The following is a 55,866-nucleotide window of genomic DNA, read 5'->3' on the forward strand; positions in this document are numbered from 1 at the left end:
AGGCTGTACAGATAACGATCCTGGCGGTTGTTCAGCGGGGCGAACGGGTAAATTAAAGCGCCGGGAGAGAAACTGATGTATGCCTATGCAAAAGAGAAAGCCAGGCCGCAAAATCAAGGCGGCACCGGGTCATCTTCTGAAGACGAAGCGGAAGATACCGCGCGCAACCTTATTGCAAAACAGGCGCGGCGCGCTGGCCTTGCAAAATCTCTCCAGACCTACCAGCAAGTATTTCAGGCGATCTACAACGTTCATGGCGGTACGGTATACAAAGAGATCTGGTACGCGCTTGGCGACACCGTCCCCTTAAACAGTACGGCGATGATAACCGCTGAACATATGGCGGCGATTGCGGATTTTATTGTCGCCCGGGAAAAGATTGTGCACTCCATCTATACCAGCACGACGCCGGACAATATTCCGATGGATGTGACGAAGGTGAAAGATGCGCTGCAAAAAATCCCCTTTCCGGTGCTTAATAAGGCCATCTCTCTGGGGCAGTTTATTACCGCGACAAACGACAATATTACCAACCATGCTGGCCGTCGCAGTTTGAAAAACGTTACGCCAAGAGGCTGGGCGCAGGGGCAGACGTGGTCGTCCGTGCCGGGTATCGGCGCTATCGGGAAAATGGCGGCGCAGGGTATTCATCCTGACGAAACTATTGTGTCATTGAGTAAAGACAAATACGGTGAGTGGGTGCCAGCAACGAACCACAGCTCGACTAACTTAGTGCTGCATGAATATGCCCACGCGATTGATCGTAGCTTTGGCGAAAAAGCGTTAATGGGGCCAAAAGGTACAGGCGAAGCGGGCGATTATTTAAGTAAACGAGCCAGTTTTATTGCTGCCTGGGAAAAAGATCTGGGCAACACAACGCCGGAGTCATTCGAGAACTACTACTGGCAGGGCGGCACCAGCGGCGGGGCGGAAGAGGCGTTTGCCGAAGGCTTCAGCGATTTGTACGGTAAGACGGAGTACCGGAAATGGCCGAATATTAAAGCTTACCTTGCACGCAAAATGAAATCGGTGACCTGAAGGCGCTAACCGGGGCTTATCCGGCCTGCGGTTAACGCCATTTGGCAAATTTGCTTAACTCTCGCTGTGGATCGCCAGCGCCCGGCGCGTTTTCCCGGAGCTTAAATACTCGGCGATGTAATCCTGCGAAATCTCGCCGTTATAGCGACCCTCTTCATCCACGATGGGCATCCAGCTGGTGTTACTCTCATAGAGCCGCGAAAGCACCACGCGCAGGTTATCCTCCGCTTTACCGGTAATGCGGAACGGGTGCAGCAGCGCAGCGCAGTCGCGGGCATCATGCCGCGCTTCGCGGCGTTTGACGAAGCCGAGCGGTTTACCCGCGCCGTCGACCACCGTTACGGCACGCATATCGTTATCATCCATAATGGCGAACGCCTCAGCGGCCGGGGTCGATTCCCGCACGGTGATGGTCGGTTGCTGATCGGTCACGTCTCCGGCTGATACCAGCAGCAGGCGCTTGAGCGTCCGGTCCTGGCCAACAAACGAGCCGACAAACTCATTCGCCGGTTTTGCCAGCAGCTCATCAGGGCTCGCGCACTGCACAATGCGTCCCTGGCGGAACACCGCTATCCGGTCGCCGAGCTTTAAGGCCTCGTCGATATCGTGGCTGACCAGCAGCACCGTCTTTTTCAGCGCACGCTGCATTTCAAGAAACTGGTTCTGGATCACTTCGCGGTTGATCGGGTCGACCGCGCCGAAGGGTTCATCCATCAGCAATACCGGCGGATCGGCCGCCAGCGCGCGGATCACGCCAATACGCTGCTGCTGGCCGCCGGACATCTCGCGCGGGTAGCGGTGAAGGAACTTTTTCGCATCAAGCGCCACCATCTCCATCAGCTCTTCCGCGCGGCTTTTACAGCGCGCTTTATCCCAGCCCAGCATGCGCGGCACCACGGTAATGTTCTCTTCGATGGTCATATTGGGGAACAGGCCAATCTGCTGGATCACATAGCCGATATTGCGCCGCAGGGTCACGGTATCCATGCCGCTGGTGTCTTCACCGTTAATCAGGATCTTGCCACTGCTTGGCGTAATCAGGCGGTTAATCATCTTCAGCGTCGTGGTTTTGCCGCAGCCAGAGGGGCCGAGCAGCACGCACATTTCGCCTTCCGGCACCATCAGGTTGACATTGTCGACGGCATTCACACTCTGGCCGTTCTTCTGCGTAAATTGTTTGGTCAGATTTTCCAGTTTAATCATTATCGAATCCCCTTCGGCGTCAGCACGATTTGTAAGCGGTGCAGTAACCAGTCGAGCACAACGGCCAGTAAACAGATCATCACCGCGCCGGCAATCAGCATACGAATATCACTCCCGCCGATGCCGTTCAGCAGCAGCAGCCCCAGCCCGCCCGCGCCAATGACGGCGGCGATGGCCATTACGCCAATATTCATCACCACGGCGGTACGGATCCCGCCGAAAATCACTGGCAGCGCCATCGGAATCTCCACCCAGCGCAAACGCTGCCAGAAGGTCATGCCAATCCCGCGCCCCGCTTCACGCAGCCCCGGCGGCAGGCTGTCGAGAGCGGTATGGGTGTTACGCACAATCGGCAGCAGCGAGTAGAGAAACACCGCGGTAATGGCCGGTAGCGCGCCAATCCCCTGGCCGACCAGCGAAAAGAGCGGGATCATCAGGCCAAACAGGGCAATTGACGGAATGGTCAGCACCAGCGTCGCCAGGCCAAGCACCGGCGTTGCCAGCCATTTGTGGCGCACAATCAAAACCCCCAGCGGCACACCAATAATTATCGCCATACCCACCGCCAGCAGTACCAGCCAGAGGTGCTGGAAGGTGAGGGTGGCGAGGTAGCCGGCGTTGTCCATCATGTAGTGAATCGTGTCCATAGGCTCTCCTTACAGCAACCCTTTCTCGCGCAGGAAGTCGCGGGCGACCTGCTGCGGCGTCTGGTGATCAATATCGACTTTCGCGTTGAGGGAGATAATCACCTCGTTGTTCAGCAGGCCGGAGAGGGTATTGAGCGCCTCTTCTAAGCCTGGGTTGGCTTCAAGGGTGTCTTTACGCACCACCGGCGTAACCGCATAGCTCGGGAAGAAGCCTTTATCATCCTCCAGCGTTTTCAGGTCGAAGCCCTTCAGGCGACCATCGGTGGTGTAGACCAGCCCGGCATCGACGAAACCATCGCGGATGGCGTTATAGACGAGGCCAGGATCCATCTGGCGGATTTGCGGACGATCCAGCTCCATGCCATAAGCCTGCTGCAACGGCTTCATGCCGTCGCTGCGCCCGGCGAACTCCAGGTCGAGGCCCAGCAGCCAGTTCTTTTTCGGGTTGGTTTTGCGGATCTCTTCAATCTTCGCCACCATCTGCGACATGGTGGTGATGTGCTCAGCCTCGGCGCGTTTACGCTGCATGGCGAAGGCATAGGTATTGTTCATATTGGCAGGGTTAAGCCACACCAGGCCGTGTTTCGCATCGAGGCGTTTAACGGTGTCGTAGGTCTCCTGTGCCGACATACGTTTGTTGATGTGGTTAAAAATAATCAGCGAGGTGCCGGTATACTCCCAGGTCATATCGACCTGCTTGTTGATCATCGCGTTGCGTGAAATCACCGTTGCGATATTGGTCTGCGGCTGCACCTGGAAGCCTTTTTTCTGCAGATACTGCACGGTAAGGGCCGACAAAATATGCTGCTCGGTAAAGCTTTTGGTCGCCACAACCAGCGGTGCCGCATGGGCGCTGGCGGTAATTAGCGCCGTTGCTGCCAGCCAGCCCAGCGTATGAAAAAGTCGTTTCATCACTCTTCCTCTTATTGTTATCACGCCGTGTGCGGGCTAAGAAGACGGCCCAGCGCCGCCAGCAGGGTATCGAGGATCAGGGCGAACAGCGCCGTGGCGGCTGCGCCTAAAATCAGCGTCGGGAAATCGTTGAGGTAGATGCCGGGGAAGATCAGTTCGCCATAGCTGCTGGCGCCAATCAGAAACGCCAGCGGCGCAGTACCGACGTTAATTGCCGTCGCAATTCGCACCCCGGAGAGGATCACCGGTAGGGCATTCGGCAGCTCCACCTGGCGTAAACGCTGCCATTTGGTCATGCCAATTCCGTTCGCCGCTTCGATTAACGAGGCGGGTACCGAGCAGAGCCCGGCATAGGTGTTGCGCACGATCGGCAGCAGTGAGGCAAGGAACAGCGCGATGATCGCTGGCGTATCGCCAATGCCAATCACCACCATCGCCAGGGCCAGCACCGCCAGCGGCGGCAGCGTGTTGCCGACGTTAAAGATCTGCATCACATACTCGGCAACCCCGCGTGCGGCGGGGCGGCTAAGGGCGATACCGCTGGGAATACCGACTAAGAGTGCAAAAAACATTGAGCTGAACACCAGAATCAGGTGCTGTTGCCCGAGGTAAATCAAATCCACCTGGCGGGCTTTTATCGTCTCCAGCCCGACGCCCCAGGTAATCAGCGCCAGTATGGCGACAATCCCGGCGATGAAAAGCAGTGCGCGGGTAAGCATGGAAGTCTGCATTGCAGTGTCTCTCCCTGTTTGCATGCGTTATGGCAACGGCAGGTTGCATGTTGTTATGCCATGTTCGGCAGGGTGCTTTGAGCTATAGCAAGCGTGCGGGAATGCTTCCAGTTCTGAGGCCGCTTTTTAAAACCCAGCGGCAGGCGGCTTTTGCACACTAAGCCTTACCGCGTAAAGGCCGATCGGAATATTAAAGAATTGTCTTAAAAGCGAAGCGGCAGAGGTGACGGTGTCACTAATGTGATTGCCGGGATAAACTATTCCGGCGCGTGAAAGGGCGCAAAATCACCGCAACAGCCGGTTTAACGCAGCGGCGAATAAAAACAGGTTGATGAGAACTCTTAAAAAATAAGCTCTGTTTATATAGAGCACATATTCTTAAACCAACCCGGTTATGGTCATAAAACCTTGCGAGGAGGCAACAGCATGTATGCTTCAGCGACAAAAAAGCCACTCAGCTCCTGGGCAGGAAAAGGGAGTCAGGGATCCTATGCAGAATCATCGCCGCTTTCATCACTGCATCAGGTTTCAGGTAAACACTCAGCCGCGTCGTTCAATGAGAACAAATCACAAAAAATCGCTGAAGTGGTGAATAAAATCACCTCATCGCATGCCGCTCCTGGCAGAAAAACGTCGCCCAATAGGGCATTAAACTCAGATGTCGTAAACAGCTTTGAGTCGCGCGGCCACCATGAAGCAGTGCGGATCTTCACCTTGCCGGACAGCCAGCTTGGTCGGCAATTACCTGCACTACCTTCCTCGGCGGAGCTAGGTTTAACGGAGAGCGAAATTTCGGCCATCAAGGTCTACACATCAAGTAACTACACCCTGCTTAATAAATATGAAAGAAGCAGGAACATGGAAAACTATGAAGTCGAAAAGCTTGTTAACACACTGATAAAAAATGGATTTTTAAAATCCGGCTTTGTGGGGAAAGAGTCTCTGGAAAGCGGAGTGAAAAATTTTAACCAGGTGCTGGATAGATCCAGAAAAAAACACCCCTCAAATGAAAGTTTCGGCAATGTGGTTGTGCGCGGTATTGGTTTCGATTATCCCTTTGGCGAAAAAGAGGCGAGGCAATACGCCACTGTCGGGGCTGTCATTGGGCAAAAAAGTTACACCAGCACCAGCGTCAGCACACCCTATTTAAATACCCATCTTCTGATCCTTGAAGCGCCGCCAGAAGCCGAAGGGCACTGGATTGCGCCAACCTCTGTGTTGCCCCAGGAGGATGAGATACTGTTTGCCCCCGGCGTGAAAATCAAAATCAAAGATGTGGTTGACGTTAATGAGTTTGGCAGTGCTGATGTGATGAGTTCCGTTTTCAAGCGGTTTCATATATCGGGCGAAATCAGGCAGTCACCTGTGTTTAAGAGCCTCAAGGAACCGCATCACTACATTAAAAAATATATCTATGGTGAGCTGCTGCCGCAAAAGTCCAGATGAGCAGCTGTTTCAGAAGCGTTTCTTAAAAAAATCCGGCCTGAGCGGCCGGAAAAGGTGTTAACGGAAGAGCGCTTTTTGCGCTATCGGCATCAGCAAGTTTGCCCGCCACTCTGCCAGCGTAAGCTGTGCCAGCCGGGCGAGCGCCTGCCAGAAAGGGTGCTGCGCCTGCTCCTCCAGCACGGCAAGAAAGCGGCCCGACCACGGCAGCAGATGCCACGCCAGAAGCTCATCGCAGGCCTGCGTCTTTCCCTGCTCCGCCAGCCAGGCCGCCAGCATCAGCAGGGTGCCGATATGATCCTCCGGCTCGTTTTGCTGCATCTCGAAAGCAATATTGTTGTCGCGCAGCCACTGGCGCAGGGCCAGCGTCGAGTCGCCAAACAGCACGCACTCTTTATCCAGCCATACCGCTCCCCACGGCGGTGCTGGCAGCGCCCACGGGCCGATAAACAGCCGTTGCCAGGCATCGGTTAACGGCTCTTCGCCATCCGCTGAAAATTGTTCAGCCAGCGGGAGCAGCAGGCTTTGCGCCAGCGGCCATGACGCCATCCACGCATTGTGCGTAAAGGCGCTGACCAGCGGCGCAGCAGGTTCGCTCTCCGGCGGATAGTAAAAGAGGGCGCCGAGCACGCGGGCGGTGAAAATAAACGATTCACGCTTCTCAACTGTCATGGTATTTCCCAAAAAGTGCCGAAGGCCGGACAAGCGTTCACCGCTATCCGGCTCCGTAATCGATCACCCGGCAACGGCGACGCCAACGGTCATATGCAGCCCGTAAAAGAGGCCGCGGCCAATCAGTTCCCCGGCAACCACCAGCACAAACCCAACCAGCAGGCTACTGACGCGCGGCTGCCTGCGCAGCACCAGCGGGCAGATCCAGCAGCCCAGCCCAAGCGCTAAAAGCAGCAGTCGCAGCGCCTGGAGTAAGCCGTAATCCGGGATCAGCGCTGTAGCCTGCTGCACGGAAGAGTGGGTTTCGCCAAGCTGCATGCTCTGCATCATCACCACCGCTGCGCTTGCCAGCAGCGCGATCGCGCTTATCGCCGCAAAACGGGAGGCCGGAAAGCGTATGCCGACAAGGCGCAGCAGCAGTGCGGCGAGCAGCGGGCCGCCAATCAGCATGGTGAGGAAGAAGCTGGCGGTGGTGTAGCCGTTATGCCAGGTCGGCACGGTTTCAATCTGATAGACCCGCGTCATCGCCCAGACAAACAGCACGCCAGAGACCATGCTGATCAGCAGCCAGATGCGCCCAAGGCCAGCAGGCATTTTGCCCAGCCAGTTCAGCAGCCACCAGATGCCGCCGATGGCAAAAAAGAGCGATCCAGCGGCAATCTCATTACTCAACGCAGAGGCGCCAATACGGTTTAGGGAGTTAAAGGCGCGCAGCGGCGAGCCGAGGTGCATCATCGAGGCGACAAAGCCGATGCCCATCAGCAGCCAGAGGAAAAACTGGCTGCGGACAATATGCAACTGACCGCGGCGATCGCCCTCATTGGCCATCCATACCAGGCCGGTGCCAATCACACCGCCCGCCACGCACTGACCGAGCACCGTAAAGAGCACCAGCGGCCATTCATGCCATCCGTTTCCCATTTCATACCTCCTGTGGATTAGCCAGATAGCCGCTTGTGTCCCCGGTCGGGCGGCTGTTGGCGTTGGGTTTGATGACAATATTTGGCCGGGTAAAGTGCGCCGCCGGAATGGGCGCGACCGCCGCCAGCGTGCCGTGCTTTTTACGCAGCGTCTCAATCGGACCAAAATCAAGGGCGCGCAGCGGGCAGGACTCGACGCAGATCGGCTTTTTGCCCTCTGTCACGCGCTCGTGGCAACCGTCGCACTTGGTCATATGCCCTTTCGCCGCATTGTATTGCGGCGCGCCGTACGGGCAGGCCATATGGCAGTAGCGACAGCCGATACAGACCTCTTCGTCGACCACCACAAAGCCATCTTCGCGTTTATGCATCGCGCCGCTGGGGCAGACTTTGGTGCAGGCCGGATCCTCACAATGGTTACAGGAGAGGGAGAGATAGTAGGCAAAGACGTTTTGCTGCCAGACGCCGTTATCCTCCTGCCAGTTGCCGCCCGCGTACTCATAGACGCGGCGGAAACTGACGTCCGGGGTTAAATCTTTGTAATCTTTACAGGCCAGTTCGCAGGTTTTACAACCGGTGCAGCGGGCAGAATCAATAAAAAATCCATACTGGGTGCTCATCGGCTACTCCTCAAACCTTTTGAATGTCGACCAGATTGGTGTGCTGCGGGTTGCCTTTCGCCAGCGGCGAAGGGCGGTGCGTGGTCAGCGTATTGACGCAGCCGCCGTGATCGACGCGATCGCCCGCCATATCCGCCTGGTGCCACGCACCCTGACCCATGGCGCTGACGCCCGGCATAATGCGCGGCGTCACTTTCGCCGCAATCCGCACTTCGCCACGGTCGTTAAACACGCGCACCAGATCGCCGTTCTTAATCCCGCGCCGTTCGGCATCAAGCGGGTTGATCCACACCTCCTGGCGGCAGGCCTCTTTCAGCACATCAATGTTGCCGTAGCTGGAATGGGTGCGTGCTTTGTAGTGAAAGCCGAAGAGTTGCAGCGGGAAGGTGGCGCGTGCCGGATCGTCCCAGCCTTCAAAGGTGGAGGCATAGACCGGCAGCGGGCTTATCACCTCATCCTTTTGCAGTTCCCAATGGGTTGCGATCTCCGCCAGCTTGCTGGAGTAGATCTCAATTTTGCCCGACGGCGTTTTCAGCGGGTTGGCCTGCGGGTCATCACGGAACTTTTTATAGGCAACGAAGTGGCCGTTCGGATCCTTGCGCTTGTAGATCCCCATCTCTTTCAACGCCTCGTAGGAGGGCAGCGCGGGATCTTTCTCTACCATTCTGGCGTAGAGATATTTCAGCCACTCCTCCTGCGTGCGCCCTTCGGTGAAGCGCTGGTGGATATCTGGCCCAAGGCGGCGGGCGATCTCGCTGGTGATCCAGTAGATGCCTTTGCGCTCGAACTTCGGCGCGGTGACCGGCTGCAGGAAGATGAGATAACCCATGTTACCGGCGTAGTCGTTGGGGATAATATCCTCCTGCTCAACGGTCATCAGATCCGGCAGCAGGATGTCGGCATACATCGCCGATGAAGTCATAAAGTTTTCAATCACCACGATCGTCTCGCACTTGCTCTCATCCTGCAGCACATCGTGAGTGCGGTTGATGTCGCCGTGCTGGTTGACGAGCGTGTTACCGGCATAGTTCCAGATGAACTTAATCGGCACATCGAGCTTCTCTTTGCCGCGCACGCCGTCGCGCGTCGCCGTCATCTCCGGCCCGCTGGCGATGGCGTCGGTCCAGCTAAAGCAGGAGATGGCGGTTTTTACCGGGTTCTCCGGCATCGGCATCCGCTCGATGGTGATGGTGTAGGTTGACTCCCGCGCGCCGCTGTTGCCGCCGTTAATGCCGACATTGCCGGTGAGGATCGGCAGCATGGCGATCGCACGGGCGGTCAACTCGCCGTTGGCCTGCCGCTGCGGGCCCCAGCCCTGGCAGATATAGGCCGGTTTGGTGCTGCCAATCTCTCTGGCGAGCTTGATGATTTTGTCTGCCGGAATGCCGGTAATGCGCGATGCCCACTGCGGCGTTTTTGCTACGCCGTCATCGCCCTCGCCGAGAATATAGGCTTTGTAGTGGCCGTTTGCCGGTGCACCGGCGGGCAGGGTTTTCTCGTCGTAGCCGACGCAGTAGTTATCGAGGAAGGGCTGATCGACCAGGTTTTCGCTGATAAGTACCCAGGCCATACCGGCGACCAGCGCGGCGTCGGTGCCGGGACGGATCGGCACCCACTCATCTTCGCGTCCGGCGGCGGTATCGGTATAGCGCGGGTCAATCACCACCATTCGCGCATTGGAGCGTTCACGCGCCTGCTCGAGAAAATAGGTAATGCCGCCGCCGCTCATGCGGGTCTCCGCCGGGTTGTTGCCGAACATCACCACCAGCTTGCTGTTTTCAATATCGGAGGTGCTGTTTCCTTCGTTGGAGCCGTAGGTGTAGGGCATCGCGCAGGCGATTTGCGCCGTGCTGTAGGTGCCATACTGGTTGAGAAAGCCGCCGTACATCGACATCAGGCGGGCGACGAGCGAGGCGGACGGGGATGAGCGGGTAATGTTGCCGCCGACGATGCCGGAGGAGTAGTTGATATAGACCGCTTCGTTGCCATATTTGTCCACCACCCCTTTCAGGCGGCTGGCGATGGTGTCGAGGGCTTCGTCCCAGCTGATGCGCTGAAACTTGCCTTCGCCGCGTTTGCCGACGCGTTTCATCGGATAGTTGAGGCGATCCGGGTGATTGATACGCCGCCGGATAGAGCGGCCGCGCAGGCAGGCGCGCACCTGATGGTTGCCATACTGATCTTCGCCGGTGTTATCGGTTTCGACCCAGTAGACCTCCTCATCGCGCACATGCAGACGCAGGGCGCAGCGGCTGCCGCAGTTGACCGAGCAGGCTCCCCAGACCACTTTATCCGGCGCGGGTTGCATCGCCTGTTGCACCGCGGCAGCGGCGGAGCGCATACCAAACGGAAGAGAAAAACTGCTTGCTGCCAGCGCTAACGATCCGAGGGCGGTCGACTTTACCAGCGTTCGTCGGCTGATACCCCCGGCATATTCCGTCTTCGACATGACTCACTCCATTATTATTTTTAAATAAAAACTTACCCGCGCAAATTAAAAGCAGGCTAATGATGGAGGTATGGTAATCATTAAGGAGTAGGGGAATGTTATGCACGATCAAAGAGAGGGGAGTCCCCCTGAAAATCAGGGGGATTAGATTTTACTGATTGCTGTTACTGTTTTCGTTTTGCGATGACGCGCCGCCATTACGGGCGTAGATAATTTTGTAGGTATCATTGGCGCAGTGACCAACTACCTGTCCGCCCGCCTGTTCAGCTTGATCGTTTGGCACCACGGTCAATTCGAACCCGGACTCCGGGACGCCATTATTAATAATCTTTTGCTGGATATCCGTTTTTACGCGTTCGCATGAATCCGGCGCGGCGAAAGCAGGAACAGAACCTACCAGCAGTGCTGCGCACAGCCAACGTGAATAGTGCATGCTTGTCTCCTTATTTATTGTGCGCTTTAAGCTTAGCACTTCTCTTTTCGACAAAAGGTAAATCTCTGAATCATCTTAGCTGTATGTGAAATTCCGCAGATACCCGATAAGGAAGTCGCTAACTCATTACGCTATCGGCTAAATGTTTTGCTAATATAAGCGCCATTCTAAAGAAAACTGTGGTGGAACCTTTGAAAAAACAGTTATTACTTATCTCTCTGGCCCTGGTTTTGGCCGGATGTGATGAGGAAAAAGGCCCGGTGGCATTCACGCCGGAGATGGCAAGTTTTTCGAATGAATTCGATTTTGATCCTCTGCGCGGTGCGGTAAAAAACTTTAGTCAGACCCTGCTTAACGATAAGGGTGAAGTGACGAAGCGCGTCAGCGGAACGCTGTCGAAAGAGGGCTGTTTCGATACGCTCGAACTTCACGATCTGGAGAACAATAGCGGCGTATCGCTGGTGCTGGATGCCAACTACTATATCGAAGCCGAAACGCAGGAGAAGCGTCTGCGGCTGCAGGGGAAATGCCAGCTGGCAGAGTTCCCGTCGGCGGGTGTCACCTGGGACACCGACGATAACGGCTTTGTGGTGCGTGCATCAGGCAAAGATATGGAAGTGAAGTATCGCTATGATGACGAAGGCTACCCGCTGGGCAAATCAACCACTTCAAAAGATGTGCATCTCGATGTCGCCTCCACGCCGGCGAAAGATAAGCGCAAAAAGCTCGATTATGCCGCGGTAAGTACGCTCAATGATAAGCCGCTGAGTAAAGTGCAGCAGACCTGCGACTACGACAAACATGATAATCCGCTGAGTTGTAGCCTCGAGATTGTTGATGAGAGCGTAACGCCGCAGGTGACGCATAAATACAGCATCAAAAACACCATCGAGTATTATTGATGCTGTCCGCTCACCGCGCTTATTGCGCGGTGGGTTTTAACAGCGTGCTGCCGCTGGTTTTATGTTCCTGCAGATAGTGCTGCTGAAAAATACACATACGGATGGTGTTGCGGTATTCGCCATTAATAAAGAACTCATCTATACGTTCTACCTCTAAAAGAAGGGGATGGCGCATTTAAAAGCCTCAGCTATGGTGAATGGCAGAAAAGTATGTTACTTCCCTATGATTACGGTTAATAACTATTGATGGTCAACAGGGGCTGTCATCAGAAAAGTTCCTGCTTTTTTTAAAATTGACTGTTAAATGAAAAAGATAGATTAAGTTGGTTGATGGCTGTAGCTGATACTCTAGATAGTCCAAAACAGGGAGGAGGATATGAGTAATAAGCAATACTTCAAACCGCATTTTTTGAGGATCCATGATACGGTTGGAGAAAGCGGAAGTAATCATTGTGATGATGTTGTGTGGTTTCAAACAATGCTCAATGAGTCCGGCTATAAAGAGGTTACAGGGCGTAGGGTTAACGTCGATGGAAAATGTGGCATAGATACCGTTGACGGCATCCGATGGTATCAGAATATGCTTTCTATGAAGCCGACAGGGATGATACATCCGGGTGATGTCTGGCTTCAGGAAGCTATCAGTAATGTTGTATTGCAACCGTGGCGAAAAAAAATTGGTCCAGTACAATTAACTGTGCCTGAGGGACAAGTAACGTTTGATGCAGAAGGGAACGATTATATTTTTCCTGATTATGCACCAAAGAAAGCTCCTAAAAATCCGGATTATTTCTCAAGGATATTGCATTGGCCTGGAGATGTTTCAGGTGTAACGATAGGACGCGGTTATGACATGAAACTGCGAACCGCTGGAGAGATTTTTACAACGCTTCGTCGCCTGGGTATTGAAGAATACCGCGCTGTCCTCGCTTCAAATGCTGCTTATCTAAGTGGAAGACAAGCCAAGTTATTTGTCGATACCACATGGAAAATATTCGGGGAAATCAGTTATTTTCAGCAAATCGAATTATTTAAAGCGTCCTATTTAGAGAAAAAGAATTATGCAAAGCATTTTTATGTTAAAAGGGCAAAAGATTATCCTCATGCACCTTCTTGGGAGCAATTAGAACTGCGCATTAGAGATGTGGTTGTTGATATATTTTTCCAGGGTATAAGACATCCAGCAAGTCTAATAGATGCAGCCATTGAAGGTAGGGTTTCCCTGATAAGTTTCATAAGAGGTAATGCGGCGCTGATGCGTTATGAGTCCTCAAGACACAGAATAAGGTATTTACAATGAAAAAAATGGCATTTTTTTTCCTTATCATGATGGCATCACCAGCTGTTTTCAGTGCTGATAACCATGATATTTCTGAAGGGCCAGAAATAGACAGTTGTTGGCGTAATCAGCAAGATCGTGGTCAAGCCGCTACGTGTCTGCACGAGTTGAATGATAAAAGTAATAAGAGTCTTGATCTGCTAATTGAAAAAACAGTAAAGCAGATAAAGAAAAATAACACGGGACCGGTCTACAAAAGCAATAATGCAGAACTGACTATTGGTGATGTTTTTAGTAAGCACTTTCTGGAATCCCAACAGTCATGGAAAAGTTATCGTAATGATTTTTGCCTGGGCGTGGGTTCGCAAATTGGTGAAGATGCCTATGACTACTGGCCTTCTATTTACCAATGCCAGATCAACCTTAATCGAAGGCACGCTGAAGAGATAAAAATGCTTCATGCAGATGAAGAATAACGGAGCAATCGCGTGACGCATAAATACAGCATCAAAAACACCATCGAGTATTATTGATGCTGCCTGCTCACCGCGCTTATTGTGCGGTGGGTTTTAACAGCGTGCTGCCGCTGGTTTTATGCTCTTGCAGATAGTGCTGCTGAAAAATACACATGCGGATGGTGTTGCGGTATTCGCCATTAATAAAGAACTCATGAATTAATTCCCCCTCCACCTGAAAACCCAGCTTGCGGTAGATGTGAATCGCTTTCTCATTCTCTTTATCAACGATGAGATAGAGCTTATAGAGGTTTAATACCGTAAAACCATAATCCATCGCCAGCTTGGCGGCTTTAGACGCCAGCCCTTTGCCCTGGAATTCCGGCGAGATAATGATTTGAAACTCTGCGCGGCGGTGCACATGGTTAATTTCAACCAGTTCCACCAGACCGGCGTTGGTGCCATTACACTCGACGACGAAACGGCGCTCGCTCTGATCGTGGATATGTTTGTCGTAAAGATCGGAGAGTTCAACGAAGGCTTCATAGGGCTCTTCAAACCAGTAGCGCATTACGCTGGCGTTGTTGTCGAGCTGATGAACAAAACGAAGGTCTTCGCGCTCAAGCGGGCGAAGACGAACGGGGTAGTCGTCACTCATAAAAATCCTTTCTCTGAGATGAAGGCGGGCGCCGCGCGCCCGACGAGATTAACGAACTTCACGCCCGGTGCGGCGATCCAGGCAGCGCAGGGTATTAGGTTCCCAGTACGCATTCAGGTTGCTGCTTTTCTGGCAGTTGTCGCGCGCATCGAAGGCGACATCATCTTTGTCCCACTCTTTCTCGACGCGTTTATTGACTTTATGGCGCAGGCTACGAGTGTCGTTCCACTGCTCTTTTTCCATCGCGGCGGATTGACGGGACTGCGCATTGTCGCCCGATTCGATCACCAGACGGTTGGTTTCAGCCAGTGCGGAAGTGGTGTACACAATGGCACCCAGCGTCAGCATTGCGGTCAGGCACAGGCGTTTGCTAAGTGTAGAAGTCATGGCAATGGTCCTTAAGTGAGGAAAAACGTCTCTATTCTAAGCGATCTCCGCCTGCCAGCATACCGGGGCGAAACCGACTGTAAGAGCATTATCAGGTAAGATGGTTCAACCTATTTTCAATAAACGACCTGACTATGCTGAAAATTACGCTGCTCTTTTTTGTCACCGCTCTGTGTGAAATTGTAGGCTGTTTCTTGCCCTGGCTGTGGCTAAAACGCGACGGCTCACCACTGCTGCTGATTCCTGCCGCCATCGTACTGGCGCTTTTTGTCTGGCTGCTGACGCTCCATCCGGTTGCCAGCGGGCGTGTCTATGCCGCTTACGGCGGGGTTTACGTCTGTACCGCGCTTCTCTGGCTGCGGGTGGTCGAAGGGGTAAAGCTAACCGTTTATGACTGGCTGGGCGCAGGGGTTGCGCTGTGCGGCATGTTGATCATCGTTGCGGGATGGTCGCGAAGCTAACAACTGCGTGGTGATTTCCCTCCCCATTGACCTGGCTGGGGAGTGGAGCCTCTTATCTTTCTGCACAACCTTTTCTTTCTTCACATCATGATGAGCAGATCTATGACACATTTGGTTACCATTCTAGTTGGTGTAGTCAGCAAATCCTGTCGCAAATCATAGTCGGGTTTTGGCGACGCCTTAATCTAGTGAACCACTGTTTCATTTAATAAGACGAGTCTCACCATGGAAAACAGGCTGTTAACGGCGAAAGCTACGCTACCTCAGTACGATCGCAGCAAGCTGGTTGCGCGCATCGTGCATCTTGGTTTTGGCGCATTCCACCGCGCGCATCAGTCGGTCTATACCGATATCCTCGCCGCAGAGCACGGCAGCGACTGGGGTTACTGCGAAGTTAATCTTATCGGCGGCGAGCAGCAGATTGCCGATCTGAAACAGCAGGATAATCTCTACACCGTGGCGGAGATGTCCGCCGATGCGTGGACCGCGCGCGTGGTTGGCGTGGCGACACGTGCGCTGCATGCGCAGGTGGACGGGCTGGAAACGGTGCTGGATGCTATGTGTGAGCCGCAGGTCGCCATTGTTTCGCTGACCATCACCGAGAAAGGTTACTGCCACTCACCGGCGACTGGGGAGCTGATGCTCGATCACCCGTTGATCGCAGCCGATCTGCAAAACCCGCATCAGCCACAATCCGCCGCCGGCGTGATTGTCGAAGCGCTTTCGCGTCGCAAAGCCGCAGGTTTACCGCCGTTCAGCGTGATGTCCTGCGACAACATGCCAGAAAATGGCCACGTGACGCGCAACGTTGTCTGCGCCTATGCCCGCACGGTGGACGCCGCGCTGGCGCGCTGGATTGAAGAGAACGTCACTTTCCCCTCCACGATGGTCGATCGTATCGTCCCGGCCGTGACGGCGGACACCCTTGAGAAGATCGAACAGCTTACCGGTGTGCGCGATCCGGCGGGCGTCGCCTGTGAACCGTTCCGCCAGTGGGTTATTGAAGATAATTTCGTCGCAGGCCGCCCGGCCTGGGAGAAAGCTGGCGCAGAGCTGGTGAGCGATGTGGTGCCCTTTGAAGAGATGAAGCTGCGTATGCTGAACGGCAGCCACTCCTTCCTCGCTTATCTCGGCTATCTGGCGGGTTATCAGCACATCAACGAATGCATGGAAGATGAAAACTACCGCCGTGCAGCACATGCGCTTATGCTGCGCGAACAGGCGCCGACGCTGAAAGTTGAAGGTGTCGATCTGGCACACTACGCCGATCTGCTGATCGCGCGTTACAGCAACACCGCGCTGCGCCATCGTACCTGGCAGATCGCCATGGACGGCAGTCAGAAACTGCCGCAGCGTATGCTCGATTCTGTGCGCTGGCATCTGGCGCAGGGCAGCAATTTCTCACTGCTGGCGTTAGGCGTCGCGGGCTGGATGCGCTACGTTGGCGGCGTTGACGAGCAGGGGCAGGCGATTGATGTATGCGATCCGCTGCTGGCTGTGATTCAGCAGGCAGTCAACAGCAGTGCAGAAGGGGAAGCGCGCGTAGAGGCGTTGCTGGGCATTGAGGCGATCTTTGGCCGTGAATTGCCGAAAGAGATAGCGTTTGTCGCGCAGGTGCAAAAGGCGTATCAGATGCTGCTGGCGAAAGGGGCAAAAGCGACGGTCGCGCAATTTGCTGCCGGGCTGTAACTAAGCGACGAGTGCCGCAGCGGCGGCACTCATCTTCATCATGTTTTGCCGATCAGTGCAGGCCGAGGCGGATCAGCTCTACCGGCTCGAATTTGCCTTCACACCCTTCCACTTCCACCGTTTTGTTACGCCGCACTTTTTCAGCGCTTAACCCCTCGGCGTGAATAGCGACGATTTTGCCGATACGGCCTGTGCCGTTAATCATCACGCGTGAGCCGGTGGTGATAGGGTTACGGTTACGGTCATAAGTCATCATGATGGTTTCTCCTTGATAATATCCATAAAGCGAACCGGGGCAGAAGATGGCCCCAAAACGGACGCCCTATAAATACGCCACTGAGATGATGAGTTTTTGCTTTTGATCAAGGTCACACTTTTTTCTGGCAAAAAAGGTGACCTGATAAGGGAAAAAGAGGGGGATTACTCTTCGCTGAACCAGTCGCGATTTTCCTGGCGAATGGTTTTAACCGACTCGCTGATCTCCTGCAAATGCAACGTCATCGCATGCTCAACCGCATCGGCGTCGCGTTTTTCCAGCGCGTCGAAAATCGCCTGGTGCTGGCGCAGCAGCATCTCCGGCGGCGAAACATGATCGAGGCTCATATAGCGCACACGATCGATAGTTGCCTTGATGTTTTCAATCGTATCCCACGCCAGCTGGCAGTCTGCGATCAGCGCCAGCTTGTGGTGAAAATCATCATCCAGTTCAAAGAAATCATTCAGTTGCTTACGCTCAATGGCGATCCGCTGCTGGTGGAGATTCTGCTCAAGCTGATAACAGGCGCTGTCATCTATCATCTGCGCGGCGCGGCGGGCCACGGCGCACTCTATCGCCTGGCGGACAAAACAACCGTTACGCACGTGGGTGAGGGAGATTTTGTTAACGTAGCTTCCACGCTGGGGGCGGATCTGAATCAAGCCGTTTTCCGCGAGCTTGATAAAAGCTTCACGCACCGGCTGGCGGGAGACGTCAAAACGCACCGACACCTCTTTTTCAGAAAGCGGCGTGCCCGGTGGGATCAGGCAGTGGACAATATCCCGTCGCAGGATGGTATAGATCTGTTGATTAACGGGTTGCGTAGGATTGAGTTGCGTTTCGGCGGCCATTCGCTCTTACTTTTTAAAGGGTTAACCCGGCTACCATACCATTGTTTCTGCGCACATCCCATACCCGGCCCGCAGGCCGGGCGGGAAGCGTCAGCTCTGGCGGTGCACGCTCAGACCGGCATAACTCTGGCTGACCGGCATCATCTCAAGTGTGTTGATATTGACATGCTTCGGCAGTGTCGCCACCCACCACACCGCTTCGGTCACATCTTCTGCGCTCAGCGCGGTGGTGTTTTCGTAGGTTTTCGTCGCTTTATCGTCATCGCCTTTAAAGCGCACGTTGGAGAACTCGGTGCCGCCAACCAGACCCGGCTCGATATTGGTGACACGCACTGCGGTACCGCTCAGATCGGTGCGCAGGTTGAGGCTGAACTGGCGCACAAAAGCTTTGCTCGCGCCATAGACGTTGCCGCCCGCGTAAGGCCAGCTACCGGCCGTTGAGCCAAGGTTGATAATATGACCGCGATTGCGCTCGACCATGCCTGGCAGCACGGCGCGGGTCATATAGACCAGCCCTTTATTGTTGGTGTCGATCATCGTTTCCCAGTCATCCACATTGGCTTTGTGGGCAGGCTCCATGCCCAGCGCCAGCCCGGCGTTATTGACCAGTACGTCAATCTCGCGCCACTGCGCGGGCAGGGCAGCAATAAACTCGTCGATCGCCGCGCGGTTACGCACATCCAGCTGCGCGGTGTAGAGATTCTCGCCCAGCTCCTCTTTCAGCTCCTGCAAACGCTCCTGGCGGCGGCCGGTGGCGATCACGTGGTGACCATTTTGAATAAAACGGCGGGTAATGCTCTCGCCGAACCCTGCGGTTGCCCCGGTAACAAGAATAATCATGTCATTGTTCCTCAACGATTTTTGTGATGTCGTGACATAGCATGCACCGCACAGAGGCGGCAATACAAGTTTTGACTGTTAAAGAGTGTGGCAAAAAATGGTGGCTTGTGCAGGGATGAGAAAGGATTGCGCCGCGCGCGGTGGATGCCTACTCTGAGGAGACTTACCGCATTCAGGAGCAAACTATGTCGGTCTCTAATCCCTTTTTTACTGCCAGCCCGCTGCCATATCAGGCGCCACCTTTCGATCTTATTGAGCAGGAGCACTATCGCCCGGCCTTTGATGAAGGGATGCGGCAAAAACGCGACGAGATCGCGGCAATCGCGCAAAACAGCAAGCCTGCGGACTTCGACAACACCATCCTGGCGCTGGAGCAGAGCGGTGCTTTGCTCACTTATGTGACCAGCGTCTTTTTTGCCATGACCTCGGCGGATACCAATGATTTCCTCCAGCAACTGGATGAAGCCTTCTCCACGGAGTTAGCGGGGCTGGCGAACGACATTTATCTTGATGCGCAGCTTTTTGACCGCGTTGAAGCGGTATGGAAAAGCCTTGATACTGCTAACCTCGACGCTGAATCGGCGCGTCTGGTAGAAGTGACCTATCAGCGTTTTGTGCTGGCGGGCGCGATGCTGGATGAGCAGGATAAAGCGACGCTGAAAGCGCTTAATACCGAAGCGGCGTCCCTGATTAGCCAGTTTAACCAGCGCCTGCTGGCCGCGGATAAAGCGGGCGGCCTGGTGGTGGATGATGTACGCCAGCTCGATGGCATGAGTGCTGAAGAGATTGAGCATGCCGCCGAAGCGGCGAGGGCTAAAGGGCTGGAAAACCGCTGGCTGTTAACGCTGCTTAACACCACTCAGCAACCGGCGCTGGCCGTACTGCGCGATCGTCAGACGCGAGAGAACCTGTTCAAAGCCAGCTGGCTGCGTACCGAGCGCAATGATGCTAACGATACGCGTGCGCTGGTGCTGCGCCTTGCCAGCCTGCGTGCCGAGCAGGCACATCTGCTCGGCTTTGATGATTTCGCCAGCTGGAAGATCGCCGATCAGATGGCCGGTACGCCCCAGGCGGCGCTGGAGTTTATGCGCAACATCGCACCGGCTGCCCGTGCGCGTGCTGAGCGTGAGCTGGCAGATATTCAGCAGGTTATTGATAACCAGCAGGGCGGGTTCACCGCTCAGGCCTGGGACTGGGCTTTTTACGCAGAACAGGTCCGTATGGCGAAGTACGATCTCGACGAGACGCAGATTAAACCCTACTTCGCGTTGAACACGGTATTAACGGAGGGGGTATTCTGGGCGGCAAGCCAGCTGTTCGGCATCCGCTTTCAGGAGCGGTTTGATATCCCCGTTTACCATCCGGATGTTCGTGTATGGGAGATTTTTGACGCCGACGATCGCGGGCTGGCGCTCTTCTATGGTGACTTCTTTGCCCACGACTCGAAAAGCGGCGGCGCCTGGATGGGTAACTTTATCGAGCAGTCCACGCTTAACGGCACGCAGCCGGTTATCTACAACGTCTGCAACTACCAGAAACCGGTCAATGGCCAGCCTGCGCTGCTCTCCTGGGATGAGGTGATTACGACTTTCCACGAGTTTGGCCATACGCTGCACGGGCTATTTGCCAGCCAGCGCTACGCCAGCCTCTCCGGCACCAACACGCCGCGCGATTTTGTTGAGTTCCCGTCGCAGATCAACGAGCACTGGGCCAGCCAGCCGCAGGTGTTTGCCCACTACGCCCGCCACTACCAAAGTGGCGAGCCGATGCCGGATGCCCTGCGCGACAAGATGCTGCGCGCTACGCAGTTTAATAAAGGCTATGACATGACCGAACTGCTGAGCGCGGCGTTGCTGGATATGAACTGGCATGGGCTGGCGGCGAATGCGGATGTCAACGATGTGGCAAGCTTCGAAGCGCAGGCCATTGCCAAAGAGAAGCTCGACCTGGCCGCCGTACCACCGCGCTATCGCAGCAGCTATTTTTCCCATATCTTCGGCGGCGGTTATGCCGCGGGGTATTACGCCTATTTATGGACGCAAATGCTCGCCGATGACGGCTATCAGTGGTTCGTTGAGCAGGGCGGGTTAAGCCGTGAAAACGGGCAGAAATTCCGTGACGCCATTCTGTCGCGCGGCAACAGCACGGATTTAGCTGAACTCTACCGCCAGTGGCGCGGACACGATCCGCAGATCGAGCCGATGCTGAAAAATCGGGGCCTGAGCGAATAAGCCTTTGTGGGATGGAAAAAGAGCCGGGCGAGATGCCCGGTTTTTTTATGCTCAAGCGCTCCCGTCGCTAGCAGATGCAACAGAGAGCCGTAAATTAAGAGCATTGTTTCAAACCGCACGACTTCATAAGCAACATGTCAGGGCGGTTAAATCTTTGTTCCCATGATGCGCGAAACCACGGCTTTTGCCGCATCAAGCTTGGCTTTACCTGCATCAGAGTGCGTACCGGTTTCGAATGCTTTGAAGTTACCTTCAATCTTCTCAGCGGCTCTTTCAATGAACACCTGCGGCAGCTCAGAGAAGATGGACTGGAAAATGACTTCATAGGCTAAAGCGCGACACTGCAGATCGTTAATCGCTTCTTCGGTTGTCTTCATCATCTCTCCTTAAGAAATGCTGTAATAGATCGTACTGATTAAATTGAAAATTCTTCAGATCACCTGAACGAGCTAAACGCCCAGATCTTGTGGTAATCAACGGATTTGATCCTGTCAGCGTTCGCGAACGTCTCCTGTTAACCGTTATCGACCAGTTAACCGCTATTCTTTATCAAAAATTTAGAGCGCGGAATTTTCAGGTGCTGCGCGACGACGCATTGCGAGCGAGGCTACCTTTTCTCATCTCTGCGTAACCGCCTCTCGATAAACGTTTGCGCTTTAAAAACTTACATAACCCGCACGAGCATTGACCGATCTCCCTTCGCTTAATAACGTTAAGCGTGGTGATGAATCCCCCTACGCGGAGGGGCTACCAGCCACATCTTTTGGGGTGAAAGCGAGTTGTGCGGGCTGGCGCGCACTCACCGGGAGGCACCCGGCATCACCGAAATATCCTTAGCCAGAGACGGGTTATTTGTCCGGTCTCTGGCTTTTTGCCGCCTTTTTATACCCACACAATTGCGAAAGTGTGGTCCACCTCACGTTTCCCGCCGTAGCGTTATCCCTCTCATTAAGCCAAATTATAGGACCTAATTTTTAGCGCTTAACAATCTATGGCATGGCGCAGGCATGATGAGCATGGCTGTGTTAATGTCGAAGGCAATTTAAGCAACTGAGGTAACCGACATGACCAAAAATGTAGTGGTAATTCGCGCCGGTGGTAAGGTTGAGCAGGTGTCCGTGGAAGATAACGCCAAATCGGTCACCTTTAAAAATGAGCAAAGCGCTTTTCTGGAAATCCCGATCGAGCCGTGGGAGCTCGACGGCGAGACCTACTTCGTCGCCCGTTTCTCCGATCTGGTCACCCAGCAGGAGACGGAGCAAGCTATTCGCCAGTTTCATTAAACCCTAACCGCCTTCGGGCGGTTTTTTTTGCCTGTATGTGGAGGTATCCATGGAAACAGAACGTGAAGTAACAGCCGCTACGCCGACTATCAGCACGCAGGACAGCGCGCTGTCGCATCTGGTCTCCTGCGCAAACCTTGGCGCAAGCATGGTAGTCACGCTGGTGGTGGGCGGACAGGTGGTGGCAGGTGAACTGGTATCAGGTAGAGAGTATGCGCTGTCGACGGCGCAGGCGATTCGTTCTGTTGCTGGCGATGAGGATATTAAAAATCCTATCGCTACTTTTTTCGATCAGCTGGCAGAAGATTACCGCGTCGACGACGAGCATGAGATTCCACTTAACTACCTGCATATTAAAGATCCCTCATGGATGACAGGTAATGGCGGCTGGACAAGTGTAAAGGGCACAATATTACGAGTGCATATTGCGAAAGTCAGCGGGTTTTCATTGGGCAAAGCGAAAAACGCATAAATGCAAAAAAACGGGGCCACAAAAAGGGCCCCATTTTTTATAAAACATTTTTCGGCCAGCGTCGTCTTCTGAGTGCAGGAATACAGGTTAACGCAGTAAGTCGCGCGCCACACACTGAGCAAATTGCCCCGTGCGAAGGAAGTTTATCGGAACAATAAGTAGTAAAAGTAAACTTGTGGCTGCTGCAAACCGGGCACGTAAATTTGAGATTGGGGATAACCCCTCCGGTCTGATGAATTGAGAAACCACCCTAACACAGCAACCCGTTTAAAAGGGATATATCCTCTTTATTTTCAAATAAAAACGTCAATTAAGGTCAGGCAATCGTTTCGATGATTTCCCCTGATGAAGCGGTAATGGCAGGCGTCGTTTAGGTTCTGTTGAAGTTGTTACTGATAAAGTGACACCAGCCCGTTAACATTGAAAAACGAGTTAGCGTGTAACAATAAGCACAAATCTATCCATGCAAGCATTGACCGCCATAACCGGCGGTTTTTTTTTGCGCCAGATAAAGCAAAAACGGCTTCTTACACATAATGTAAGAAGCCGTCGCGGTGGGGGATTATCGTCGTTCATCAATCGTCCCATTTATGGCTAAAATAAGCGGCTAAAAAACCTGAAAACAAAATAATGCCCAGAACCGCCATAAATACATGCATATTTCCCATTTTGTACCTCTCCATTTATTTCACTGATTTGCCTCACTTGAAAATTTTATCGCTGCAATGGAGAGATAATAGCCTGCTAAATATCAACAAACGCTTAATAATGTGAATTAATTCACCGCTTCGGTAAATTTTTTCCGGTACGCCGCGGGCGACAGGGCGTGCTGCTGTTGAAAATGGTGGCGCAGCGAGGCGGCGTTAGCGAACCCGCTGTGACGGGCGATAAGCTCAATGCTCATCCGCGTTTGCGTCAGCAGTGACTGCGCGCGCAGCAACCGCTCCTGCAATATCCAGCGCGCGGGCGTGGTGCCGGTAGCTTCCTGAAAACGACGCAGAAAAGTGCGCTCGCTCATGGCGGTGCGCTGCGCCAGCGCGGCGACAGTATGGTTGCCCGCCAGGTGCTGGTGCAGATAATCAAACAGCAGACCGAGCTGGCGGCTTTCACGTGTTCGCGCCACCGGGCGAGCCAGGTGCTGGGTTTGCGCGCCGTCACGGTGAGGCTGCACCACCAGCCGTCTGGCGACGCTATTTGCTGCCTCAATGCCAAAATCCTCGCGCACCACATGCAGGCAGAGATCGATCCCAGCCGCGCTGCCCGCCGAGGTCATCACATTCCCCTCGTCATAATAGAGAGCGTCGTCCAGCACCACGATGGCCGGATAGTGTTCACGTAACAGGTCGGTATAGCGCCAGTGCGTGGTGGCCTTACGTCCGTTAAGTAAGCCCGCGGCCGCCAGCACAAACACCCCAGAACAGATCGAGATGATACGACAGCCGCGCTGCCAGGCTTGCTGTAACGCACGGCATAAGGCGGGCGGAACCGGGTGATCGGCGCCGCGCCAGCCGGGGATGACCACGGTATCGGCCTCAGCAAGCAGTTCAAGACCGCCTTCCGCCATAATGCGAATGCCGCCGGTGGCGCGCAGTTCGCCCGCATCAATGGCGGCAACGGCAAAGTCATACCACTTATCGCCCATCTCCGGGCGCGGCAGGCCAAACACTTCCACGGCGACGCCAAATTCAAAGGTACAGAGCCCGTCATAGGCGAGGGCGACTACGCGATGGCGGGCCGCAGGGTGTCGTAAAGTTGTCATTATCCTGGTGTTATCTGGCAGAGAAGGGCGCATTCAGGGCGCGCTGTTTTGGTTAGATTAGTGTTAACACAACCACGGAGAAAAGACGATGAGCTATGTAACCGATATTCCCGCCGCCTCCCCGGAAGAAGCCGCCAGCCACTTTATGCACCGCCTGAGCGTCGAGACGGACTGCGCGGATGTGCACCACGCCCTGACCCATAACGAGAAAGATTTTGTCTTACTGCACGTGGTCGGCAGCCCGGATGCCTTTGCGCGCCGCCATCTGCCGGGCGCGATCCATCTGCCTCACAACACTATTACGCCGGAGCGGATGGCCGAATGGCCCGCCGACACGCTGTTCGTAGTTTACTGCGCAGGCCCGCACTGCAACGGGGCAGATTTCGCAGCACTGAAGCTGGCGCGTCTTGGGCTGGCGGTAAAGATCATGATCGGCGGTATTACCGGTTGGCAAGATGAGGGTTTTAGCTTCGCCAGTGGGATGGAGCACGCCGCCTGATCGGGGATTAATTTCATCTTTCTGCACTGAACATGAATATTTTTCATGGGACGTGAAATTTTCTCGTTTGCCGCCGTGCGCCCGGTATGACATTTTGTTTGGACATTTAGCCGTCCAGAAGTCTAAATATTCAAATAATGAATTATCACGCCGGGCAACCATCTGCCACGGCGCATAAGGAGAGAGTTATGCAGCGACATCAGGCCCCGTTCCGTGCAGACGTAGTTGGCAGCTTTTTACGTCCCGACGCCATTAAGCAGGCGCGTCAGCAGTTTGCGCATGGGGAAATCAGCGCCGATCAGCTGCGTCATATTGAAAACGAAGAGATTCGTCAGGTAGTGGAACAGCAGTGCGCCTGCGGTCTGCACGTGGTGACCGATGGCGAGTTTCGCCGCGCCTGGTGGCATTTTGATTTCTTTGCCGGGCTGGAGGGCGTTGAGCTTTTCGAAGCCGAGCAGGGGATCCAGTTCAATGGCGTGCAGACTAAAGCACACGGCGTGCGCGTGACGGGCAAAGTGAGCTTCAAAGACCACCCGATGCTGGAAGATTTTCGCTATCTGAAGAGCATCAGCGGCGATGCGCAGCCGAAAATGACCATCCCCAGCCCGAGCGTGCTCCACTTCCGCGGCGGCCGTAAGGTGATCGACGCGACGGTATACCCTGAGCTGGATGCCTATTTCGACGATCTCGCCACCACCTGGCGCGATGCGATCCGCGCGTTTTATGACGCTGGCTGCCGCTATCTGCAACTGGACGATACCGTCTGGGCCTATCTCTGCTCTGACGAGCAGCGCAAGCAGATTGTCGCCCGTGGTGACGATCCGGAAGAGCTGGCGCGCATTTACGCCCGCGTACTGAACAAGGCGCTGGAGGGCAAACCGGAAGATTTGACCATTGGTTTGCATGTCTGCCGCGGCAACTTCCGCTCGACCTGGATCTCCGAAGGGGGTTACGAGCCGGTAGCAGAGGTGCTGTTCGGCGGCGTGAATGTCGATGCCTTCTTCCTTGAGTATGACAACGACCGCTCCGGTGACTTTGCGCCGCTGCGCTTTGTGCGCCCTGGCAAACAGCAGGTGGTGCTGGGCCTGATCACCACTAAAAACGGTGAGCTTGAGAACCCGGAAGGGGTGAAAGCGCGTGTTGAGGAAGCGGCGAAGTATGTTGATATCAGCCAGATTTGCCTCAGCCCGCAGTGCGGTTTTGCCTCAACGGAAGAGGGCAATTCGCTGACGCCAGAGCAGCAGTGGGAGAAAGTGCGGCTTGTGACCCGTATCGCCGAGCAGGTGTGGTAACAGGCACCGTCCTGGTTTGCCTCCGCTGCGCAATTGCCGGATGGCGGCTTCGCCTTATCCGGCCTACAAAATCGAGCCTACAGCGACACCAGTGTGGCTTTTATCTGCGATATGGCAGCGAGGGGGGTGTCCCCGCTGAAATCGGCGAACCGAAGCGTGAATGACAAGGTCTGGACGCCATGGATGGCGGACAGAGGCGAACCGAGACAGGATGTCGAGTCGAGCCGGCCGCAGTCAGGCACGCGGGAGGTGAGCGCAGTGCGCAGCACCGATTTCCTCGCGGGGCCGGGGGGATTGATAAGGGGAGCGCGGCCGCTTCCCTTATCCCGTTCACCGCATAAAAGGTAAATGAAACTCCCGCACGCCTGGTGAACGGAACCCTTCCACCAGTCCAACATGCCAACCCATCGCCGGATGACGGCTCCGCCTTATCCGGCCTACGCGGTTCCCGCGCCCCTTATTGCGTCTGCAACACGCCCCATGGCCGGACGCGCATCCCTTTGAGCATCATCAGCCACGCGATGACAATGGTGACGATCAGGATGACAAACAGCGACCAGGGCGGCAGCGTGGTGAGGATCACGCCGGTTAACAATGGGTTCATCGCCGCGCCCAGCCAGCCGAGCGCCTGCGCCGAGAAATAGGTCGCTTTCATGCCCGGCGGCGCAATGTTATCAATCAACAGATATTCGCCCGGGGCATAGATCACCTCGCCGAGGGTAAACACCGCAGCAGAGAGGCCCCACAGCCATAAATTGTCGCCAGAGAGCATAAAGCCCGCGAGACCGATAACAAAACTGAGCGTGCCAATCCCCATCAACGGCCGCAGGTTGCCAGGGGTGAGCTTTCGCCCCACGGCATACTGCAAGGTGACGACTATCGCTGCGTTGACCGGCAAAACCACCGCCACCACGCGCTCGGCGAACTCACTGCTGGCAACCACCATCACATACTGCGACAGGCAGGACGCAAAAGAGCCGGCAACGAACGAGGCGAGAAAGTTCGAGAGGGTAAACCAGCCCAGCGCTTTATCCTTCAGCAGCACCGACGGAGACCAGGAGGCGGCAGGATCGTGGCCCTCTCCAACGGCGATGCGCTGCACATAGAGCTGAATAAACACCAGCGGAAAGGCGGCGCAGAACACCGCCAGCCAGAAGGGCAGATTGATGCTCTGCATCACCAGCAGGGTGCCGAGCGGCGGCCCGACGGTCCAGCCGATATTGAGAAAGGTGTAGTTGAGCGAGAAAATTTTCGCTTTCGTCGCTGGCAGCAATGTATCGGCAAAATAGGCCTTCAACACCGTTGAAAAGACCGAATAGGCGCAGTTGATGAGGGCGAAAAAGAGCACCACCAGGCCAGCATGATGCGTCAGCGGAATGGCGGCAAATCCCCCGATAAAGGCGACAATTGCCAGCAACATATAGCGTTTTTTGTCGAACTTATCCGCCAGCATGCCAAAGCCAAGACTGAAGATCACGCCGATGGTCAGGGCGATACTCATCGCATAGCCGACCTGATCGACCGCCATGCCGTACTGGCGATTGAGGTAGATCGTCATGAACGGCAGCGTTGCGCCGCGGCCAATCGTTAACAAAAGTGATGAAAAAAGTAATGCGGCAGTGGAGCGTGTTTGTGTCGAGGTCATTGTCTTACCCGGCATGATTATTTTCGTTTTTGTGATGCCAACAGCAATAACACGCCGAAACTGAGGCGCACAACCGCCAATTTGTCTGGAGGTGCCAAAAATGACCTACCGAATTTAATGATCTATTACTGGACTATTTTTTCAGTTAACGTAAATTTTTTACAAATTTGTAAACAAAAAGGGGCGTAGATGGCGCGTAAAGATGTGCTGCTGGCAATGCTGGTGGTCGTGGCCTGGGGCCTCAATTTTGTGGTGATCAAAGTGGGTCTGCACGCCATGCCGCCGCTGATGCTCGCGGGGCTACGCTTTCTGCTGGTCGCTTTCCCGGCATTGCTGTTTGTCGCCCGACCCAAAGTGCCGATGCGCCTGCTGCTCGGGTATGGCCTGACCATCAGCTTCGGGCAATTCGCGTTTCTCTTCTGCGCTATCAAGTTCGGTATGCCCGCAGGATTAGCCTCGCTGGTTCTGCAAGCACAGGCCTTCTTCACCATCATTCTCGGGGCGGGGATCTTTGGCGAACGGTTGCAAGTCAAACAGCTGGTCGGCATTGCGCTGGCGGTCGTGGGCGTGCTGGTGCTGATTCAGGCGAGCTTCACGGGGCAACATATTCCGCTGCTCGGCTTTATGCTCACGCTGGCGGGGGCCTTTAGCTGGGCCTGCGGCAATATCTTCAATAAAAAAATTATGCAGCACAGCTCGCGCCCGGCGGTGATGTCGCTGGTGGTGTGGAGCGCGCTGATCCCGATTGTGCCGTTTATGGTCTGCTCGCTGATTTTCGACGGCCCGGCGCTGATGCTGGAGAGCGTGGTGGCGATCGATACCACGACGCTGCTGTCGCTGGTCTATCTGGCGTTTATCGCCACCATTCTCGGCTACGGAATTTGGGGAACGCTGCTGGGGCGGTATGAAACCTGGCGTGTTGCGCCGTTATCCCTGCTGGTGCCGGTGGTTGGCATGGCAAGTGCAGCACTGCTGCTGGATGAGAAATTATCCGTGATGCAGCTGGCCGGTGCCGTGCTGGTGATGGCCGGGCTCTATATCAATGTGTTTGGTTTTCGTCTGCGCCGGGCGGCACAGGCAAACTGAAGGTAAAAAAAAGCCCCGCACGGTACGGGGCAAAACGGTTAGCTGCGTTGATGGTAATACGCTACGCCTAACTCGTCTGATTTGTCGCTTCCCGCCCCCATATGGTTGAAGTCATACGGCGATGTTTGTTGGGCGGCGGGTATGATCATGGCGTCACGGGCGCTTTGCCCTTTGCTGTGATCAAACTGCTCCGCATAACTCTGGCCACTCAGCAGCACCAAAAATGCCGCTGCGGCACAGGTAATACGTTTCATACTTTCCTCGATACGTCTTTAATTACAGGCGATTAGTTAACAAGCGTGATTTAACGGATAGAGATAGCGGGACTCCGCAGGCATATCCGTGACACGGAACTTATGCGGCGGCACGTCAAAATAGTTTTTGAACGTGCGGGTCAGGGTCTGTTGCGATTCAAACCCGTAACGCTCCGCCAGATACAGGATCGGCTCATTGCTTCCCTTGAGCTTCTGCGCAATTTCCGTCAGCTTGCGGCTGCGAATGTATTGTCCCAGTGAATGACCAGTCTCTTTTTTAAACATCCGTTGCAGGTGCCACTTAGAGTAACCCGAACGCTCTGACACCTTTTCCAGGGAGAGCGGCGACTCCAGGTTATCCTCGATCCAGTCCAAAATGCTATGAATGGTAATAGCGTCAGTGTTGCGTCTGGACATCGTCATACCTCTTTGTTTTTACGGCAAGACTTTCTTAAGCAAATGCTCAAGTGTTGCCACTTCTTCTGCGGTTAAGTTTTTTGTTAATTCCTGATGCAGGTCTTGACCCACTAATTGATGACATTGCTCACAGAGCGTCGCGCCTTCAGGTGTTAATCGCACCAGCACGCCGCGCTTGTCATTAGGATTCGGGCTGCGTTCAATCCACCCTTTGCACACCAGCCTGTCCATCATGCGGGTCAGTGCGCCAAGGTCGACGGAGAGAACTTTTTTCAACTCAACCGGGGTAATACACCCTTCACAGCGGACAGAGCAGAGCACCTTAAACTGGGCTGCGGTGATATCCAGCGGCGAAAGATAGTCGTTGAGTAAACGATCTTTTTTTTGGTTAACCATGTGGATCAAGCGGCCTAAAGGAATGATGTCGTTGAATAGATCATTCGTGCTTTTCACAATGGTTGCCCCGGCAAGTAGTTTAATCACGGCAGATATTATTGCTCAGGCAAATATAAGTCAACCAAATGGGTATCGGATGCCACTAATTGCTAAAACTTTTCACGCTTAAGAATGTTTTTAATTTCATCTGCTTGAATTTACGTAACTTTTACCCATTATCAGCATAACTGAAGGCGCTTTTGCCGCCGCGTTGCGGCTATACTGGCGGGGTTGTTAACCGGGGAGAGGTGAAACGTACCATGATGGAATTGATCAAAGTTATCGGTCTCGGGCTGGTGGTGTTGCTGCCGTTAGCTAATCCGCTGACCACCGTCGCGCTGTTCTTAGGCCTGGCGGGCAACATGAACAGCGTCCAGCGAAACCAGCAGGCGCGCATGGCTTCGCTCTATGTTTTTATCATCATGATGGTCGCCTGGTACGCAGGCCAGGTGGTGATGAATACCTTTGGCATCTCGATTCCAGGCCTGCGCATTGCCGGTGGGCTGATTGTGGCGTTTATCGGCTTTCGCATGCTCTTTCCACCGGCGAAAAGTCATGAGTCGCCGGAGACAAAAGCCAAAACGGCGGAACTGGCGGATGAGCCGGAGACCAATATTGCCTTTGTACCGCTGGCGATGCCGAGCACTGCCGGGCCGGGCACCATTGCGATGATTATCAGCTCGGCGTCGACCGTTCGCCACGGCGCTGATTTTCCCGCCTGGGTAATCGCCGTTGCGCCGCCGCTGGTTTTTGCCGCCGTGGCGCTGATTTTGTGGGTAAGCCTGCGCAGCTCCGGCGCAATTATGCGGCTGGTGGGCAAGGGCGGGATTGAAGCTATCTCGCGGCTGATGGGCTTCCTGCTGGTCTGCATGGGCGTGCAGTTCATCATCAATGGCGTGCTGGAGATTATTTCGACCTATCCGGCAGGCGCCTGATGCGCCAGCTCTCCTGGTTCATTCTCTGCTGCTGTCTGCTTATTGTTGGCTGCCAGCAGCAAAAGCGCGTCGAAGCGCCGCTCGGGCAGAACAGCTTTGCTGCGTATCAACAGCAGACGCGCGATTATGTCGCCGCCCACCGCGCCTTTCAGACGCTGGATAAACCCGCCGAATTGCGGCTCAATACGCCGCAGGAGTGGCGACCGGCGCAGAAAGCGCGCAAGGGGATTTTGCTGATCCACGGTCTCGGCGACGGGCCAGGATCGTTTGCCGATATCGGCCCGCAGCTTGCCCGCGAAGGGTTTCTGGTACGCACGGTGCTGCTGGACGGCCACGGCACGCGTCCTGCCGACCTGATTGGCGTCAGCGTTGACCAGTGGCGGCAGGTGGTGAATGAGCAGGCGGCGATTCTGGCAAAAGAGGTCGATTCACTCTGGCTGGGCGGCTTCTCTACCGGCGGCAACCTGGCGCTGGAATATGCCATGGCGCATGACAACGTGCAGGGGCTGCTGCTCTTCTCGCCAGCCTTCAGGCCAAGTACCCGCTACGCTTTTCTGGCGCCGACGCTGGCGCTGTTTCGCGACTGGCTGCGCCCGCCGGGTGCGCTTTTCCCCCAGCAGGTCGCCACCCGCTATCTGCGCGTGCCGACCAACGGTTTTGCCCAGTTCTGGCGAACCAGCGCCAGCGCGCAGAGTTTGCTGGCGCAGAAGGCCTTCAATAAGCCGACGCTGGTGGTGTTAACGGAGCATGATTCGGTGCTGGATACGCGCTGGATCCTCGATCAATTCGACCGCGCCTTTACCCATCCCGCCAGCCGCTTAATCTGGTACGGCACGCCGCCGTCCGAATCAGTGACAATGTCACGTCTGCGCGTGAAAACCGATGTGCTACCGCAGGATCGCATCAGCCAGTTTTCCCATATGTCGGTGCTCTTTTCACCGGATAATCCGCTCTATGGTCGTAAAGGCAGCGTTATGCTTTGCGGCAACGGCCAGTCGGAAGAGGCAGCAAGGCGCTGCCTGAAGGGTGACGAGGTGTGGTATTCCGATTGGGGGTTAGTGACGCCGGGGAAAATTCACGCCCGGTTGACCTGGAACCCGTGGTTTGCATGGCAGAATTCGGTGATGCACGACGTTATCACCGCCGCGCCCTGATGGCTTCACAGTAGCCGATGAAACCGAGTAGGCCGGATAAGCGTATGCGCCATCCGGCAATCGGCGCGGCAGGTTGCCCCGGTGGAAGCGAGCGTAGGCCGGATAAGGCGAAGCCGCCATCCGGCAATGGGTCTCGCATATGGCATTTTGTGGAACGGTTCCGTTCACCAGGCGCTGGGAAGTTTCATTCATCTCTTATGCGGTGAACGGGACAAGGGAAGCGGCCGCGCTCCCCTTGTCAATCCCCGCGGCCCCGCGAGGAAATCGGTGCTGCGCACTGCGCTCACCTCCCGCGAGCCTGACTGCGGCCGGCTCGACTCGACATCCTGTCTCGGTTCGCCTCTGTCCGCCATCCATGGCGTCCAGACCTTGTCATTCCCGCTTCGGTTCGCCGATTTCAGCGGGGACACAACACCATCGCTGCAAGACCGCAGGTAAATGCAATGTCGGTATTGCTGAAAGCACGTTTTTGTAGGCCGGATAAGGCGAAGCCGCCATCCGGCAATGGTGCTGCGGCGATAATGCCGGATGGCGCTGACGCTTATCCGGCCTACGCGGTTTCAGAAGGATCACACTGGCTCGCTCTGCTCCTCGAGCTGCACCGGCCAGCGGCGGAAAATCACCACCGCCCACACCAGCGCGGCAATCGCCGGGACGGCACCGGCATAACCGATGGTGCTCATCGACCAGTGCAGGCTCACCTGATTGCCCACCAGCGCACCTGCGCCAATACCGATATTGAAAATCCCGGAAAAAAGTGCCATCGCCACATCGGTGGCATCCGGTGCCAGCGCCAGCACTTTCACCTGCATGCCGAGGCCAATAATCATAATCGCCACGCCCCAAAACAGGCTTAGCACGGCGAGATAGCTTTCGCTTCCGGCGGCGGGAAGCAGCATCACCAGCGAAATCACCAGCAGCCCGATGGCGCTGCACACCAACCCGGAGGCGTGTCGGTTGCCGAGCTTACCAAACAGCACGCTGCCAATAATCCCCGCACCGCCAAGCAACAGCAGCAGGATAGTTGCAAAATTGGCGCTAAAGCCCGCTACATTTTGCACAAACGGCTCAATATAGCTGTATGCGGTGTAATGGGCGGTCACCACCACAGCCGTCAGCACATAGATGCTGACCAGCGCCGGGCGACGAAACAGCAGCGGCAGGCTTTTCAGCGAGCCGGAGTGCTCGCTTTTAAGCGTCGGCAGCAGTTTGACCAGGCAAACCAGCGTTACCAGCGCGCCCATGCCAATCACAAAGAAAGTGGTGCGCCAGCCAAAGTACTGCCCGACGATGCGGCCAATCGGCAAGCCGAGCACCATCGCCAGTGCGGTACCGGTGGCGAGCAGGCTTAACGCCTGGGCGCGTTTACCCGCCGGTGCCAGGCGGATCGCCAGTGAGGCGGTAATCGACCAGAAGATGGCATGCGCAAACGCAATGCCGATACGGCTAATCACCAGCACCTCAAAATTCCACGCCAGGAAGGAGAGAACATGGCTGGCGATAAACAGCACAAACAGCGCAATCAGCAGTTTTCGCCGCTCAATATGGCTGGTTAGCAGCATAAAGGGCAGCGACATCAGCGCCACCACCCACGCGTAGATGGTCAGCATGATCCCGACCTGCGGGGTCTCCATATCGAAGCTCTGGGCGATATCAGAGAGCAACCCCACCGGCACAAATTCGGTGGTGTTGAAAATAAAAGCGGCAACGGCAAGCGTAACCACCCGTAGCCACGCGACTTTACGTGAAACAGTATTCGTCATCATAAGAGTGCTTTGGGTTGGTTGGAGGGAAGAAGAGGCGAAGATCTTAATGCTTTTGCTGGCTGAAAGACAAACTTTTTGTGATGTAGATCTCATTTTTCATTCAGCAAAAAAATAGCGGTTGCGCCGCCGAAGGTTTGCCGTCAGAACAAAAGAAAAGATGAGGAAAAACAATGCACACAATTGACTTCTATCTGGTCGACGCTTTCAGCGACCACACCTTCGGCGGTAACGCCGCCGCGGTCTGTCCACTTACCGAGTGGCTGCCGGACGAGCTGTTACTGAAAATGGCGCAGCAGCATAACCAGTCGGAAACCGCTTTTTTTGTGCGCAACGACAGCGGCTTCGAGCTGCGCTGGTTCACGACGCAGGATGAGATCAATCTCTGCGGTCACGCGACGCTTGCCGCCGCTCACGTTATCTTCGAATACCTCGATTATCCAGAGACTGTGATCCGCTTCAGCACCCGTTTTGTCGGCGAGTTAACCGTTACACGCAACGGCGACTGGCTCACTCTCAATTTTCCGGCATGGACAACCCAGGCCGTTGAGAACCCACCGCCGATGCTGCTGGAAACGCTGGGCATTGCGAAGGCACAGGCGGTGTATGAAGGGCGCGATTACATGGTCGTGCTGGAGAGCCAGGCGCAGGTCGAAGCCTTACAGCCCGATATCGCCGCCATGAAACCGCTGGGGAAAATGGTCTGCGTCACGGCACCGGGAGAGGAGTATGACTTTGTCAGCCGCTTCTTCTGCCCGGGCGAGTCGGTGGCCGAAGATCCAGTTACCGGTTCGTCGCACAGCATGCTGATCCCTTACTGGGGCGAGAAGCTCGGCAAAACGGTGATGCAGGCGCGCCAGGTCTCCGCGCGCGGCGGCGATCTGCGCTGCGAGTGGCGGGGCGATCGGGTGTTGATTGGCGGCCAGGCGACGCTCTACTTGATCGGCAAAGTCTATCTGCGCTAGCACAATGACCGGGGGCGATAGCGCCCCCGCAGCGCGCTTATTACGGCAAGCGCGCAATGTTAGTTTTGATCACCTCAACGGAGTGGTTGAACTTTGCCACTTCGTCGTCGGTTAAGTGCAGTTCGATAATCTGCTCCACGCCGCTGTGGGTCAGCACCGCAGGCACGCCAATTGCCACATTGTGCGCGCCATACTCCCCGTCAAGAATGCAGGAGATCGCCAGCGCACGGTGGCTGCCGGTAAAGATATTGCGGCAGATCTCGGCGATCGTGCCGGCAATGCCATATTCGGTACAGCCTTTGCGGGCAAAGATCTCAAAGCCGTGGCGGCGCACGCGATCCGCCAGTGCATCTGCATCCAGCGGCTGGCCAGTCTTTTGTTGATAGACGTCGGCGATGGGCGAACCATAAATCGATGAGTGCGACCACACCGGGAACTGCGTATCGCCATGTTCGCCCATAATAAACGCGTCAATGCTCTGCGCGCCGATATCCAGCGCCTGCGCCAGCAGACGGCGAAGACGGGTGGTGTCAAGCCAGACGCCGGTGCCGATCACCTGGTTGCGCGGCAGGCCGGAGAGGGACCACACCTGCCAGGTAATGATGTCGCAAGGGTTGGTCGCCACAAGGAAAATGCCGTTAAAGCCGTTTGCCATCATGGTGGGCACAATGTTTTTCACAATGCGCGCGGTGTTGGCAAGCTCATCCAGCCGCGTCTGGCCGGGCTTCAGCGCGCCACCGGAGACGGTAATCACCGCGATATCGACATCCGCGCACGCCTCGATGGAGCGGGTGGAGATGGTCATCATCCCCGGCATAAACGCGGCGGCATCCGCCAGATCCTGCGCGTGTCCCTCTACGCGCTGGGCATTTACATCCACCAGGATCAGCTCTTCACAAATGTTCTGGTTTAAAAGAGCGTAAGCGGCAGACGCACCGACATTACCGGTGCCGATAATCATCACTTTGCGGGCTTTTGTATTCATGGCGATTCCCTTGTCAGAATATTCTTGTGCGTAAAGTACAGCCTGTTATTGCCGGGGTGCAATATTGTCGCGGATCTATAGGTTATTCATATGAGTTAAGCGGCGGAATTTTCGCTAATTTAACAATGCGATAACCATAAGGAGCCGCTATGTACCGTATTGTTGATGCCACCGCCACGCAGCCGGAGGTGATTGCCCTCATCGCCGCCCTCGACCACTACCAGACCGCGCTCTACCCGGCAGAGAGCAACCATCTGGTTGATCTGGCTTCCTTTCCCCAAGAGACGCTGATCCTGCGCAAAATCGTGCATCAGCACGATGCCGTCGGCTGCGGCGCAGTGTTGCTTAATGAGGATGGCAGCGCGGAGATGAAGCGGGTGTTTATCGATCCGACGCACCGCGGGCAGAAGCTGGGCGAGCAGCTGATTGCCGCGCTGGAGCAGGCGGCGAGCGAGAAGGGGTGCCACACACTGCGGCTGGAGACGGGCATCGAGCAGCATGCGGCGGTGAAGCTTTATCAGCGCTGCGGATACCAGATTTGCGAGGCGTTTGCGCCCTATGATCCTGACCCATTAAGTGTGTTTATGGAGAAGCAGTTGCCTGATGCGCTGCGAGCGTAGGCCGGATAAGGCGGAGCCGCCATCCGGTAATCAGCCGCGGTTTCAGGGGCTCCGTTCACGTAGGTTGGATAAGCGTGTAACGCGCCATCCGGCGATGGGGTTTTCATGTGGCATTGGTGGAATGATTCCGTTCACCAGGCGTTGGGGAGTTTCATTCATCTCTTCTGCGGTGAACGGGACAAGGGAAGCGGCCGCGCTCCCCTTGTCAATCCCCGCGGCCCCGCGAGGAAATCGGTGCTGCGCACTGCGCTCACCTCCCGCGTGCCTGACTGCGGCCGGCTCGACTCGACATCCTGTCTCGGTTCGCCTCTGTCCGCCATCCATGGCGTCCAGACCTTGCCATTCACGCTCCGGTTCGCCGATTTCAGCGGGGGTCAACAACGCCGCTGTGATAACGCAGGTAAAGGCAATATCGGTGTGGCTGTAGGCTCGTTTTTGTAGGCCGGATAAGGCGCAGCCGCCATCCGGCAATGGGGGCCGGGGAGACAATGCCGGATGGCGCTGCGCTTATCCGGCCTACGCGGTTTCAGCCGCACCTTTCCTGTAGGCCGGATAAGCGTTTACGCGCCATCTGGCATAAAAAACCGCACGCCGAAAACCCTACGGCAACAGCGCAATAAATGCTTCAAGGTGTCGGCTCTTCGCGCCGCGTCGCCACACCAGCCAGGTGGTGAGCCAACGCCACTCCTCTGCCAGCGGCCAGGCATTGACCTGCTGATGGGCGGGCATGCTCTCCAGCATACTGCGTGGGATCAGCGCCAGCCCGGCACCGGCAATTACGCAGGCCAGCATGCCGTGGTAGGACTCCAGCTCGTGAATTTTCCCCGGCGTGGCGCGGTCGGCCTGAAACCAGCTCTCAAAATGGCGGCGATAAGAGCAGTTAGCGCGAAAGGCATAAATACTGGCACCGTTCACCTGCGAAGCGCGGGTAATCGGCTCATGGCCCGCCGGGGCGACAATCATCATCTCTTCGCGATAGACCGGAATGCCCTCCAGCCCCGGGTGCATAATCGGCCCGTCAACAAACGCCGCGCTCAATGTCCCCTCAAGCACGCCGTCAATCATGGTGCCGGAAGGGCCGGTGGAGAGATCGAACTGAATACGCGGGTAGCGCTGGTTATAGGCGGCGAGCGTCGCCGGAATGCGCACCGCGGCGGTGCTCTCCAGCGCGCCCAGCGAGAACAACCCCTGCGGCTCATCGCCCGCCACTACCATCCGCGCCTCATCAACCAGCGCGAGGATCTGCTGGCTGTAGCGTAAAAAGCTGTGTCCGGCAGGTGACAGGCGCAGGCGCTGATTTTCGCGGATAAAGAGATCGACGCCGAGATCCGCTTCCAGCTGGCGAATGCGCGTCGTCAGGTTTGACGGCACCCGATGCACCTTCTGCGCGGCCTGGGTAATGCTGCCGGTCTGCGCCACGGCGTTAAACATCTCAAGCTGGGTTAAATCCATGCTGTTCTCTTAACGTGAATAGTGAAGTTAATATTATTCAGTTTTCAGAAATAACAAACTGCGTCACCCTAATGCAAGTTCTGAAATCATTGAGGGAAAAAATAATGTCTCTGACCGCCACCACCCATGCACTCTCCATCAACCCGGCAACGGGTGAAACCCTGCGCGCCACACCGTGGGCCAGCCGTGAAGAGGTTGACCGCGCGCTGGCGTTGGCCGATAGCGGCTACCGCCACTGGCGCAACGTCAGCGTCAATGAGCGCGCGCAGAAGCTGCGCGATCTGGCCGCCGTGCTGCGTCACCGCGCAGAAGAGATGGCGCAGATGATGAGTGAAGAGATGGGCAAACCGATCCTGCAGGCGCGGGCAGAAGTAGCGAAATCCGCCGCGCTGTGCGACTGGTACGCCGAGCATGGCCCGATGATGCTCGGCAGCGAAGCCACCCAGGTCGAAGCGCAGCGTGCGCGCATCGAATATCGCCCGCTGGGGCCAATTCTGGCGGTGATGCCGTGGAACTTCCCGCTGTGGCAGGTGCTGCGCGGCGCGGTGCCGATCCTGCTGGCGGGCAACAGCTATCTGTTAAAACATGCGCCGAATGTGCTCGGTTCTGCGGCGCTGATCGGCGAGTTGTTCAGCGAAGCCGGGTTCACGCCGGGCGTCTTTGGCTGGGTCAATGCAACCAATGAGGGCGTTAGCCAGGCGATAAACGATGCGCGCATTGCCGCCGTGACCGTCACCGGCAGCGTGCGTGCCGGGGCGGCAATCGGTGCTCAGGCCGGTGCGGCGCTGAAAAAGTGCGTGCTCGAACTGGGCGGTTCCGATCCCTTTATCGTGCTCAACGATGCCGATCTCGATCTGGCGGTGAAAGCCGCTGTCGCCGGGCGTTATCAGAATACCGGGCAGGTGTGCGCCGCAGCGAAACGCTTCATTGTTGAAGAGGGGATCGCCGACGCGTTCACCGAGAAATTTGTCGCTGCGGCGGCGGCATTACAGCAGGGCGCGCCGGAAAAAGAGGAGAACTACCTTGGGCCGATGGCGCGCTTCGATCTGCGCGACGAGTTGCACGCCCAGGTTGAGGCGAGCATCAAAGAGGGCGCTACCCTGCGACTCGGCGGCGAGAAGACGCCGGGCAACGGCAACTACTACCCGGCGACGGTGCTGACCAACGTTACGCCGCAGATGACAGCGTTCCGCCAGGAGCTGTTTGGCCCGGTTGCTGCGATCAGCACCGCCCGCGATGCAGAGCATGCGCTGGCGCTGGCCAACGACAGCGACTTTGGCCTCTCGGCCACGGTATTCACCGCCGACAGCGCGCAGGCCGAGTGGTTTGCCGATAATCTTGAGTGCGGCGGCGTGTTTATCAACGGCTTTAGCGCCAGCGATCCGCGCGTGACTTTTGGCGGCGTGAAGAAGAGCGGCTTCGGGCGCGAACTCTCCCACTTTGGTTTGCACGAGTTCTGCAACGTTCAGACCGTGTGGAAAGATCGCCTGTAAGCGCAACGCGCCCCTGTGGGGCGCGTCATCACTGGCTGTCATGGATGTGTCATGATCCTTTTGTAGACTCACCGCAACTTAGTGGTTACAGAAGAATATCATGAACTTAACGCAAATTTTACGCCGAGTTTTTCGGCGTATCGCACCGCAGCAGTTTGGTTTGTTGGCCGGGATTTTTTGCATCATCGCGCTCTTTTCCGCCCTGCAAATCGCCTCCTCCTTTTTCCTTACCGCCTCGCTTCGCAGCGCGCAGCACGATGAGAGCCTGAACCAACAGGCGCATCTGCAACAGGTGCGGGCAGACGAAGCGCGCATTGCGCTCCTCAGCGCAAGCGATCTGCTCAACCGCGCCGGGGTCTACTTTATGCAGGATAAAGCGACCGGTTCGGACGGCAGCTGGCACAGCCTGATGGACGAAACCCAGCAGGCACTGGCCGCGTCGAATAAAGCCTGGCTTGCTTTTCAGGCGCTCAACCCGCCAAAAGATGAAGGCTTGGTCAACAGTTATCAGCTCTTTTATGGCGCGCTGAAAGAGCAGGCCGACGGGCTGGTGAAAACCCAGTCGATCGATGCCTTTTTTGCCGTTCCGGCACAGGCATTCCAGGCCGATTTCAACGATAACTACGCCCGTTTTCAGCAGGCTGGCGCACAGCACGCCGAGCAGGGAAGGCAGTCGCTGCTTGCCAGCCTCAGCCGTTTGCAGCAGGTCTTTATGCTGATCCCGGCGCTGCTGGTTGCCATTGCGCTGGTGGTGTGGTTCGGCATGTCGCGCTGGGTCATCACCCCGCTGCGTACATTGATTGCTCACATCAATATTCTTGCCGCCGGCGATCTCGGCACGCCATTGCCGCCGGTGCAGCGCTTCAACCGCGAAATCACTCAGCTTAGCCATAGCGTCGGCACCATGCAGCGGGGGCTGCAACAGCTGGTAATGCAGGTGAGCGACGCCACCGCGTCAATGATTGGCACCATCGGCAGCCTGGCGGAAGGCAACCAGTCACTTAATCAGCAGTCGGCGAAGCAGGCGCAGGAGCTGAACGATGTTACCGAGCATATCGCCACGCTGGAGTCCCATGTCGAAGGCAATACCGGTTTTGCTGAAGAGGCGCGCCAGCAGGCAGATGAAGCACGTAAAGTCGCGGCGGGCGGCGACAGGATGATGGAGACGGTGACGCAGTCGATGCGCGAGATTGTCGACCGCTCCGCCGAGATGCGCAATATCGTGGCGCTGATCGACGGCGTGGCGTTTCAGACCAACATTCTGGCGCTGAATGCCGCCATCGAGGCGGCGCATGCGGGCAACCACGGGCGCGGCTTTGCGGTGGTGGCGAAAGAGGTGGGCTTACTGGCGCGTAAGAGCAGCCACTCGACGCAAACCATTCAGCAGCTGATTAACCACTCATTGCAGGGGATCAATGATGGCACCCAGGCGGTGAGCCGTCTCGAAGATAACCTGCAACAGGTGACCGGGCTGGTCGGGCATCTGAGCGGGGTGTTGAGTGAAATCTCTGCCGCCACGCTGAGCCAGGGGGAGAGCATCCATAAGATGACCCGACGCCTTCACTCCCTTAACAGTGTGGCGCGGCGCACCGGTGAGCTGGTGACCACGGCAGCAGCGGCCTCAGAGCAGCTTTATCACGATTCGCAGGTATTGATGCAAGCGGTTGCGCGTTTTCGTCTCAGCGCCTGACGCGGCAAAACAGCTCTGGTATACTCGCAGCCCGATTTGGCCTGTGGGCGAGGAGTGAAAGTGGCATCGGTGATGGATAATGGCGTGCTGGAGACGATAGTCGACCAGGTACGCCCGCTGCTGGGATGCGGAAAGGTCGCGGATTATATCCCGGCGCTGGCGGCAGTCAGCGGCAATAAACTGGGTATAGCGATCAGCACCGTCAATGGGGAGCACTATCAGGCAGGCGATGCCGATGAGCGCTTCTCCATTCAGTCGATCTCAAAAGTGCTTAGCCTGGTGGTGGCAATGAACCACTACGGTGAGGAGGAGATCTGGCAGCGCGTCGGCAAAGATCCTTCCGGCCAGCCTTTCAACTCGCTGCTGCAGCTGGAGATCGAGCAGGGCAAGCCGCGCAATCCGTTCATTAACGCCGGGGCGCTGGTGGTGTGCGATATGCTGCAAAGCCGCCTCAGCGCACCGCGCCAACGCATGCTGGAGATTGTGCGCAAGCTCGCAGGCGTCGAGGATATCGTTTACGACACGGCGGTGGCGCGATCGGAGTTCGACAACGCCGCGCGCAACACGGCTATCGCCTGGCTGATGAAGTCTTTCGGCAACTTCCACAATGATGTCACCACTGTTCTGCAAAACTACTTCCACTACTGCGCGCTGAAGATGAGCTGCGCTGAGCTGGCGCGCACCTTTCTTTTCCTCGCGCAGAGCGGGCAGGCGGAGCACCTCGGCCAGCCAGTGGTGTCGCCAAGGCAGGCGCGGCAGATTAACGCCCTGATGGCGACCAGCGGTATGTACCAGAACGCCGGGGAGTTTGCCTTCCGCGTCGGCCTGCCGGCGAAGTCGGGCGTTGGCGGCGGGATTGTGGCGATTGTGCCTCATGAGATGGCGATTGCCGTCTGGAGCCCGGAGCTGGATGACGCGGGCAACTCACTGGCGGGCGTCGCGCTGCTGGAAGCGCTCAGCCAGCGCCTTGGCAGATCGGTCTACTGATGGCGGATCTCGACGCGCTGTTTGCCCGCCTCGGGCGCTCAACCTTTCGCTCCCGTTTTCGCTTAGGCGCAAAGGAGCGGCACTACTGCGAAGAGAAGGGGGCAGAGGTGATTGCTGCCCACGCCGCTGATTTTGTCGCCCGGCGCCTTGCGCCTGCGCTGCCTGACAATGACGGTAAACAGACACCGATGCGTGGCCATCCGGTGTTTATCGCCCAGCATGCCACCGCCACCTGTTGTCGCGGCTGTCTGGCGAAGTGGCACGCCATTGCACCGGGTCAGCCGCTTTCACCCGCGCAGCAGCAGTATGTTGTTGATGTGATTTATCACTGGCTGGTGATACAGATGAATTCGCCGCGCTGATGGCGGTTGCGCAACACCCTATAGCGGAAAACAAGCATGCTAAGCTTTAGGCTATTTCCGACGCTACTTCGGGCAGCTCCTGCCGCCCGCGACAGGAATTGAGATTTGATGCGAGCTTTGTTGTCCTCCTGGCGTCCGTTCAGGGAAGAGACCCCGCTGATAAATGCGGGGATGATTTTTGCGCTGACCACGCTGTTCTATTTTATCGGCGCGATGATGCGCCTGGTCGAGGAGCTGTCGCTCTTCTGGCCGCTAAACGCGGTGATGGCCGGGGTCTTCGCCCGCTACGCGTTTTTGCACCGCTGGCACTACTACTTAATCAGCTATGTCGCGATGCTGGCTTACGATGCCGTCACCACCAGTTGGGGCACGGCGTCGCTGATCATCAACTTCTCCAATATGGTGTTTATTATCACCATGGCGCAGCTTATCGGTTGGGAGCGGCGCCAAATCGCCAAGACGCCACAGCCGATCAATGCCCTGAAACTCTTTAGTTACTGTCTGGTGGCGGCGCTGCTCTGCGCCTTCTTTGGCGCGCTGGGCTCAGTCGGGATTGACGATCAGGGTTTCTGGCCGCTGCTGGCGGACTGGTTTGGCGAGCAGTTCTCAACGGGCGTGCTGATTTTGCCCTGCCTGCTGACCATGACGCGCCCGCGCGCGCTCAAAGGCTTTTCACTGCCGCAGGTGATGCCGATCCTCGCGCTGGCGGTGTCGGTCGCCGCCTCGGTGATGATTGGCGGTGCCGGAAGCCTGGCGTTTCCGCTCCCGGCGCTGATCTGGTGCGCGGTGCGCTATTCACTGTCGGTAACCTGCCTGGTGACGCTTATCACCGGCGGGCTGGAGATTATGCTGGTCTCGAGCGGGCAGATCGATATTCACGTCCACTCGCCGTTTGATATTCCGCAGATGCTCTCGGCGCGCCTTGGCGTGGCAACGATGGCCATCTGCCCGGTGATCGTCTCGGTCAGCGTTGAAGCCATCAACCGCCTGATGCGCCAGGTGTCTTTGCGCGCCGATTTTGATTTCCTTACCCGCGTTTACTCCCGCTCTGGCCTGTATGAAGCCCTGCGCAAAGAGGAGAAGCGCTTTGTCGGCAAGCACCTCTCCGTGATGCTGATGGATATCGACTACTTCAAAAGCGTCAATGACAGTTATGGTCACGAGTGCGGCGACAAAGTGCTGACTTCATTCGCGCAAAAAGTGCAGCAGGAGCTTGGCACACGCGGGCTGGTGGCGCGTATGGGCGGCGAGGAGTTTGTGGTGGTCGCCGTAACAGACGATGCGACGGCAGGTAAAGCGCTGGCGGAGACGCTGCGCCATGCGGTGGAAACCCATCTCTTTAAATGGCGCCAGCAGACGCTACATCTGACGATGAGCGTCGGCATCGGGCACGGCACGCCGGACCCGCGCCACTTAACCGAGGGGTTCAATGATCTGCTGGCTGAGGCCGATGAGCATCTCTACCGCTCGAAGAACCATGGCAGAAACTGCACTAGCGATAGCCAAAACGATGCGCGGGAAGTGGCTGTTTCGCCCGCCACGTGAAATAAGCAACACAATAAATATTAATAACTTATAAATATCTTGCGGCTGATTTTTGAGACCCATATGATTAACGTCGCGCGGTCGCAAGCAGCGGATTCGCTCACCCTGACAAACGTGCCGAATAGGCTACGCTTAATGCTGTAAACCGTTGTCTACTCGCCCGTTTGCTCGAGCGCGGCGGTCCAGACTGAGAATGATGAGATCGGCACTCTATGAAAACACCTGCGATTCCCGCAAATGAGGCACAGCGCCTGGCGTCATTACATGACTCCGGCCTGCTGGAGGGGGGCGTCAACGCCCGTTTAGACCGCTTAACGCGCCTGGCGCAACGGATGTTCAATGTCCCGGCGGCGTTGATTACGCTGGTCGATGAAGAGACGCTCCATTTTAAATCCACCGGCGGTTATCCGGCTGAAGCCCAGACGCTGCCGCGCAACATCTCCTTTTGCGGTCACGTCATTTTGTCTGAAACGGCGATGATCATTGAAGATACCCATCTTGATGAGCGATTTACCGATAATCCGCTGGTGACGGGCGAACCGCACATTCGTTTCTATGCCGGTTACCCGCTGCGCCTGCCGGACGGTGCGCTGGTGGGATCGCTGTGCGTGATTGATAAGGCGGCGCGCGGCTTTTCCGGCGCGGAAGTCGACACCCTGAAAGATTTCGCCATGATCGTCGAAGATGAGTTCGCGGTGATGAGCGCGGCGACGACCGATGAGTTAACCGGACTCTTTAACCGCCGTGGCTTCGATAACCTGGCGAAGTTCGCGATTGTTGGCGCACGCCGCCGCGCACAGCCATTGACGCTCGCGTGGATCGACCTTGATAACTTCAAAGAGATTAATGACACCTACGGCCACGGCGAAGGGGATGAAGCCCTGAAGGCGATGGCGGAGGTGATGACCGCCAGCCTGCGCGAAGCGGATCTGCGGGTTCGCTACGGCGGCGACGAGTTCGCGATTGTCTTCTCCGATACCAATGAAGAGGGCGCATGGATTGCGATGCAGCATCTGGTCGAACAGGTTGAGGCCTGGAACCAGCAATCGGGTAAACCCTGGAAGCTCGGTTTCTCCTGGGGCGTCAGCGAGTTTAATCACGATGGCAGTGACGATCTGCGCGCCTGGATGAAAGAGGCGGATGAGAAGATGTATGCCATGAAATCCCGCAACAATCGCGGGCGCTGATCCATAACGAAATCGTATGGGCGCGGCGCTTGAGTTAGCCTGTTCCGCGTTGAATAGTGGTCATTTTACAAGGAAGACAAATGACCGCTTATCATATCAATAGCCTCTCTGGTGAGGCGATCCTCTGCCATATCGACAGCCTGTGCGGCGTGCTGGAAAACTGCGTCGCCGGCGGTGCCTCCGTCAGCTTTATGCACCCGCTTTCGCGGGAAAAATCACATCAATTTTGGTCCGGGGTTGCCGCAAGCGTAACGCGCGGTGAGCGCATTGTGCTGGTCGCGCAGGATGAGGCGGGTGAGGTTGTCGGCACCGTGCAGGTGGTGCTCGATCAGCCGGAGAACCAGCCGCACCGCGCCGATGTCTCGAAATTACTGGTGCATGGTAACGCGCGACGTCAGGGGCTGGCGCGTCGCCTGATGACAGCGCTGGAGCGTGAGGCGCAGGCGCACGGGAAAAGCGTGCTGGTGCTGGATACAGCGACCGGCAGCGGGGCGGAGAACTTCTACACCGCCTGCGGCTGGCAGCGGGTGGGTGAGATCCCGCGTTACGCGCTGATGCCGGATGGAAATGTGACGGCGACGACACTTTTTTACAAGTTCATATAACTGGCGCCAATAAGCCGCGCCAGTTTGATCAAAACAGGGTTTCATGGTCGTAAAGTCTGATAAGTTATTACACCAATCTTCCAAGGTTGTATGACTAATCTAAAAAAGGAACCCACTGTGAACACATTAAACCGTCGCAATTTTCCCGGGGCTGATTACCCAGAACGTATTATTCAGTTTGGCGAAGGGAATTTTTTGCGCGCTTTTATCGACTGGCAAATCGATCTGTTGAACGAGCACACCGACCTCAACGCCGGTGTGGTGGTGGTTCGCCCAATCGAGAGTGATTTCCCGCCTTCTCTGAGCACGCAGGATGGTCTCTACACCACCATTATTCGCGGCCTCAACGAGCAGGGCGAAGCGGTGAGCGATGCGCGTCTTATCCGCTCCGTTAACCGCGAAATCAGTGTTTACACGCAGTATGACGAGTTTCTTAAACTGGCCCACAATGCGGATATCCGCTTCGTTTTCTCCAATACCACTGAAGCGGGTATCAGCTACCACGCCGGGGATAAATTCGATGATGCCCCAGCGGTAAGCTACCCGGCTAAACTGACGCGCCTGCTGTTTGAACGCTTCCGCCATTTTGCCGGTGCGCAGGATAAAGGCTGGATCATTATCCCTTGTGAATTAATTGATTATAACGGCGACGCGCTGCGTGAACTGGTGCTGCGTTATGCCAACGAGTGGGCGCTGGGCGCGGAATTTATCCAGTGGCTTGAGACTGCGAACAGCTTCTGCTCGACGCTGGTTGACCGCATTGTTACCGGTTATCCGCGTGATGAAGTGGCGAAACTGGAAGCGGAGCTGGGTTATCAGGATGCCTTCCTCGATACCGCCGAGCACTTCTATCTGTTTGTGATTCAGGGGCCAAAATCGCTGGCCGCTGAGCTGCGTCTGGATAAATACCCGCTGAATGTGCTGATTGTGGATGACATCAAGCCATATAAAGAGCGTAAGGTGGCGATCCTCAACGGAGCGCATACGGCGCTGGTGCCGGTCGCATTCCAGGCGGGTATCGATACGGTTGGCGAAGCGATGAGCGACACGGAGATCTGTGCGTTTGTTGAGAAGGCGATTTACGAAGAGATCATTCCGGTGTTGGATCTGCCGCGCGATGAGCTGGAGTCTTTCGCCAGCGCGGTGACCGGGCGTTTCCGTAACCCCTATATCAAACACCAACTGCTCTCTATCGCCCTGAACGGCATGACCAAATACCGCACCCGCATTCTGCCTCAGCTGCTGGCAGGGCAAAAAACCAGCGGTGAATTACCTGCGCGCCTGACCTTTGCGCTGGCGGCGCTGATTGCGTTTTATCGCGGTGAGCGTGACGGGAAAAGTTATCCGGTGCAGGATGATGCGCACTGGATTGAGCGTTACCAACAGCTGTGGAGCCAGCATGGTGACCGTCAAATTAACACCCGCGAGCTGGTGAGTGCGGTGCTGTCGGTGAGCGAACATTGGGAGCAGGATCTGAGCAAGGTGCCGGGTCTGGTGGAGCAGGTGACGCGCGATCTGGATGCGATTCTGCTGCGCGGCATGCGCGAGGCAGTAAAACCGCTCTGCTGATAGCTGGCTGTTAAATGCCGGATGGCGCTGGCGCTTATCCGGCCTACATTTTTTACTCCCACACACCACTCGATCCCGCAGGCCGGATAAGGCGCAGCCGCCATCCGGCACTCCCATATACCACTCGATCCCCGTAGGCCGGATAAGGCGAAGCCGCCATCCGGCAAAACAGCGATAGCTGAAATCACGCCTCTAGTTACAACATACTATTAGCGAGTTGTATAACAGGTTCCAGCAACCTCTGCGCCAATACCACGTCGGGCAGGGCGAAATTGCGTCACAATCCATTAGCAAACTTGCAACTGTGACATTGATCACGTTTAATAGCCGCTGCGCTCCTTTTCCCCCTGAATAATTATGATTGTCCGTCCTGAAAAACACTGGCTTGCTCGTCTCTTCGTCTGGCACGGCTCCGTACTGCCGAAAATCGCTTCACGCCTGACCATGAACTTCCTGCTTTCGGTCGCCGTCATCTGGATGCTGCCGTGGTATACCTCGCTGGGCATCAAGCTAACGGTCGCACCGTTCAGCATTCTCGGTGTGGCGATTGCTATCTTCCTCGGTTTTCGCAACAACGCCTGTTTCGCACGCTACTCGGAAGCGCGTCTGTTGTGGGGGCAGTTGATGATCGCCTCGCGCTCGCTGCTGCGGGAAGTGAAAACCACGCTGCCAGACGAAAGTGACGTGCGCCACTTTATGCAGCTACAGTTCGCCTTTGCCCACGCGCTGCGCATGACGCTGCGACGCAAACCGCAGGGCGACGTGCTGTCAAAATATCTCTCGGCTGATGAGTTACGGCAGGTCTTAAATGCCCATTCGCCGGCAAACCGTATTCTGCTGTTGATGGGCCAGTGGCTGGGCGAGCGCAGGGCACAAGGAGCGCTGTCGGATATTATGTTCCACAGCATTACTCAGCGCTTACACGATATGTCCGCGGTGCAGGCCGGCTGCGAGCGTATCTTTAATACGCCGCTGCCTTTTGCCTATTCACTGATTTTGCACCGCACGGTCTATCTCTTCTGCATCATGCTGCCGTTTGCGCTGGTGGTGGATCTGCACTTTATGACGCCCTTTATCTCGGTGCTGATCTCCTACACCTTTATCTCGCTCGATACGCTGGCGGAAGAGCTGGAAGATCCCTTTGGCGAAGAGGATAACGATCTGCCGCTGGATGCCTACTGCAACGCGATTGAAATCGATCTGCTGCAAATGGAAGACGCCGACGATCTGCCGGTCAAACTGGCACCGGACAAAAATTACCAGTTGACCTAAACTTACAGGGGCGTAAGCCGTAAGATTTTTTCACTCTCCTGGCTCAGGTCATTTAAAAAGAGGGACATGCGATGGAAAAGTCCGATAAAACCTTCTCGTTCGCGCTGACGTTTATCGTTGGCCTGTCACTGCTCGCCACGGCATGGGATATCTCACTCTTTAGTAGCCTGCCGTGAGCCATCTGCCAGCAGCGCCTGCGTCTCTTGCGCCGGGCGCTGCAACAGGGCAATCGCCTCTTCAGCTGACGTGACATTGGTGTAACCGATAATCAAACCGTAACGTGGCGAATCACCTCTGTACCACTCTGAAAGCGGGCTGACCTGCAACTGATGTTGTTGCCAGAGTTGTGCCAGCGTCACATCCTGCGTGCTATCACGCAAAAAGGCGATGATATGCATGCCACCGTCGCGCACCTCTACATCAAAAAGCTGCGGATAAATCTGCGCCAGCGCCGCCAGCACGAACCCGCGCCGGGCAGAGTAAAGATTGCGCATCTTCTTCAGATGCTTATAAAAGTGGCCTTCGCTGAGAAAGGCGGCGAGAATTTTTTGCGTTAACAGCGGCTGGCCGCTCTCGGTGAGTTCAGCTGTTTGCCGGAACTGCGCGAGCAGCGCGCGCGGCAGCACCAGATAACTGGTGCGTAAGGAGGGCAGCATGGTTTTGCTGAAGGTGCCCATATAGATAACCCGGTCATCACTATCGAGGCTCTTCAGCGCAGGCACCACTTTGCGGGTGTAGTGAAACTCGCCGTCGTAATCATCCTCAACAATCCAGCTATTATGCTGTGTTGCCCACGCCAGCAGCTGCTGTCTGCGGGGCAGGGAGAGGGTGACCGCCAGTGGGCTTTGGTGTGACGGTGTCACAAATAGCAGGCGGGCGTCATGGTGATGGCGCAACAGAAACTGCATATCCAGACCGTCGTTATCCACCGGCACGCTATGGAGTTGCTGGCACGTATGCTCCAGAATGCGCTGGCCTAAAAAATAACCCGGCTCTTCAAACACCACTTTCTGCTGTGAGCCTGCAAGCAGGGTGAGGATCACCCGCAAGTTATGTTGATACCCGCCGGTGATCACCACCTGTTCCGGGCTGCAGGCGAGCCCGCGCGAAACATTCAGATAGTGGGCAATAGCGTCGCGCAGAGGAGCGTAGCCCATTAACGGTGGCGTAAGCATTTCGCTTGGATGTAGCGCGCGCACCGCTTTAGCGCTGAGCAGCAGCCATTTTTTACTCGGGAAGGCATCAAGCGCCGGAATGCCGAGGCGCAAAAAACCGCGCTGTTTACGTTCCGCGTCGCCAAACGCTGACGCTGGGGTGGAAAGGGGCTTATCGCGAGCTTTACGCTTGACCGGCGACAGCACCAGTTCAGGATTGACGCGTGTGCCGCGCGCGCCATCGCTGACCAGAAACCCTTCACCGATCAGAATCGACCACGCGGTCTCCACCGTTTTTCGCGCCACGCCCAGTTCGCTGGCCAGCACGCGCACCGAAGGGACTTTATCTCCCGGCTTGAGCAAACCCTGCGTGATGCTGTCGCGATATTGCGAATAAATAGCTCTGTATCCTGGCTTCATGTCCTACCTTTTTTTCGCGTTTTTGCATCTTTTTCCTGCGACATTGACGCGTAATATAGCCCTCGTTGAAACAATAAACGAGGCAAATAATATGAGCACCCGCATCAATCTCTTCCAGCGCGTTCCCGATCTGATCAAAGCCTTTTCCGCCGCCAGCCAGGCGGCACACAACAGCGGTCTGGATAACACACTCAAAAATCTGGTTGATATTCGTGCCTCGCAGCTAAACAGCTGCGCTTTCTGTCTGGATATGCATATTAAACAGGCGCGGATTCTGGGTGAGCGGGAGTTACGGTTGCATCATGTCGCCATCTGGCGCGAATCGCCGTTATTCACCGAAAAAGAGAAGGCGGCGCTGGCGTTGACCGAAGCCCTGACCCGGCCCGGTGCTGAAGGGGTAAGCGATGCCATTTATGACGCGGCGCGTGAACATTTTGATGAAGTGGCGTTATCAGAGCTGGCGTTTGCTATCTCGATCATCAACACCTGGAACCGTTTGATGATCGTCTCGCAAACCGCGCCGGGCGCGCTCGATAAAGCCTACGGCCTCGATCGCGCGAATCTCGAATAGCCGTGCGGTTTCGTAGGCCGGATAAGCGCAGCGCCATCCGGCAATACAGCCCGGTTCATGGCTGAACCGGGCAGGGACATCGCTTTCCGACGTCAAAAAACCATTAATGCGCCAACTGGAAGAAACGCACCGAGTTGCGCAGCGCCTCGCTCTGCTCCGTCATGGACTGCGCGGCCACCGCGGCCTGTTCCACCAGCGTGGCGTTCTGCTGGGTCACCTGGTCCATTTGATCGATGGCGACGCTGATCTCTTTAATCCCCTGATGCTGCTCGGTTGAAGCGGCGGAAATATCGGCGACAATATCCGTCACCTTATTCACCGACGAGACAATCTCCTCCATCGCACGGCTGGCGGTATCGGCAAAACGCGAACCGTCGGTGATTTTTTCCACCGTCCCCTCAATCAACTGCTTAATCTCTTTTGCCGCATCGGCGCTCTTCTGCGCCAGGTTACGTACTTCGCCTGCGACCACCGCAAACCCTTTACCCTGTTCACCGGCACGCGCCGCTTCCACGGCGGCGTTGAGCGCCAGAATATTGGTCTGGAACGCGATCCCCTCAATCACCGAAATAATGTCGACAATCTTCTGCGAACTGTCAGAGATCTCATGCATGCGCGTCAGCATATCGTTAACCTCTTTGCCGCCTTTGAGCGCGGTTGCAGAGGTCTGGCGCGCCAGCTCGCTCGCTTTGCGGGCGTTCTCCGCATTACTCTTCACGTTTTCCGTAATCTGTTGCATGTTCGATGACGTCTGCACCAGCGACGCGGCCTGCTCCTCGGTGCGCTGCGACAAGTCATTGTTACCCTCGGCAATCTCACCGGCGGCATGGGAGATCGATTCGCTGCCATCAATAATGCCGCGAATAATCTCCGCCAGCTGGCTGTTCATATATTTAATCGTCGCCAGCAGACTATTGCTGTCACCTTCACGCAGATCGACCGCCGTCTCCAGCTTGCCGGCGGCCACCGCCTGCATAATCGACATCGCATAATCCGGCTCGCCGCCCAGTTGCCGCGCCAGGCTGCGCGAAATAAAGAGGGCGCTCACACCTGTCGCAATCAGCGCCAGTAGCAGTAAGCCGATCAGCACATAGAGCGCGTGGTTGTAATTCGCCTGCGTCGTTTCGCCCATCCGATCGCCGATAGCCACTTCCATATCGACCAGCGTCGCCAGGTCTTTCATCAACTGCGTGCGGTACTTCGCCGACACCACGCCGCTAATCTTCGCCGCTTCTGCCGCGTCGCCGTGGTTCATCGCCTCAATCACTTTCGCGTTGACGTCGATGAAGTTTTTGAAGTTATCAACCACCGTCACAAACAGCGCGTTCATCTCCGGCGTTGCATCGGCAGAGATTTTTGCGTACTGCCGCTGGGCATTGAGGAAGGTCTCTTGGTTTTGCAGCAGCTCATTACGATGTTGATCGAGGGAAGCGGGGGTTGTCGAAGCGATGTACTGCACCTGCTGTAAGCGCATTTCCGCTAACACACCGCGCATCTCAAGGGTGTAGCGAATGCCGGGCATGCGCTGCTGGCGGAATTTATCAATTTGTTGTTTGCTGCCGTTAAGCTGATAAATAGAGACAATGCCAACAATTAACATCATCACAATAAGAATAGAGAAACCAACGAGCAGTTTCGTTAATACCGTCGCGTGCGCAATTTTTTTCATGATCCTGAAGTTTTAAAAAAGAGTGGTACTAGTAATAACGGCAGAAACCGCAGAAAGATTGAGGTTAAAATTCGATCTGTATCACATATCGCACTGATATTAGGGCAAATATCTTACAGGTAAGGTCAGTTTTATTTAAGGCAAGTGAGGGTGTTAAATAAGATCGGAGAGGTCTGTTAATTAATTGAAATAATATTTCACTTAAAGCGATAAATATATTCGCGCACGCAACCGTGCGCGAATAATTAACCTTTAAGACTTAGCGGCAGCTCATCTGCCCACTTAGTGGCTTGCGTCATTAATTCTGATACTGCGGAGTAAGGCAGGCCAATCTTGTTGGCAATCGCGCTGGTCTCATCCCATAAACGCTGTTCATAGACGCGGGCGAGGTGAACATAGGGGTAGAGTTCGCCGCTCTCTTTTTCCAGCGCTGTTGCCACATCCGGCGAGACGGAGATCTGCTCCATCAGCTCTTCAAGCGGCAGGCCGAGGATCACATCCAGCAGGGAGAAGAGCCCCACCAGGAAAGCGTCATTGGCGACATTATTGCTGGAAGTGCGCGCCGCCACCAGTTCGCAAAACTTGGCGCGGATCAGGCTCAGATAGTAGATCTCGGTATTGGTAACATGCTCAAACGACGTAAGACAGGCCACCAGTACAAAACGGCGCATCTCGTTGATGCCGAGGTAAACCACAATGTCGCGTAAGGACTGGTTACGAAAGCCGCTAATCCCGCGTGTGTTATATAAGATGTTCTGCGCATAACGCATGATCTTAAACGACAGCGAGACATCGCGTTTCAACAGCTCTTCAATGCGGTTTAAGTTCGGCGACTCGACGTTAACTTCCTGCATCAACCGCAGTGCGAAGGCGCGGTTCTGCACCAGCTTGTTGCGCTTAGAGACCACCGGTTTGCTGAAGAAATAGCCCTGGAAGAGGCGAAAACCCAGTTTTTTGTAGGCTTCGAACTCATCATAGGTTTCTACTTTTTCCGCCAGCAGCACCGCGTGGCGCAGCGCATCGCGGTTGGCGTTAACCCAGGCGTCAATCTCTTCCAGTGAGCTTCGCCTGATATCGAACTTAATCACATCGATATAGGGCAGGAAAGCGTCCCACTGGTTGCCGGGTGCGAAATCGTCGAGAGCGACGCGAAAGCCAAGGTTCTGCAGGCGTTTTACCGTCTCCAGCAGTTGCTTGTCCGGCTGCGCATCTTCAAGGACTTCGATCACCACGCGGTTTTTCGGCAGCGTTTCGGCAAGGCCGTCAATCAGTAACTGGTAGGGGAAATTGACATATACCGTCGTCAGATCGTTCTTACGTCCGACAGGCGCACTGAGAAACTGCTCTTCGATCAGTTGGGTCGTGGCTTGCTCGGCAGAGATCTCCGGAAAACGGTTATCCATGCTATTGCGGAACAGCAGTTCGTAACCGACGGTGTTCAGTTGGTTATCAAAGATCGCCTGTCTGGCCACAAAAGAAAACATTCACCACCCCGTACACCGTGTACTTTTGTATAAGTATTACAAATATATAAGCTTATAACACACCCTGAATAGCCGAAGCGTGCATCTGATACTAAAAAAGTGACCTTTAGCGCTAAAAATATAGGCCAGCAAAGCGGTAAGTGTACAGGTAATGAGGATATTCTTAAGCGTAACCGCTCAAAGTAGCAGCATCACGCTGTAAAAAACGGCAAATAGGCAGGAAAGCGTAAGCGAGGCAGGGGATAAAACAGGCGCTGCACCTGCGTGACAGTCAAAATCGCTGTCCGGCATGGTGCAGCGCCAAAGGCGCGGGATTAAGTACGCGGCGTCTGTTCAGCCGGCGCGGTCGCATGAACTTCGTTCACGCGTTTACGCACGCCAAACCAGCCGGCAATCAGCAGAACGGCGATCAGCGGAATAGAGCCGATAGTGAAGGTACCGTTCGGATAGTCGAACGCCATCAGTACCAGTACGCTGAGCAGGAACAGCAGCGTCAGCCAGGAGGTCACCGGCGCACCGGGCATCTTGAAGCTGACATCTTCTGCTTTGCCTTCGCGGATCGCTTTGCGCAGGCGCATCTGGCACACCACGATAAAGCCCCATGAAGCGATAATCCCCAGCGACGCGACGTTCAGCACAATCTCAAACACCTGCGACGGCACCAGGTAGTTCAGGAACACGCCCACAATGTAGACGCAGATTGTCGCCAGAATACCGGCATACGGCACCTGCTGGCGGCTCATCTTCGACATAAACTTCGGTGCGGAACCGCCCATCGACATCGAGCGCAGAATACGTCCGGTGCTGTAGAGGCCGGAGTTGAGGCTGGAGAGTGCGGCGGTCAACACCACGATATTCATCACGTCGCCAATATATGGCACGCCAAGCTTCGAGAAGAAGGTGACGAACGGGCTTTGTCCCGCCTGATAAGCGTTCCACGGCAGCAGCAGCACCAGCAGCACCACCGAGCCAACGTAGAACAGGCCGATACGCCAGATCACGCTGTTGATCGCTTTCGGTACCATGGTCTTCGGCTCTTTACATTCGCCTGCGGCGGTGCCGACCAGCTCAATAGAGGCGAAGGCGAATACCACGCCCTGCACCAGCACCAGTGCGGCCATCATGCCGTGGGGGAAGAAACCGCCGTTATCGGTAATCAAATGGAAGCCGGTGCTGTTGCCATCAAGCGGTTTGCCGGTGCCGAGGAAAACCGTCCCGACCACCAGAAACAGCACAATTGCCAGCACTTTCAGCAGCGCAAACCAGAACTCCATCTCGGCGAACCACTTCACGCCGATCATGTTCATGGTGCCGACGATCGCCAGCGCGCCGAGGGCGAAGACCCACTGCGGCACGTCGCCAAAGGCGCCCCAGTAGTGCATATAAAGCGCGACGGCGGTGATATCGACAATGCCGGTCATCGCCCAGTTGATGAAGTACATCCAGCCGGCGACATAGGCGGCTTTTTCACCGAGGAACTCACGGGCGTAAGAGACGAAGCTGCCGCTGGAAGGGCGGTGTAAAACCAGTTCGCCCAGCGCACGCAGAATAAAGAACGAGAAGATACCGCAAACGAGATAGACGATAGCCAGCGATGGCCCGGCCATTTGCAGTCGCGCGCCGGCACCGAGGAAAAGACCGGTACCGATTGCGCCGCCGATGGCGATCATTTGTACATGGCGGTTACCCATCGCCCGGCTGTAGCCCTCTTCATGAGAGTTCAGCCAGCGACGTTTCGCCGCGTGATGCTCCGTGGTGTTGTTGT

General features: G+C 55.9%; 56 protein-coding genes and 1 pseudogene (2 of these 57 only partly in view). 28 read left to right on the top strand and 29 right to left on the bottom strand.

Annotation, left to right across the window (positions count from 1 at the left end):
• Together IAE50_RS02970 and IAE50_RS02975 are read left to right on the top strand one after the other, a co-directional pair.
• A protein-coding gene (locus IAE50_RS02970; protein ID WP_200579512.1) for a hypothetical protein crosses the window boundary here: on the top strand, positions 1 to 15 show its final stretch. 906 nt of this gene lie to the left of the window's left edge; 15 of the gene's 921 nt are visible here — the last part of the coding sequence; its start codon lies off the left edge, out of view; the stop codon is at positions 13 to 15.
• A 60-nt stretch (positions 16 to 75) separates the two neighbouring features.
• The gene (locus tag IAE50_RS02975; RefSeq protein ID WP_200579513.1) at positions 76 to 1,038 is read left to right on the top strand and encodes a hypothetical protein; all 963 of its coding nucleotides are present in this window, start codon (positions 76 to 78) and stop codon (positions 1,036 to 1,038) included.
• A 54-nt stretch (positions 1,039 to 1,092) separates the two neighbouring features.
• On the opposite strand, the gene osmV is transcribed toward IAE50_RS02975, so the two are convergent.
• From osmV to osmY, 4 genes are read right to left on the bottom strand one after another with little or no spacing between them, the layout of a single operon-like run.
• Positions 1,093 to 2,241, bottom strand: a complete 1,149-nt coding sequence (gene osmV, locus IAE50_RS02980) for an osmoprotectant ABC transporter ATP-binding protein OsmV (RefSeq protein WP_023481673.1) — start codon at positions 2,239 to 2,241, stop codon at positions 1,093 to 1,095.
• The gene (gene osmW / locus IAE50_RS02985) at positions 2,241 to 2,888 is read right to left on the bottom strand and encodes an osmoprotectant ABC transporter permease OsmW (protein WP_042715175.1); all 648 of its coding nucleotides are present in this window, start codon (positions 2,886 to 2,888) and stop codon (positions 2,241 to 2,243) included. The genes osmV and osmW overlap by 1 nt, the downstream gene beginning before the upstream one ends.
• 9 nt (positions 2,889 to 2,897) lie before the next feature.
• On the bottom strand, positions 2,898 to 3,800 hold the full coding sequence (gene osmX, locus IAE50_RS02990; RefSeq protein ID WP_200579514.1) for an osmoprotectant ABC transporter substrate-binding protein OsmX: 903 nt from the start codon (positions 3,798 to 3,800) through the stop codon (positions 2,898 to 2,900).
• 20 nt (positions 3,801 to 3,820) lie between these two features.
• Positions 3,821 to 4,531, bottom strand: coding sequence for an osmoprotectant ABC transporter permease OsmY (gene osmY / locus IAE50_RS02995; RefSeq protein ID WP_042715180.1), 711 nt, complete (start codon positions 4,529 to 4,531; stop codon positions 3,821 to 3,823).
• Between the two features lie 426 nt (positions 4,532 to 4,957).
• Here osmY and IAE50_RS03000 point away from each other — a divergent pair, with 426 nt between their 5' ends.
• Complete coding sequence (locus IAE50_RS03000) at positions 4,958 to 5,977, top strand: ADP-ribosyltransferase (RefSeq protein ID WP_200133077.1); 1,020 nt, start codon at positions 4,958 to 4,960, stop codon at positions 5,975 to 5,977.
• A 57-nt stretch (positions 5,978 to 6,034) separates the two neighbouring features.
• Here IAE50_RS03000 and dmsD read toward each other — a convergent pair whose 3' ends face one another.
• The 5 genes from dmsD to IAE50_RS03025 all read right to left on the bottom strand — a co-directional run bounded on the left by dmsD (position 6,035) and on the right by IAE50_RS03025 (position 11,068).
• Complete coding sequence (dmsD, locus tag IAE50_RS03005; protein WP_200579515.1) at positions 6,035 to 6,646, bottom strand: Tat proofreading chaperone DmsD; 612 nt, start codon at positions 6,644 to 6,646, stop codon at positions 6,035 to 6,037.
• A 63-nt stretch (positions 6,647 to 6,709) separates the two neighbouring features.
• The gene (locus IAE50_RS03010) at positions 6,710 to 7,567 is read right to left on the bottom strand and encodes a DmsC/YnfH family molybdoenzyme membrane anchor subunit (protein WP_200133075.1); all 858 of its coding nucleotides are present in this window, start codon (positions 7,565 to 7,567) and stop codon (positions 6,710 to 6,712) included.
• A gap of 1 nt (position 7,568) precedes the next feature.
• Complete coding sequence (locus IAE50_RS03015) at positions 7,569 to 8,186, bottom strand: DMSO/selenate family reductase complex B subunit (protein WP_200579516.1); 618 nt, start codon at positions 8,184 to 8,186, stop codon at positions 7,569 to 7,571.
• Positions 8,187 to 8,196: 10 nt separating this feature from the next.
• Positions 8,197 to 10,635 carry a selenate/tellurate reductase subunit YnfE gene (ynfE, locus tag IAE50_RS03020; RefSeq protein ID WP_200579517.1) on the bottom strand — a complete coding sequence of 813 codons (2,439 nt, stop codon included), beginning with the start codon at positions 10,633 to 10,635 and terminating at the stop codon, positions 8,197 to 8,199.
• Between the two features lie 151 nt (positions 10,636 to 10,786).
• Positions 10,787 to 11,068, bottom strand: coding sequence for a DUF1161 domain-containing protein (locus tag IAE50_RS03025; protein WP_023481755.1), 282 nt, complete (start codon positions 11,066 to 11,068; stop codon positions 10,787 to 10,789).
• Between the two features lie 191 nt (positions 11,069 to 11,259).
• Between IAE50_RS03025 and IAE50_RS03030 the strand changes: the two genes are divergently transcribed.
• Entirely contained in the window at positions 11,260 to 11,970 is a 711-nt protein-coding gene (locus IAE50_RS03030; protein WP_200133070.1) for a YnfC family lipoprotein, read from the top strand.
• Positions 11,971 to 11,989: 19 nt separating this feature from the next.
• Here the strand turns inward: IAE50_RS03030 and IAE50_RS03035 are convergent.
• Positions 11,990 to 12,118 (bottom strand): annotated as a pseudogene (locus tag IAE50_RS03035) (spermidine acetyltransferase); the annotation flags it as partial.
• 228 nt (positions 12,119 to 12,346) lie between these two features.
• On the opposite strand from IAE50_RS03035, the gene IAE50_RS03040 reads away from it, so the two are divergent.
• Positions 12,347 to 13,270 (top strand): peptidoglycan-binding protein, encoded by a 924-nt coding sequence (locus IAE50_RS03040; protein ID WP_200579518.1) that lies wholly within the window; start codon positions 12,347 to 12,349, stop codon positions 13,268 to 13,270.
• Positions 13,267 to 13,725: a lysozyme inhibitor LprI family protein gene (locus tag IAE50_RS03045; RefSeq protein ID WP_200133068.1), complete on the top strand. Its 459-nt coding sequence runs from the start codon at positions 13,267 to 13,269 to the stop codon at positions 13,723 to 13,725. The genes IAE50_RS03040 and IAE50_RS03045 overlap by 4 nt, the downstream gene beginning before the upstream one ends.
• A 76-nt stretch (positions 13,726 to 13,801) precedes the next feature.
• On the opposite strand, the gene speG is transcribed toward IAE50_RS03045, so the two are convergent.
• Both speG and IAE50_RS03055 read right to left on the bottom strand, forming a co-directional pair.
• Positions 13,802 to 14,362, bottom strand: coding sequence for a spermidine N1-acetyltransferase (gene speG, locus IAE50_RS03050; RefSeq protein WP_023481559.1), 561 nt, complete (start codon positions 14,360 to 14,362; stop codon positions 13,802 to 13,804).
• A gap of 48 nt (positions 14,363 to 14,410) precedes the next feature.
• The gene (locus IAE50_RS03055) at positions 14,411 to 14,749 is read right to left on the bottom strand and encodes a DUF1283 family protein (protein WP_023481288.1); all 339 of its coding nucleotides are present in this window, start codon (positions 14,747 to 14,749) and stop codon (positions 14,411 to 14,413) included.
• A gap of 134 nt (positions 14,750 to 14,883) precedes the next feature.
• Between IAE50_RS03055 and IAE50_RS03060 the strand changes: the two genes are divergently transcribed.
• A complete protein-coding gene (locus IAE50_RS03060; RefSeq protein ID WP_042715656.1) occupies positions 14,884 to 15,210 on the top strand; it encodes a YnfA family protein in 327 nt (108 codons plus the stop codon).
• A 225-nt stretch (positions 15,211 to 15,435) separates the two neighbouring features.
• The gene (locus tag IAE50_RS03065) at positions 15,436 to 16,899 is read left to right on the top strand and encodes a mannitol dehydrogenase family protein (RefSeq protein WP_200133067.1); all 1,464 of its coding nucleotides are present in this window, start codon (positions 15,436 to 15,438) and stop codon (positions 16,897 to 16,899) included.
• A 52-nt stretch (positions 16,900 to 16,951) separates the two neighbouring features.
• Here IAE50_RS03065 and ydfZ read toward each other — a convergent pair whose 3' ends face one another.
• The 3 genes from ydfZ to ydfG form a co-directional block, all read right to left on the bottom strand.
• Positions 16,952 to 17,155, bottom strand: coding sequence for a putative selenium delivery protein YdfZ (gene ydfZ / locus IAE50_RS03070; RefSeq protein ID WP_042715647.1), 204 nt, complete (start codon positions 17,153 to 17,155; stop codon positions 16,952 to 16,954).
• 164 nt (positions 17,156 to 17,319) lie between these two features.
• On the bottom strand, positions 17,320 to 18,006 hold the full coding sequence (locus IAE50_RS03075) for a GntR family transcriptional regulator (protein ID WP_200133066.1): 687 nt from the start codon (positions 18,004 to 18,006) through the stop codon (positions 17,320 to 17,322).
• 90 nt (positions 18,007 to 18,096) lie between these two features.
• Positions 18,097 to 18,846 (bottom strand): bifunctional NADP-dependent 3-hydroxy acid dehydrogenase/3-hydroxypropionate dehydrogenase YdfG, encoded by a 750-nt coding sequence (ydfG, locus tag IAE50_RS03080; protein ID WP_023481428.1) that lies wholly within the window; start codon positions 18,844 to 18,846, stop codon positions 18,097 to 18,099.
• Positions 18,847 to 19,031: 185 nt separating this feature from the next.
• Between ydfG and dcp the strand changes: the two genes are divergently transcribed.
• Positions 19,032 to 21,077 carry a peptidyl-dipeptidase Dcp gene (gene dcp / locus IAE50_RS03085; RefSeq protein WP_200579519.1) on the top strand — a complete coding sequence of 682 codons (2,046 nt, stop codon included), beginning with the start codon at positions 19,032 to 19,034 and terminating at the stop codon, positions 21,075 to 21,077.
• Positions 21,078 to 21,223: 146 nt separating this feature from the next.
• Here the strand turns inward: dcp and IAE50_RS03090 are convergent, their stop codons facing one another.
• Positions 21,224 to 21,457, bottom strand: coding sequence for a hypothetical protein (locus IAE50_RS03090; RefSeq protein WP_232044993.1), 234 nt, complete (start codon positions 21,455 to 21,457; stop codon positions 21,224 to 21,226).
• A gap of 684 nt (positions 21,458 to 22,141) precedes the next feature.
• Here IAE50_RS03090 and IAE50_RS03095 point away from each other — a divergent pair.
• Both IAE50_RS03095 and IAE50_RS03100 read left to right on the top strand, forming a co-directional pair.
• On the top strand, positions 22,142 to 22,360 hold the full coding sequence (locus IAE50_RS03095; protein WP_042715639.1) for a hypothetical protein: 219 nt from the start codon (positions 22,142 to 22,144) through the stop codon (positions 22,358 to 22,360).
• Positions 22,361 to 22,409: 49 nt separating this feature from the next.
• Entirely contained in the window at positions 22,410 to 22,832 is a 423-nt protein-coding gene (locus IAE50_RS03100) for a hypothetical protein (RefSeq protein ID WP_200133064.1), read from the top strand.
• 575 nt (positions 22,833 to 23,407) lie between these two features.
• Here the strand turns inward: IAE50_RS03100 and mgtS are convergent.
• Both mgtS and ftrA read right to left on the bottom strand, forming a co-directional pair.
• Complete coding sequence (mgtS, locus tag IAE50_RS03105) at positions 23,408 to 23,500, bottom strand: protein MgtS (RefSeq protein ID WP_023481773.1); 93 nt, start codon at positions 23,498 to 23,500, stop codon at positions 23,408 to 23,410.
• A 107-nt stretch (positions 23,501 to 23,607) separates the two neighbouring features.
• Positions 23,608 to 24,612: a transcriptional regulator FtrA gene (gene ftrA, locus IAE50_RS03110; RefSeq protein ID WP_375286316.1), complete on the bottom strand. Its 1,005-nt coding sequence runs from the start codon at positions 24,610 to 24,612 to the stop codon at positions 23,608 to 23,610.
• 67 nt (positions 24,613 to 24,679) lie between these two features.
• Between ftrA and IAE50_RS03115 the strand changes: the two genes are divergently transcribed.
• Positions 24,680 to 25,090: a rhodanese-like domain-containing protein gene (locus IAE50_RS03115; RefSeq protein WP_200579521.1), complete on the top strand. Its 411-nt coding sequence runs from the start codon at positions 24,680 to 24,682 to the stop codon at positions 25,088 to 25,090.
• 188 nt (positions 25,091 to 25,278) lie between these two features.
• Positions 25,279 to 26,382, top strand: a complete 1,104-nt coding sequence (locus IAE50_RS03120) for a cobalamin-independent methionine synthase II family protein (RefSeq protein WP_200579522.1) — start codon at positions 25,279 to 25,281, stop codon at positions 26,380 to 26,382.
• A 457-nt stretch (positions 26,383 to 26,839) separates the two neighbouring features.
• Here IAE50_RS03120 and ydeE read toward each other — a convergent pair whose 3' ends face one another.
• Positions 26,840 to 28,027, bottom strand: coding sequence for an efflux MFS transporter YdeE (gene ydeE / locus IAE50_RS03125; RefSeq protein ID WP_200133468.1), 1,188 nt, complete (start codon positions 28,025 to 28,027; stop codon positions 26,840 to 26,842).
• A 189-nt stretch (positions 28,028 to 28,216) separates the two neighbouring features.
• On the opposite strand from ydeE, the gene eamA reads away from it, so the two are divergent.
• Positions 28,217 to 29,113 (top strand): O-acetylserine/cysteine exporter, encoded by an 897-nt coding sequence (gene eamA / locus IAE50_RS03130; protein ID WP_076769804.1) that lies wholly within the window; start codon positions 28,217 to 28,219, stop codon positions 29,111 to 29,113.
• A gap of 38 nt (positions 29,114 to 29,151) precedes the next feature.
• On the opposite strand, the gene marB is transcribed toward eamA, so the two are convergent.
• The 3 genes from marB to marR are packed head-to-tail and all read right to left on the bottom strand — an operon-like array spanning position 29,152 to position 30,237.
• Entirely contained in the window at positions 29,152 to 29,367 is a 216-nt protein-coding gene (gene marB / locus IAE50_RS03135; protein WP_042715626.1) for a multiple antibiotic resistance protein MarB, read from the bottom strand.
• A 36-nt stretch (positions 29,368 to 29,403) separates the two neighbouring features.
• Positions 29,404 to 29,784 carry an MDR efflux pump AcrAB transcriptional activator MarA gene (marA, locus tag IAE50_RS03140; protein ID WP_023478575.1) on the bottom strand — a complete coding sequence of 127 codons (381 nt, stop codon included), beginning with the start codon at positions 29,782 to 29,784 and terminating at the stop codon, positions 29,404 to 29,406.
• 18 nt (positions 29,785 to 29,802) lie between these two features.
• Positions 29,803 to 30,237 (bottom strand): multiple antibiotic resistance transcriptional regulator MarR, encoded by a 435-nt coding sequence (marR, locus tag IAE50_RS03145; RefSeq protein WP_023478578.1) that lies wholly within the window; start codon positions 30,235 to 30,237, stop codon positions 29,803 to 29,805.
• 242 nt (positions 30,238 to 30,479) lie between these two features.
• On the opposite strand from marR, the gene IAE50_RS03150 reads away from it, so the two are divergent.
• Together IAE50_RS03150 and IAE50_RS03155 are read left to right on the top strand one after the other, a co-directional pair.
• Positions 30,480 to 31,154, top strand: coding sequence for a MarC family NAAT transporter (locus IAE50_RS03150; protein ID WP_042715624.1), 675 nt, complete (start codon positions 30,480 to 30,482; stop codon positions 31,152 to 31,154).
• Complete coding sequence (locus IAE50_RS03155; RefSeq protein ID WP_200579523.1) at positions 31,154 to 32,308, top strand: carboxylesterase; 1,155 nt, start codon at positions 31,154 to 31,156, stop codon at positions 32,306 to 32,308. Before IAE50_RS03150 ends, IAE50_RS03155 begins: the two co-directional genes overlap by 1 nt.
• A 569-nt stretch (positions 32,309 to 32,877) precedes the next feature.
• Here IAE50_RS03155 and IAE50_RS03160 read toward each other — a convergent pair.
• Complete coding sequence (locus tag IAE50_RS03160; protein WP_200579524.1) at positions 32,878 to 34,074, bottom strand: sugar transporter; 1,197 nt, start codon at positions 34,072 to 34,074, stop codon at positions 32,878 to 32,880.
• A gap of 170 nt (positions 34,075 to 34,244) precedes the next feature.
• Between IAE50_RS03160 and IAE50_RS03165 the strand changes: the two genes are divergently transcribed.
• Positions 34,245 to 35,036: a PhzF family phenazine biosynthesis protein gene (locus tag IAE50_RS03165; RefSeq protein WP_200579525.1), complete on the top strand. Its 792-nt coding sequence runs from the start codon at positions 34,245 to 34,247 to the stop codon at positions 35,034 to 35,036.
• Between the two features lie 40 nt (positions 35,037 to 35,076).
• Here IAE50_RS03165 and IAE50_RS03170 read toward each other — a convergent pair whose 3' ends face one another.
• A complete protein-coding gene (locus tag IAE50_RS03170) occupies positions 35,077 to 36,021 on the bottom strand; it encodes an L-lactate dehydrogenase (protein ID WP_200579526.1) in 945 nt (314 codons plus the stop codon).
• 149 nt (positions 36,022 to 36,170) lie between these two features.
• Here IAE50_RS03170 and IAE50_RS03175 point away from each other — a divergent pair, with 149 nt between their 5' ends.
• A complete protein-coding gene (locus tag IAE50_RS03175) occupies positions 36,171 to 36,641 on the top strand; it encodes a GNAT family N-acetyltransferase (protein ID WP_200579527.1) in 471 nt (156 codons plus the stop codon).
• A gap of 600 nt (positions 36,642 to 37,241) precedes the next feature.
• On the opposite strand, the gene IAE50_RS03180 is transcribed toward IAE50_RS03175, so the two are convergent.
• Positions 37,242 to 38,093 (bottom strand): LysR family transcriptional regulator, encoded by an 852-nt coding sequence (locus IAE50_RS03180; RefSeq protein WP_139964810.1) that lies wholly within the window; start codon positions 38,091 to 38,093, stop codon positions 37,242 to 37,244.
• Between the two features lie 104 nt (positions 38,094 to 38,197).
• Between IAE50_RS03180 and sad the strand changes: the two genes are divergently transcribed.
• The 9 genes from sad (at position 38,198) to IAE50_RS03225 (ending at position 48,803) form a co-directional block, all read left to right on the top strand.
• Positions 38,198 to 39,586, top strand: coding sequence for a succinate-semialdehyde dehydrogenase (sad, locus tag IAE50_RS03185; protein WP_200133472.1), 1,389 nt, complete (start codon positions 38,198 to 38,200; stop codon positions 39,584 to 39,586).
• A 100-nt stretch (positions 39,587 to 39,686) separates the two neighbouring features.
• Positions 39,687 to 41,276: a methyl-accepting chemotaxis protein gene (locus IAE50_RS03190; protein ID WP_200133473.1), complete on the top strand. Its 1,590-nt coding sequence runs from the start codon at positions 39,687 to 39,689 to the stop codon at positions 41,274 to 41,276.
• Positions 41,277 to 41,336: 60 nt separating this feature from the next.
• Positions 41,337 to 42,263, top strand: a complete 927-nt coding sequence (glsB, locus tag IAE50_RS03195; RefSeq protein WP_200579528.1) for a glutaminase B — start codon at positions 41,337 to 41,339, stop codon at positions 42,261 to 42,263.
• Positions 42,263 to 42,625: a DUF4186 domain-containing protein gene (locus IAE50_RS03200; RefSeq protein WP_094419824.1), complete on the top strand. Its 363-nt coding sequence runs from the start codon at positions 42,263 to 42,265 to the stop codon at positions 42,623 to 42,625. Before glsB ends, IAE50_RS03200 begins: the two co-directional genes overlap by 1 nt.
• Positions 42,626 to 42,733: 108 nt before the next feature.
• The gene (locus IAE50_RS03205) at positions 42,734 to 44,170 is read left to right on the top strand and encodes a GGDEF domain-containing protein (protein ID WP_200579529.1); all 1,437 of its coding nucleotides are present in this window, start codon (positions 42,734 to 42,736) and stop codon (positions 44,168 to 44,170) included.
• Positions 44,171 to 44,382: 212 nt separating this feature from the next.
• The gene (locus IAE50_RS03210; RefSeq protein WP_042715599.1) at positions 44,383 to 45,357 is read left to right on the top strand and encodes a diguanylate cyclase; all 975 of its coding nucleotides are present in this window, start codon (positions 44,383 to 44,385) and stop codon (positions 45,355 to 45,357) included.
• 80 nt (positions 45,358 to 45,437) lie between these two features.
• Entirely contained in the window at positions 45,438 to 45,962 is a 525-nt protein-coding gene (locus IAE50_RS03215) for a GNAT family N-acetyltransferase (RefSeq protein WP_200579530.1), read from the top strand.
• 117 nt (positions 45,963 to 46,079) lie between these two features.
• Positions 46,080 to 47,531 carry a tagaturonate reductase gene (locus IAE50_RS03220; RefSeq protein ID WP_200133478.1) on the top strand — a complete coding sequence of 484 codons (1,452 nt, stop codon included), beginning with the start codon at positions 46,080 to 46,082 and terminating at the stop codon, positions 47,529 to 47,531.
• Between the two features lie 357 nt (positions 47,532 to 47,888).
• Complete coding sequence (locus tag IAE50_RS03225) at positions 47,889 to 48,803, top strand: bestrophin family protein (protein ID WP_200579531.1); 915 nt, start codon at positions 47,889 to 47,891, stop codon at positions 48,801 to 48,803.
• Positions 48,804 to 48,955: 152 nt separating this feature from the next.
• On the opposite strand, the gene IAE50_RS03230 is transcribed toward IAE50_RS03225, so the two are convergent.
• Entirely contained in the window at positions 48,956 to 50,377 is a 1,422-nt protein-coding gene (locus IAE50_RS03230; protein WP_200579532.1) for a PLP-dependent aminotransferase family protein, read from the bottom strand.
• A gap of 91 nt (positions 50,378 to 50,468) precedes the next feature.
• Between IAE50_RS03230 and IAE50_RS03235 the strand changes: the two genes are divergently transcribed.
• On the top strand, positions 50,469 to 50,948 hold the full coding sequence (locus tag IAE50_RS03235) for a carboxymuconolactone decarboxylase family protein (RefSeq protein WP_200579533.1): 480 nt from the start codon (positions 50,469 to 50,471) through the stop codon (positions 50,946 to 50,948).
• Between the two features lie 103 nt (positions 50,949 to 51,051).
• Here the strand turns inward: IAE50_RS03235 and IAE50_RS03240 are convergent, their stop codons facing one another.
• The 3 genes from IAE50_RS03240 to ansP all read right to left on the bottom strand — a co-directional run.
• A complete protein-coding gene (locus IAE50_RS03240) occupies positions 51,052 to 52,617 on the bottom strand; it encodes a methyl-accepting chemotaxis protein (RefSeq protein WP_200579534.1) in 1,566 nt (521 codons plus the stop codon).
• 245 nt (positions 52,618 to 52,862) lie between these two features.
• Positions 52,863 to 54,101 (bottom strand): EAL and HDOD domain-containing protein, encoded by a 1,239-nt coding sequence (locus IAE50_RS03245; protein ID WP_042715587.1) that lies wholly within the window; start codon positions 54,099 to 54,101, stop codon positions 52,863 to 52,865.
• Between the two features lie 314 nt (positions 54,102 to 54,415).
• Positions 54,416 to 55,866: the 3' portion of an L-asparagine permease gene (gene ansP, locus IAE50_RS03250; protein WP_076769817.1), read on the bottom strand. Its footprint extends 13 nt past the window's final position; only the last 1,451 of its 1,464 coding nucleotides appear in the window; the start codon falls outside the window, past its right edge; its stop codon occupies positions 54,416 to 54,418.

The sequence above is a fragment of the Kosakonia sp. S42 genome (assembly GCF_016624785.1).
In the GTDB taxonomy this organism is placed as follows: Bacteria; Pseudomonadota; Gammaproteobacteria; order Enterobacterales; family Enterobacteriaceae; genus Kosakonia; species Kosakonia cowanii.

Excerpts from the sequence above, each read along its gene's own strand:
- IAE50_RS03090 (WP_232044993.1), bottom strand. The coding sequence starts at position 21,457 with ATGATGAAGACAACCGAAGAAGCGATTAACGATCTGCAGTGTCGCGCT.
- osmV (WP_023481673.1), bottom strand. The coding sequence starts at position 2,241 with ATGATTAAACTGGAAAATCTGACCAAACAATTTACGCAGAAGAACGGC.
- sad (WP_200133472.1), top strand. The coding sequence starts at position 38,198 with ATGTCTCTGACCGCCACCACCCATGCACTCTCCATCAACCCGGCAACG.
- ydfZ (WP_042715647.1), bottom strand. The coding sequence starts at position 17,155 with ATGATGACTTATGACCGTAACCGTAACCCTATCACCACCGGCTCACGC.
- IAE50_RS03160 (WP_200579524.1), bottom strand. The coding sequence starts at position 34,074 with ATGATGACGAATACTGTTTCACGTAAAGTCGCGTGGCTACGGGTGGTT.
- ydeE (WP_200133468.1), bottom strand. The coding sequence starts at position 28,027 with ATGACCTCGACACAAACACGCTCCACTGCCGCATTACTTTTTTCATCA.
- IAE50_RS02975 (WP_200579513.1), top strand. The coding sequence starts at position 76 with ATGTATGCCTATGCAAAAGAGAAAGCCAGGCCGCAAAATCAAGGCGGC.
- IAE50_RS03155 (WP_200579523.1), top strand. The coding sequence starts at position 31,154 with ATGCGCCAGCTCTCCTGGTTCATTCTCTGCTGCTGTCTGCTTATTGTT.
- IAE50_RS03190 (WP_200133473.1), top strand. The coding sequence starts at position 39,687 with ATGAACTTAACGCAAATTTTACGCCGAGTTTTTCGGCGTATCGCACCG.
- IAE50_RS03000 (WP_200133077.1), top strand. The coding sequence starts at position 4,958 with ATGTATGCTTCAGCGACAAAAAAGCCACTCAGCTCCTGGGCAGGAAAA.
- IAE50_RS03100 (WP_200133064.1), top strand. The coding sequence starts at position 22,410 with ATGGAAACAGAACGTGAAGTAACAGCCGCTACGCCGACTATCAGCACG.
- IAE50_RS03215 (WP_200579530.1), top strand. The coding sequence starts at position 45,438 with ATGACCGCTTATCATATCAATAGCCTCTCTGGTGAGGCGATCCTCTGC.
- IAE50_RS03230 (WP_200579532.1), bottom strand. The coding sequence starts at position 50,377 with ATGAAGCCAGGATACAGAGCTATTTATTCGCAATATCGCGACAGCATC.
- marB (WP_042715626.1), bottom strand. The coding sequence starts at position 29,367 with ATGAAACGTATTACCTGTGCCGCAGCGGCATTTTTGGTGCTGCTGAGT.
- dmsD (WP_200579515.1), bottom strand. The coding sequence starts at position 6,646 with ATGACAGTTGAGAAGCGTGAATCGTTTATTTTCACCGCCCGCGTGCTC.
- IAE50_RS03015 (WP_200579516.1), bottom strand. The coding sequence starts at position 8,186 with ATGAGCACCCAGTATGGATTTTTTATTGATTCTGCCCGCTGCACCGGT.
- IAE50_RS03045 (WP_200133068.1), top strand. The coding sequence starts at position 13,267 with ATGAAAAAAATGGCATTTTTTTTCCTTATCATGATGGCATCACCAGCT.
- osmX (WP_200579514.1), bottom strand. The coding sequence starts at position 3,800 with ATGAAACGACTTTTTCATACGCTGGGCTGGCTGGCAGCAACGGCGCTA.
- IAE50_RS03010 (WP_200133075.1), bottom strand. The coding sequence starts at position 7,567 with ATGGGAAACGGATGGCATGAATGGCCGCTGGTGCTCTTTACGGTGCTC.
- IAE50_RS03095 (WP_042715639.1), top strand. The coding sequence starts at position 22,142 with ATGACCAAAAATGTAGTGGTAATTCGCGCCGGTGGTAAGGTTGAGCAG.
- IAE50_RS03240 (WP_200579534.1), bottom strand. The coding sequence starts at position 52,617 with ATGAAAAAAATTGCGCACGCGACGGTATTAACGAAACTGCTCGTTGGT.
- IAE50_RS03210 (WP_042715599.1), top strand. The coding sequence starts at position 44,383 with ATGAAAACACCTGCGATTCCCGCAAATGAGGCACAGCGCCTGGCGTCA.
- dcp (WP_200579519.1), top strand. The coding sequence starts at position 19,032 with ATGTCGGTCTCTAATCCCTTTTTTACTGCCAGCCCGCTGCCATATCAG.
- IAE50_RS03200 (WP_094419824.1), top strand. The coding sequence starts at position 42,263 with ATGGCGGATCTCGACGCGCTGTTTGCCCGCCTCGGGCGCTCAACCTTT.
- mgtS (WP_023481773.1), bottom strand. The coding sequence starts at position 23,500 with ATGGGAAATATGCATGTATTTATGGCGGTTCTGGGCATTATTTTGTTT.
- IAE50_RS03170 (WP_200579526.1), bottom strand. The coding sequence starts at position 36,021 with ATGAATACAAAAGCCCGCAAAGTGATGATTATCGGCACCGGTAATGTC.
- IAE50_RS03040 (WP_200579518.1), top strand. The coding sequence starts at position 12,347 with ATGAGTAATAAGCAATACTTCAAACCGCATTTTTTGAGGATCCATGAT.
- IAE50_RS03025 (WP_023481755.1), bottom strand. The coding sequence starts at position 11,068 with ATGCACTATTCACGTTGGCTGTGCGCAGCACTGCTGGTAGGTTCTGTT.
- IAE50_RS03235 (WP_200579533.1), top strand. The coding sequence starts at position 50,469 with ATGAGCACCCGCATCAATCTCTTCCAGCGCGTTCCCGATCTGATCAAA.
- IAE50_RS03175 (WP_200579527.1), top strand. The coding sequence starts at position 36,171 with ATGTACCGTATTGTTGATGCCACCGCCACGCAGCCGGAGGTGATTGCC.
- IAE50_RS03245 (WP_042715587.1), bottom strand. The coding sequence starts at position 54,101 with ATGTTTTCTTTTGTGGCCAGACAGGCGATCTTTGATAACCAACTGAAC.
- IAE50_RS03205 (WP_200579529.1), top strand. The coding sequence starts at position 42,734 with ATGCGAGCTTTGTTGTCCTCCTGGCGTCCGTTCAGGGAAGAGACCCCG.
- speG (WP_023481559.1), bottom strand. The coding sequence starts at position 14,362 with ATGAGTGACGACTACCCCGTTCGTCTTCGCCCGCTTGAGCGCGAAGAC.
- IAE50_RS03075 (WP_200133066.1), bottom strand. The coding sequence starts at position 18,006 with ATGGCCGCCGAAACGCAACTCAATCCTACGCAACCCGTTAATCAACAG.
- ynfE (WP_200579517.1), bottom strand. The coding sequence starts at position 10,635 with ATGTCGAAGACGGAATATGCCGGGGGTATCAGCCGACGAACGCTGGTA.
- IAE50_RS03055 (WP_023481288.1), bottom strand. The coding sequence starts at position 14,749 with ATGACTTCTACACTTAGCAAACGCCTGTGCCTGACCGCAATGCTGACG.
- IAE50_RS03150 (WP_042715624.1), top strand. The coding sequence starts at position 30,480 with ATGATGGAATTGATCAAAGTTATCGGTCTCGGGCTGGTGGTGTTGCTG.
- eamA (WP_076769804.1), top strand. The coding sequence starts at position 28,217 with ATGGCGCGTAAAGATGTGCTGCTGGCAATGCTGGTGGTCGTGGCCTGG.
- IAE50_RS03060 (WP_042715656.1), top strand. The coding sequence starts at position 14,884 with ATGCTGAAAATTACGCTGCTCTTTTTTGTCACCGCTCTGTGTGAAATT.
- osmW (WP_042715175.1), bottom strand. The coding sequence starts at position 2,888 with ATGGACACGATTCACTACATGATGGACAACGCCGGCTACCTCGCCACC.
- IAE50_RS03180 (WP_139964810.1), bottom strand. The coding sequence starts at position 38,093 with ATGGATTTAACCCAGCTTGAGATGTTTAACGCCGTGGCGCAGACCGGC.
- ydfG (WP_023481428.1), bottom strand. The coding sequence starts at position 18,846 with ATGATTATTCTTGTTACCGGGGCAACCGCAGGGTTCGGCGAGAGCATT.
- IAE50_RS03115 (WP_200579521.1), top strand. The coding sequence starts at position 24,680 with ATGAGCTATGTAACCGATATTCCCGCCGCCTCCCCGGAAGAAGCCGCC.
- osmY (WP_042715180.1), bottom strand. The coding sequence starts at position 4,531 with ATGCAGACTTCCATGCTTACCCGCGCACTGCTTTTCATCGCCGGGATT.
- marA (WP_023478575.1), bottom strand. The coding sequence starts at position 29,784 with ATGTCCAGACGCAACACTGACGCTATTACCATTCATAGCATTTTGGAC.
- IAE50_RS03225 (WP_200579531.1), top strand. The coding sequence starts at position 47,889 with ATGATTGTCCGTCCTGAAAAACACTGGCTTGCTCGTCTCTTCGTCTGG.
- IAE50_RS03065 (WP_200133067.1), top strand. The coding sequence starts at position 15,436 with ATGGAAAACAGGCTGTTAACGGCGAAAGCTACGCTACCTCAGTACGAT.
- IAE50_RS03120 (WP_200579522.1), top strand. The coding sequence starts at position 25,279 with ATGCAGCGACATCAGGCCCCGTTCCGTGCAGACGTAGTTGGCAGCTTT.
- IAE50_RS03165 (WP_200579525.1), top strand. The coding sequence starts at position 34,245 with ATGCACACAATTGACTTCTATCTGGTCGACGCTTTCAGCGACCACACC.